Source organism: Trichloromonas sp. (assembly GCF_034006665.1).
GTDB lineage: Bacteria > Desulfobacterota > Desulfuromonadia > Desulfuromonadales > Trichloromonadaceae > Trichloromonas.
This window is the reverse complement of sequence record NZ_JAVESI010000030.1, coordinates 1-45,203: the sequence shown is the minus strand read 5'-3', so window position 1 is coordinate 45,203 and position 45,203 is coordinate 1. Positions and strand designations below refer to the sequence as shown.

Below are 45,203 nucleotides of genomic sequence, written 5' to 3'. Positions count from 1 at the left end.
ATCGCTTCCTTCAGACCCTGCCGTTACCAGCAACGCCCTTGCGATTCGGATTGTCTTCCCCCTGGCCGGGGTGACGCCTGTCTCTTGCAACAGGCCGGGTTTGCCCGCTACGCTGGGCAAACAAAATACGGCGCCCCGGAACAGTCCGGGGCGCCGTGTGACCTGTAAAGACAATCGAAACGGAACTTCAGTTTTCGGTGAGGAAAAGCCTTTCGTAAAGATCTTCCAGCGCTTTGAGATGATGGGTCTCGTCATTGCCGATCTTCTCGAAAATCGAGCCCATGGGCGCTCCGGAGCACCCGGCAGCCAACTTGCGGTAGAACTCGACCGCCTCTTTTTCCAGATGGATGGCGTAGGCGAGGGCCTCGCGGGCATCAGCGTCGGCACGCAGTTCCTTGGCCTTGAGCACATAATCGAGATTCATGGTCGGAACCGGACGATTCATGCTCTCCTCCCCCGCCAGGGTCCCTTCGACCAAGGCCTTTTCCAGCTGATGCTTATGGTCAAGCTCATCGAGGGCTGCGTCCTGGAGAATCATCCGGGCCTGCTTGTCCTTGACCTTGGTCATGGCCCGCAGATAGTTGCGAAAACCATTGTCTTCCATCTTGACCGCCATTTCGACAGCCGCTTCGAAGGTGTAGCACACTGCTCCCTGGTCACTCATAAGCCATCCTCCTGTCAGTAGATCACGATATAACCATGCTTTTCGGCGATCTTGGAAATTTCCAGGACATCCTGGATGCGATAACTGGAGCCGTCGAGGACAAACAGATACCCCCCTTCCGGCTGTTCCTTGGCCAAACTGATGAGATATTCGAAACTCGCGGTCTTGATCGTTTCCATAGGCCACCATCTATGAGAGAATCAAAAAGGCTTTTTAATGACGAGAATTTTTACCACAGGCTCCGGAGAATCTCAAGCGCCGAACGGCAATCCGCAAAAAAACGGATTTTCCGACCGGAGAAGAGACCTGTCGCCAGCAAAAAATATCCCCATTTTTTCACTTGATCTCTTCCCGCTTCGGCTATATCATCGCCGTAACTTCGGTGCCTCCGGGTGCCGAGGGGTGACCCCGTGTACTCCCCCCCTCCGTACACGGGGTCTTTTTATTAGCCTCCACCGAACTTTCCATTCTCCCGACGGCCTCCTTATCCCCCTGAAAAACCTCTAAAAACTTTCTAAAATACTTAGGCCTGTAGCCTCAGCGATTCGGCATGGTTGAAATTCACTCGATTTTGTGCTAGGTTGCATTTCTTTCAAAGTGAAGCTTAGCCGCTTCGCCATGACTGGAGGGAGTTTACGACAGCCATGAGAACACTAATGATGAAGATTTTCCTGACCCTGCTTTTCATTCCCCTGATCTCCAGCAGTGCCTTAGCTCCCCACCCGGATACGCTCATTCCCCCGCCCGTCATGAGCGACCGACCGACAAGCCACCTCGAGTTGGAAGCTCTTTTCTCCAGTCACAATTACGATTGGGGGACCCTGGATGAAGGAGTGCCTTCGATCTTTCTCGAAGGACTCCCCGACGATCTCAACCGTATTCCCCAGGTCGACCGCAAAAAAAATGTATTTTTCCTTTCATTGCTTCCCCTCGTTCTGCGGGTCAACGAAGAGATTCGGGCCCAGCGTGAGATCGTGGAATCGCTCCTCGATCGCCACGACCAGGGAGAGACCCTCTCCGCCGTGGAACAGGCCCAGCTGCTTGCCATCGCTAGTGAATACAAGGTGAAAACCGACCCTTTAACGAGCGAGCGGGCCCGCCTCGCCCTGCTCAGCCGGGTCGACACTCTGCCGGCATCGCTGGTTCTCGCCCAGGCAGCTACCGAATCGGCCTATGGCACTTCACGCTTCGCCCGCCTGGGCAACAACCTCTTCGGGGAATGGACCTTCATCCCCGGCACCGGCATCGTTCCCCACCGACGCCCGAAAGGTCGCTCCTATGAAGTGCGCTCTTTCGCGTCAATCTACGAATCCGTCTCGTCTTACATGAAAAACATCAATACCCACCGGGCCTATCACACCCTGCGGGAACTCCGGGCCGAACTGCGGGCCACGGGGCAACCGCTGCGCGGTGAATACCTCGCCGAAGGACTTTCCCGTTATTCGGAACAGGGGCATGCCTATATCCGCAAGATCAAATCGGTCATTCGTAAAAACCGGCTGCAACATCTGACCTCGGTGATCTTCCGTCCGGAAGTCGAGTCCACGGAGGACCTGATCATGACTGCCGGTCTCTTTTCTTCGGCGCAAGCCAGTTCCCGCTGGTCAACGTCGCGGCAGAACCCATAACTGACTGAACCAGTGCCAGCCGCCGGTTCGCCCCGGTGCCGTCAGGGTATAACGGCTCCGGCGCCCCTCCAGAGGGGCGCCGGCCGTCATACGATAGCGCCCAGGATGGCCCGAAACGGGCTTCAGATCCCCCTCCTCGCATCCATCCACGAAACAGCGCAAGCTTTTGAGATCCGCCTCATCGTCGTCGATTTCCAGCAACAGTTCCGGAGGATTTTTCTCACCGATCACCGGGCTTTGAGGACTGAGCACCTTCAGTTTCAGCGGACGCATGGCGAGCTTCTCACGAAATCCCGGCACGGTGGCATAAGCCCCGCCCATGGGAAAACGCGGCAGCGCGAATAAGTCGCTCCCCCCCTCGACCACCCCCGAATGCTGGGCCACGGCTCCGACAAATCCCAGCGACCTGACCACCTCCGCCACAACCGGTGAATATTCTCCATAGGGATAGGCGAAAATCCGGCTCATCCCCCCCAGTTCCCGCTGCAACGCCGCACTCGCCCGATCGATATCCGCACGAATGCGCGCCAGCCAAGCCGCCTCATCCTCCGCTTTCTGCCGATCAAGCAGATAGGGATGGGAGGCACTGTGGTTGCCGATCTCCACCCCTTCGTCACGCAGGGTACGCAGCTGGTCCCAGGTCAGATACCCCGGAGCCCCCACCGAATCGGTGCTGACGAAGAGGCTCACCGGATAGCTGTAACGGCGCAGCAGCGGCATGGCGCCCGTCAAAAAACTTTCATAACCGTCATCCACCGTGAGCACAGCGCAACGCTCCGGCAACGGCGCGCCCTTGGCGAGACGTTCCGCCACGTCCCCAACGGAGAGTACGATATAGTTCTTCGCTCTCAGCAATTCGAGTTGCCGGGCGAAAACTTCGACAGCAACATTGGTGGAGGGGTAGCGGGCATCGCCGAAGCGGTGGTAGACAAACATGTTGGCCTGACTGGCCCAGACCGGTGAGAAAAGGGCAAGCAGCAGCCAAAGCAGGCCGCAGGGCAGAATAAGACGCATGATCCAAACCTTTGTTCAAACAGGGATGATGACGGGCGATGAAACGAAAACGCCGACGCGAGGGCCGGCGCGGAATCAGACCTTAGAGCGCAAGTAACGGCGGATGGCGTTGCGGGCGCGCGGCGTGACGGCCCACTCCAGCCATTTGGGCATCACCTGGGGGATCTCGCTCTGCTCGATACCGACCTGATCGCCGTCCATCAGCCGCGCCTTGAGCGGGCGGGTCTGGCCGTTGATGCGGGCGCGGATGGCCCTGAGCCCCAGTTCTTCGTGGATGTCGAAGGCCAGATCGAGGGCGCTGCTCCCTTCCGGCAGGGTCCGGGTATCCCCCAGCGGGGTATAGACCTGGATGGAAGAGGACGCCAGGCGCAGGCTTTCCGTGTCGAAAGCCGACTCTCCTTCCAGCAACGAGCGCATCAGGCCCTCGAAGTTCTCCCGCCGGAACTCGAAACCGGGGGCGAGAACCCCCGCCTCGTTGAAGCGCGCCAGTTTGCGAGTGGTGATTTCCACTCGCATCCGGTATTCACCAGCCTGGACGGTGGTCTTCAGAGCCTGATAACCGAATTGGGACATGACGTTGAGATGATCCCGCAATTTGCCGGGAATGGGATGGAAGAGGCCATGTAAAAGACCGAGGGCAAGATAGGCGTCCATCGTCCGGTCGACCTGAAGTTCCAGGGTGTAGAGGGTACTGAACCCCCGGCCCATGTTCTTCGCGGCGGCGATGGAAAAGGGGCGCCAGCGGTCCTTGAGCAGCATCGGAATCTTGCGGCGCTCGAACTCCTTGTTGATTTCCGCCCGGATCTTGCGCAGGGGCGCTTCCATCCGTTGGCGCAGGGCCTCAAGGTGCTGCATGTACCCCGCCGAGCGCCGGGGATAGAGAATCTTCAAGGAGAGGGCTTCGAGTTCCGAAGCGACATGCCCCATGCCCAGATGGCTGGCGAGAGGGACATAGACCGTACGGGTCTCTTCGGCGATGAGGCTCTGTTTCTCGGGTCTCAGGGCGCCGATGGTCTGCAGGTTGTCGATACGGTCCCAGAACTTCAGACAAAGAACCCGCACATCCTCGATCGCCGCCAGCAACTGCTTGCGGTAGGTCTCGGCCTTGAGAATTTCCCGACTGACATTGTCGTCGGCAGCCTTGGTCAGGCCGTTGACCAAGAGGGCGACTTCGGGACCGAAGCCGGCCTCGATCTCGGCCAAGGTCACCGGGGTATCCTCGACCACATCATGGAGGATAGCCGCCATCACCGAGTCGAAATCCATCCAGTGCCGGGCGGCTAGGTGCGCGACCCGCAGAGGATGGAAAAAATAGGGTTCCCCCGACTTGCGGAAGACCCCGGCATGGGATTCGCCCGCAACCCGGATCGCCCGATGAAGATTGTCGATGGCCTGATCGAGCTCCGCCTCGCTCATCCCGCCACCATAGTGGGTCACGAGCAGCTCCATGATTTCATTGATCAGGCGTTGCTGGGTGCGGTTGTCGTAAGTCAACCTGAACTCTCCGGTGCAAAACGAAGCCAACTGAGAACGAAGAAAGAAGGGATGATTTATCTTATAGAAGAAAAAACCGCCCGACAAGGGGGATTCCCCCGCCCGGACGTCTTTTCCCTACCCGCTCCGTCGCCGCCGGGGGATGAACATCGGCACCCGGCGGCGGTACTCTTCATAGGCGTCGCCGAAGAGGGCAAGCAGACGGCGTTCTTCCAGAAAAGCTCCGAGAATCAGATAAAGTGAGAGCAGACTTGCCGTCACCAGTTGGGCAACAGTGAGGTCGCGCCCCCAAAGGACGAGCAGCCCCGCGAGATACCAGGGGTGGCGGGTCCAGGCCAGCACCCCGTCATCGCGGAACCGCTGTAACATCTCTTCCTTACCGGAAAACAGGCAATCCAGTCCGAGAAAGGAACGGAGGCCGTAAGCGCGCGTTCCGCCCCAGGCCAGCACCAAGGCGATGCCCCAGAAAAGCAGCCGCACCCCTTCCCCAAAACCTTTCCAGACCAGCACCTTTTCCCCGCCGACATGCGCCTCCCACCAGAGTACCGGCACCAGAAAAAGCAGCGCCGCCAGGTTGTAGAAAAGGCGATAGCAAGCGGGAGAAAAGGGCCAAAGACCACGCAGACACACCTTGACGGCAGCGGCGGCGAGCAAGGAATGCCCGGCGCACCACAGCAGCCAAAGCAAAGCCAGAATCAGCAGATCGCCGATCATTAAAGAGATTCTTGGAGGACGAAACGCACGATCGGCGGATGCCCGTCCCCCCCCGACTCAATCCGGAGATATCCGCGGCACTCGTCGTCGAGCATGGGATAATCCTCGCGGCAATGGGCTCCGCGACTCTCCCGACGGGCGTGCGCAGCAAGTAGAATGCAGCGGGCGCTTTGCAGCATCAGACCGGTCTCCAGAAAGAGCGGCAGCGGCTCGGCCTGGCGCCAGGCACGATAGCGCTCATCCAGTCTCCGCCACTCTTCCAGTCCGGCGACGAGGCCCGCGCCGGAACGGATCACTCCGGCATAGCGCCGAAGGAGTTGACGCAAGGCGTCGCGCAGCCCGGACAAATCCTCCGGCGTCCAAGAGCCGCTTCCGCCCCGGGGCGGGTCGAACATCCCCGCGAGCGCCCCTTCCGTCTCGGCGGCGGCACGTGCACCGGCGCGACGGCCGAAGACCACGGCTTCAAGCAAGGCATTGCCGCCCAGGCGATTGGCGCCATGCACCCCGCCAGTCACCTCCCCGACGCCATAGAGTCCGGGTACGGTGCTCGCGCCGTCGGGATCAACAACCATTCCGCCCATGAAGAAATGCACGGCCAGGCCGACGGTCGGCATATTGTGCACCGGATCACACCCCCGCCGACGCAGCAGCGTCCAGAGGGGAGCATAACGTGTCGTCACCAGATCATTGGGGACGGCCGAGAGATCAAGATAGATCCCCGCACCGATCCCGCGTCCGGCGCGCAGTTCCCGATCAATGGCCCGGCTCATCTCGTCCCGCCCGGCGACGGGCTCCCCACCGCTGACCGAGTCGAGGAGGAAGCGTTCGCCGTAACGGTTGCGCAGTACTGCCCCATCGCCGAAGAGCGTGGTGGGGAGGATGATTCGCGCCGGCGTCAGACCCATAGCCGGATGGAACTGGATGAATTCCATGTCGCGCAACGCCGCCCCTGCTTCCAGGGCCAAGGCATAGCCGTCGCCGGTGATGTCCCGGGTATTGTTGCTCCCGACGTAGAGACGTCCGCCCCCGCCCGTGGCCAGGATCGTCGCCCGTGCCCGCAGGGCGAGCCAGCGGCCGGAACCATCGAGGGCCAGCGCGCCGGCGACCCGCTCCCCATCGCGAGCCAGACGCGCTACCATGAACCCCTCGGCGAAACGCACCCCAAGGTGCCGGGCTTCAGCAAGCAGCGGCAGGGTGAGAGTCAGCCCGGCGGTCTGCACCGGCACCTTGCCGAGCTCGGGAATGATCGTCCGCGCCCGGCTGTGCCCGGGCACCTGACGGGCCTGGAGCCGCCCGTCGGCATGGAGCAGACGCACCCCACAGCCTTGTAGAAAATCCACGGCTTCCGCCGCCCCTGCGGCCAAAGTCCGGACCAGCGCCGGGTCGGCGATTTCCCGGCCGCCGGCGAAGGTGTCGAAGGCAAGTTCATCGGCGCTGTCGCCGGCGGGAAGACTGGTGACATTGCCCGCCGCAACCAGGGTATTGCCGCTCCGTCCGGGGCGGCGCTTGCAAACCAGCAACACCTCGGCTCCGGCCCGCCGCGCCGCGATGGCCGCCGTCAATCCCGCCAGCCCGCCGCCGATGACGAGAACGTCGGCTTTCAGGCTCTCCATTCGGATCCCCTTCTCCCTGCGCCCTCTAGCCCGGTGGCCAAGTCAGATCACGGCCGCCGAGAAGGTGAAAATGAATGTGCCAGACCGTCTGGCCGCCGGCGTCGTTACAGTTGTTGACGATGCGGAAACCATCCTCGGCGAAACCCATATCATGGGCGATCTTACCGGCGATCTGGAAGACGTGACCGATGAGTTCATTGTCGGCGGTGGTCAGATCAAGGGTGGTGCGGATGTGCTTGCGCGGCACCAGCAGATAGTGATAGGGGGCCTGGGGGTTGATATCCTCGATAACCACCAGATGCTGATCCTGATAGACAAGCCGGGCGGGAATCTCGCCGGCAACGATCTTACAGAAGATGCAGTTGTTCGACATCGTCATTCCTTTCTTCGCTTGCGCGGTTGCGGCCGCTGCGGGCCTGATCGAGGGAGAGAAGGTGCCAGCGTTTCTGGCCGGCGCGCTTGAGCAGCGACTCGTTGTGAGTCAGAAAAATCAGTTGATGCTCCCGGGCCACGTTCTCCAGCATGCCGACCGTCTCCTGCAACCGCTCCCCGTCAAAATTGACCAGGGGATCGTCGAGGAAGAGCGGCAGCCGCTGCCCCCGGGCGAGATGCCGGGAGAGAGCCAGACGTACCGCCAGGTAGACGGCGTCGGCGGTTCCCCGGCTGAAATGTTCCAGGGGCCGCCAGCCCGCCTCTCCTTTAGCGGGCAACAACAGGGAAAATTTTTCGTCGAAACTGATGCGTCCGTAGCTCCCCCGGGTGGTCGCCATCAGATAGGTGCCGATATCGGCGGCAAAGCGCTCCAGATAGGTAGAACGGAACTCCTCGACCGCTGCATCGAGCAATTCCGCAGCCAGCCGCAGAACCTCCCGGCGCCGGCTCAGACTGTCCCGGCGGGATTTAAGCCCTTTCCCTTCCCGTTCAATGGCGCAGAGATCGGCAAGGGAAGCGCGCAGAGTCGCCTCCGCGCGGCTGAGTTCCAGCAAGCGCGCCTCCCGTTCGCGCAGACTCTCCCCCAGTTCCCGCAGTTTTTCCTCGGCGGCGGGGAGTTCCTCCTGCGGCAGCAAGGCTTCGGGAGGAAGGGTCCGCGGCGGCTCCGCAGCCAGAGATGCCGGTTCTTCGGCGGAAGAAGAGGCCGTCGGCTTTTCTTCTTCCAGCACCTGCGCACTTTTGACGCCGGACGTGGCCGCCTCCAGCTCCCTGATCCGGGCCAGCAGCTCCTGATGCCGAGGCAGATTCTTCCTCATCCGGACGACTTCCACCGCCGAAGGAGAGAGGCCGAGACGCTCGAAGCGCCCATCCAGGGCCGCCAAGCGCGTCTGGACCTCTTCCCGCCGCTCTTCCACCTCCCGGATCAGCTCCTGAATACGGTTCCGTTCTCCCCGAGCTTGGCCGGCCCGCATAAAATGGAGCCCCCAGGGGAGCAGAGCCGCAACGCCCCCTCCCCCCCAAAGCCAGAGAGTTATCCCGGGGAAGACCCAGGAGAGGCCCGCCCCGGCCGAGAATAACAGAAGCGAAAGGGCGGCCGTCCCCTTCCACGGGGGAGTGCACCAGCCATGCAGTTCCTTGCGCAGTTCCGCCGCTTCCCCTTGCAAAGAAACCAGCACCTTACGCTCCTCGTCGGCATCGACGAGGATTTTTACCAGATCCTCGGGGATTTCCCGGGGGAGACCGGTTTTAGCCAGCTCCCGTTCCAGGCGGTTACGTTCCTCGGCGGGATCTTCCACGGAAGAGGCGACCGACGCTTCCGCAACCGGGGTGGGTGGCGGCTCCGGGGGGGGTGCAAACGACGCCGGGGTGGCGCCAGCCGTCACCCGATAGTGGTTCCGGACCAAAGCCAGATAGCGCTCTCCCTTGCCATATTCGCTACGATCGAAAGCGATGGAGTTCTCGAGTTCGGCGATCTCGTCACGCAGTGTCGCCAACTGCTCCTGCGCCTGACGTCCCTCCCGCCAACGATCCTCCAAAGCGGCGACCTCTGCCGTGACCTTTTCCAACTCACCTGACTCTCCGGCTCTTCCCCCGCTCCTGTCATCGGCGAGGTCGGCCAGCTCGTCGCGCAGTCCGGCCAGAACCCGGTCGTAATCGACCTGGCCGAAGCCGGAGAGCAGGGAACGGATGCGCCCAGCCATGGCCGGCGCACCGGGAGCGCCAAGTTGTCCCTGGCCAAAGAAGAGGGAAGAGCGGAAGACCGCCTCCTCGTTGAGACCGAACAGACGCAGCAGATGTTCGCCGTATTCGCCGGATCCGGCAGCCGCCTCTTCGGGCGGAACCGAACCGGAAAAACGGTGAACCTCACGCCCTTCGCCGTCCGTTTCCACCAGTTCCACCCGGTCATCGAGCAGATCACGGGCAATGCGCACCCGGCCGCGCCGCCCAGTGAACACCAGGGCCGCCGCACACTCCTCGCCGCTGGCCCAGGACCGAAAACGCTTCTTGTCACGGACGCCGAAAAGAACCGCCGGAATCGCTTCCACCAGCGTCGTCTTGCCCGCTTCGTTGACGCCGTACACCAGATTCATCCCGCGCCGGAATTCGAAGGTCTTTTCGGCGAACTTACCGAAATTTCGCAACTCGATGGCTTGCAGAATCATGCCCGAGCCCCTCCCTGCCCCTGAAAACGCCGCAGCGTCTCGCGAAAAGCTTCCTCCACCAGAGGACGCCGTTCCGGCGGGACTTCATCCAGCAAGCGGCGAGCCCGGCGCGCCAAGACCCCGCGCACCGTCTCCTCGCTCGCCAGGCGACTGACAAAATCACCGGCAAGGAGTTCGGTACGGTCGAGCAACTCCAGATGATAGAAATCCACGGCGCAGCGGTCGTGCAGTTCGGCCATCTCCAGCGGCACCTCGACCAGTCCGGTGAGAGTCAGATGCAGCAGCAGATCGCTGGAATGCAATTCGCGAATCCGTGTCACCGCATCGGCCAACGTCTCGCAGCCGGTCAGATCAAGGCACAGCTCGTCCAGTACCCGCCCCCCCACCGGCAGAGGCTCCAGCCGGATATTTTCCGGCTCGACCTCGGCCAGAGCACAGTAGCGGGGACCGTTCTCGCCGAAACGCAGGCCCTCCGGGGATCCGGGACAACAGCCGTAAAGACGCCCATCTCCTTCCACCAGCAGGAATTCGTGACCATGACCAAAGGCCAGATAATCAAGATTCCACTCCTGCAGGGATTCCAAGGGAAGCCCCTGCCCGGACTCACCGGAAAGAACCGGACGCAAGCCATGCAGCACCCCGATATGCACTCCATCAAGGGGACGGCGGGCCATGCGGTCGAGAGTCGCAGGGGTCGGCAAGGCGCAGCCGCCGAAAGCATAGAAATGCACGGGCCGACCGGCCACCGTCATGGTCACCGGCTGGAGCCCCGGCGTTTCCGGCAGGATGACCGCACCCAGGGCCGCCAGCTTGGCATTGACCCCGTCCGGCGGGGCGTCATGATCCCCTGGCAGCAGGATAACGGCGATCCCCCGGGCGATGAGACGTTTGAAACCGGCGGCAACCTGTTCCACGATCTCCGATGTGGGCCGGGGAGTATCGAAGAGGTCACCGGCAACGATGAAAAGCTGAACATCGTTCTTGATCGCCAGGGTCAGCAGCCGTTCGAAGGTCTGCAACAGATCGAGACGCCGTTTCCCCTCCTTCTCGCCGAGTTCGGGAAAGGCCGCGTCCAGATGCAGGTCGGCGGTATGCAGAATGCGAATCATAAGGGCACCTTATGCATCAAAGTAGGATTCGGGATAAGAGCAGACCAAGGGGGGACAGGGAGCGCCGAAACGTGGCCGGCGGGCGGCGCGGACCCGACGGAGTACCGCCGTCGGATCGGGGATAGCGCAGAGGCCTTCGCGCTTGGAGCAGTTGTCGATGAGGATGAAGGCAAGCAGGCGGTAGCGGGCCATCCGGCCCTCCGACCCCCTGCCGCCGTAAAATTCGTCCGCCCCGGCGCCGACGAAACAGACACGATTCATGCTTCATCCTTCCGGCGCAGGTGGATGAGAAACTCCCGATTCCCCTTGGGTCCGAGAATCGGGCTTTCAGTCACGCCGAGAACCATGCAGCCGAGAGTTTCAGCCAGTATCCGGATGCGTTCCACCACCGCCGCGTGCTGTTCGGCGTCGCGCACCACCCCACCCTTGCCGACCTGCCCCTTGCCGACCTCAAACTGCGGCTTGATCAGGGCCACAACCTCGGCGCCGGGAGCGAGCAGGGCCAGGGTCGGCGGCAATACCTTGTCGAGGGAGATGAAGGAAGCGTCGATGACCGCCAGGCTCGGGCGCTCGCCGAGGCGTTCGACGGTAAGTTCACGGATGTTGGTGCGTTCGAGATTGACCACCCGGGGATCTTCCCGCAGCGACCAGGCGAGCTGGCCGTAGCCAACATCCACGGCGTAAACCCTGGCCGCGCCCCGTTGCAGCAGGCAGTCGGTGAAACCGCCGGTGGAGGCGCCGACATCAATGGCGACCCGTCCGGAAGGATCGACGGCAAAATGGTCGAGACCCTTCTCCAGCTTCAGCCCCCCCCGGGAGACGTAAGGGATGTCTTCCCCCTTGAGCCGCACCGAGGCATCCTCGGCAACTTGTGCGCCGGCCTTGTCCACGGCATGCTCGCCGACCACCACCTTGCCGGCGAGAATCAACCCCCGCGCCCGTTCCCGGGAAGGAACCAGACCCCGGTCGACGAGGAGTTTGTCAAGTCGGACTTTCTTCATGGACACCGCGAAAAAACTGGGGGAAACAGGTGACAGCAAGAGCCGGCGACGCGCTCGACAGAGTAACACAGGGAGGGGGGGCGGGCAACCGTTTTGCCGCCCTTGCGCCCCCGTCAGTCCAGCTCCTGCCAGCCGTCGAAAAGAGGAAAATAAAGGGCGGCACGCACCGGGTGCGCCGAATCGTAACGGGCCATGAGAGCAACGTAGTTCTCCAGCTGCGAGCGATAGCGCTCGATCTGCCCAGCGAGAAAAGGCTCACTCCCGCCCCGGCAGTCGACAATCTTGTAATCAATGACCCAGCGGATGCCGTCGGTGACAAAGGTCCGGTCAACGGCGGCATGGAGCAGCTCGTCCCCGATCCGCCCGGAAAGTTCCAGCTCGCAGGCCGCGTCCCCCCGTGCCGCCAGAATCCACCGTCCCCGGGAGGAAGCCAGAGCTCCGAGGAGGGCCGTCGCGACCTTGTCCCAGCCCGCCCAAAGTTCCGCTGCCGGCACCCCGAGGCGAGCCAAGCGCCGCCGCCCCGCCGCCGCCTCGGCGGCGATCCGCTCCGCTGTCCAGCGCTCCGTGCCCTCGCGGGCGATGCGTTCAAGATAGAGATGGCAAAGAGTGCCGACATGGCGGGCGGTCTCTGCCTCCCAGCCGGTAAAGAGCCCGTCACGGCTCTCCTCTTCCCCGTGAGCGGAGGCCGCCCGCGCCCGCGCAACCGTCGGCAGGGGGAGCGAAGCCAGGGGCGGTAGCCGCCAGTCGGCGGGCAGCCGCCGAATCGGCAGCGGCGTCCGCACAGCCGCCTCCCCTTCCCCCGCGGCCGACTCCGCCACAGGAAAAACGAAGTCCGATCCGAGCACCGGCCACAACCGGGCCAGCAGGGAACCGGACAAGGGCCGGGGCAATCCGTCCTTGTCCGGCGCCGCGTAACCGAGCAGATGCAGGCGGCGCTTAGCCCGGGTTGCTGCGACGTAGAGCAGGCGCAGGCTTTCCAGTTCCTGTTTGGCCGTTTCCAGGCGACCGATAGCCTCGTAGGTGGCGTCCCGGGCATAGCCGTCCAAGGCCGGTACCGGGGCGAGGAGCAGGCCGCGGTCGGGATGTTCCAGCCAGCGCAGCAGATGCCGATCGCCGCCGGCCGGACCCCGGCCAAGGCCGGGCAGGATCACCGTGTCAAATTCCAGCCCCTTCGCCTTGTGGATGGTCATCACCTGCAAGCGCCCGTCGGCGCCGCTGTCGGGAGCGGCGAAGAGCCTCCCGAGTCCCTCGTCGAGAGCATCGAGGGAAAGCAGATCGCCCCCGTGATCGCATTCCTCCATCAGGGCGAAGACCCGGGCCGTGTCCTTGCGCGCCGCACCGTCACAGCAGGCGCCGCCGCCCAGAGCCAGCCATACCCCTTCCACCAGTTGTCGCAGGGGGAGCGCGCCGTGCCGCGCCCGCCCGCGACGGAGGATCGCACCCACCCGTTCCAATCGGCGTCGACCGTCGGCGGAAAGGGCCGCGAGCCGTTCTTCATCCTCCAAAAGCTCCGGAACGAGGCGACCGCCGTCGTCGCCGCACAAGACTTCGAGGTCGGCGAGGGTCAGGCCGCACCAGGGGGCGCGCAGCACACACAACCAGCTCAGGCGGTCGGCGGGATGGAGCAGCGCCCGGGTCAGGGCGAGCAGGTCGCGCACCGCCGGACGACGCTCCAGGGGGTCGATGTCGCGGGCGCTGAAACGCAGGCCACGAGCGGAAAAAACCCGCAGGATTTCAGTGAGATGGGTGCGGGCGCGAACCAGCACCGCCACCGTCCCCCCAGCATCCTCGGCCAGGGCCCGCTCGGCCAGATCCGCTACCTGCTCGGCCTCGGCGGCGTCATCGCGCCGGATGAACGGATGGACCACGCAGGCCGGTCCCGACAGCATTTCGTGCACCGCCGTCGAGGGGGCATAGACCACCCCGCCCAGGGCCTCGTCCTCCTCGACGGGGAAAAGCCCGGCGAAAGCGTCGTTGACCCAATCGACAATCCCCTGCTGGGAACGGAAATTGGCGCACAGGTCGATGCGCTCCAGCGCCACCGTCGCCAGCCCCCGGGAACGGGCGCGCAGAAAGAGCCCGACCTCGGCCTCGCGGAAGAGATAGATCGACTGCATGGGATCGCCGACGACGAAGAGTGTGCGACCGTCCCCCGGCTGCCAGCCGGAGGTCAGATGACCAAGCAGGTGATATTGCAGATAGGAGGTATCCTGGAATTCATCCACAAGAATGTGGCGCAGACGGGCGTCGAGGCGCAACAGCAGTTCCGAGGGGTCGTCGGCACCACCCAAAGCGGCCAGGGCCTGCAGGGCGACGGCGGCGAAATCGACCTGTCCTTCCTGACGGAAGACCAGCCAGAGCTCGGCGGCGGCCAGGGGAAGCAGTTCGACCAGGGCTTGCAACACCTGCCATTGCCGGTCGGGATAGCGGATGTCCGGCAGGCGGCGCAGCTCGGCCAGGGCATCTTCGAGCCCAGGGACGGCACGCAGACGGTCGAGCAGTTCCAGCATCCGCTCCTTGCGCGCCGCCGCTTCCCCCTTGCCGGCAGGGAATCCGCCATTCTTGTCGAGCCGCCGGCGGAAGTCTCCGCCGGAAGTCAGGAGCAGATCGGCCAGCGCCAGCCAGCCCGGCAGATCGGCGGCATCAGTACCGGGGAATTCGGTGAGGTCAGCGCAGCGGCAGAGCGTCCTTGCCCCCCCTTCCAGCTGCTCGGCTGCATAACGCCCCAATTCCAACAGTTCGTCGCGACAATCCGGAAGGAGCAGGGCATCCGCCTCCCGCAGTCGGTCGGCGACGTAATCCGTCAGGGACTTTTCCAGCAACTCGCGCCGCCGTTCGCTCTCGACCCGGCCGAGATGACGCAGCCACTGGTCGCGGCGGGCCAGCATGGCGACCAGCATCCCTTGCAGGGTATCCATGCGGTTGTCGAGATGTTCGAGCAGCAGCGCCACCTCGGCGCTCCCCACCCCGCCCCGATCGAGCCGCCCCGCCACCCGCCGCGCAGCCTCACGGTAGAGCGGAAAAGGATCCTCGGCGATGGCCGGCATGGCGCCGAAACGGGAAATCCAGGGCATACGCCGGACCAGGGCGGCGTTGAAGGAATCGATGGTCTGAATCGTCGTCAAGGAGGGGTTATCAAGAAGATTCCAACCCTGCCGGGCATCCTGCGCCAGGGCCGCGCGGGCCAGTTCCCAGGTCTGCCGCTGATGGTCACTCTCCGGCGCCGGTCCCCGGGCCTCGCGCAGGGCGCGCAGCAGCCGCCCGCGCATCTCCCCGGCGGCCTTGCGCGTGAAGGTGATGGCAAGAATCTCGTCGGGGCGGTGCACCGTGGCGAGCAGGCGCAGGTAGCGCTGAATCAGCAGTTCGGTCTTGCCGGACCCGGCCGGGGCCTGGACGATGAAAGACCTTTCGGGATCGATGGCCCGCAACCGGGCCTCGGCGTCGACGGAACGGCTCACGGCTCCACCTCCTCCCAGGCCAGGGTCTCATCGATCCGGCACAAGGGAGCAAGATCGCAGAACTTGCAGGCCTTCTCCGGCGCCACTGGCGCCACCGCCGCCCAGCCCCGGGCAAACTCCCCGCCCAGTTCGGCGAGCTGCTTCCGCCAGCGTTCGAGAAGTTCCGGCCAATCCCCCAGACCGATTTTTCCCGCCGCTTTCGACCCCATGAACGCGGCGATGCCGGGAAGCATCTCCTCCCCCACCGCCACCCCCTTGAAGAGGCAACTACCGCGCCGCACCTGGGCGAAGGCGACGCCGGCGAGATTCTCCCCCGACTCATCCCCGGCGTAGACCGGCAACTGCGGTTCAAGCAGACGCTCGCCAAGCAGATCGTCGAGATCGACCCGGCCGGTTTTGTAGTCGAGGACCAAACGTCCCCCATCGGGCAAAAGATCGATTCGGTCGATCCGGGTGTCGATGGTCAGGGGACCACAGACGACCTGATGCTTCTCCTCGACCCCCTGAACGGCGAAGGGGGTCCGGCCCTTTTCCGCCTGTTCCAACCATTCCCGGGCCAGGACGCGAAGACGTGCTCCCTCGATACGGCAGAGGGGGGACGCCATCTCCGGGCCAAAACACTCGCGCAGGGCCGTCTCCACTACCGCCGCCACGCGCTCGTCCAGTTCCTCATCGCCCAGGGCAAGAAGCGCGGCATGATCGCCGGTTTCGCGCCAGAAACCTTCCAGCACCCGGTGCAGCAGGCTGCCCCGGGTGAGGCTGTCGAGCCCCGGTTCGGGATGCTCCAGCCCCCGGGCCGCCAGGCGATGGTGGGCAAAGGCACGAAAGGGGCAAAGAGCCTGATCCTTGAGAATCGCGGTGCCGCCAACGGCACGGGCGGCGGCGAGGGGCGGTCCGGTTTCGTCACAGAGCGTTTCCATAGGCGTCGCCACCCCTTCCAGAACCGCCAGGGGCGCGGCGCTTTCGGCCAAAACCGGAGCACCCGCGGGACAATCAAGGATCAGGCTGCTGGGACGCAGCTCCACATCCCCCTCTTTCAGCGGATGGCTGAAAATCACCGACGGCGCCGCAAAGGCCAAGCGGTCGCGAAGGGCGCGGGCGAAGGTCAGTTCCCGCTCGGCCCCGGCATGGGGCATATCGCAAGCGACCTGCAGGGGGATTGGAAGAAAGGGATTGGGCCGGGCCAAAGCGGGAAAGAGTTCGTCCGTCAAGCCCATGACCCAGAGATGATCGAACTCCAGACCCGCCGCTTCAAGGAGGCCGAGAACCTGCACCGGGCCGTCCGGGGTTTCGGGCTGAAACGTGGTCTCCCGGGCCTGACGGCGCAGCAGATCGAGGGCGGTGTCGCGCTCAAGCGGGCCGGAAACCGGCTCCAACTCGATCACCGCCGGCAGCAGGCGCTCTTTCCAGACCTTGAGTGCCTGATATTCCAGGCTCCCGAGGGGACGCTCTCCGGGCCAGCCAACCGCCGCCAGCTGTTCGCCGAAGACCGCCATCCACTCGCCGAGAGGCCGCCGCCGGCTTCCGCCGCGGGCGGCAGGATTCGCGAGAATGGCGGAAAACTCCGGCAGGGAAGCGGCGATCTCCGCCGGGGGATGGGCCAGACTGAAGCTCTCCCGGCGACCGGCGCGCAGTTTGCGGTCGCAGCGGGCACGCAGGGCGCCCTCCCGCTGAGAGCCGCCGAGATAGGGCGTGCGCAAGAGAAAACTCAGGCTGTCGAGGGTAAGACGGCCGGAAACGGCGAGGATGTCGAGGGCTGCCGTCACCAGCCCCTGTTCGGCGAGGGGGGAACCGAGGGAGAGGTTGAAGCCCTCTTCCGTCCCTTCGAGATCGATGAGGGATTCGGGGGCGAGTTCCTCGCGAAAGACCCGTTCCACCAGCCGGCGGCGCTGCTGCAAGTCGGCCACCACCACACCGATGCGAACGGACCCGGCTTCCAGCAGGCGGCGCGCCCAGCGGGCCGCCTGGCGCGCCTCGTCCTCAGCGTCGAGAGCAGCCACCCGTAGGCAGTCACCGGGCGCGGGCAAGGTGCCGGTCCACTTTGTCACCCGACACCCCGCCCCTTCAAGGGCGGCGCACAGGCGGGTCAGACGGGGCGGAGGATCGTCGAAGCCGGCAACGAAGACCTGATCGGGGGCTTGAAGCCGACCGTCCGCCAATGCGGCGGCGACCCGTGCCGGCAGCAGGACGGAATCGCTCCAGCCTTCCTTCCGGCAAACATCAAGATAGGCCGCGCGCCAGCGCAGAAAGGCGCGGTGATCATCGCTTAAGGGATCATCCGAAAGATCGACGTCGTACTCCACCAGCAGCCGGTGTGCCTCCTGGGCGCGGCGGGCGCTGGCCGGAACCTGCAGCAGGGCCAGTTCCGAACCGGCGATCTCGGCCTCGATCACCCGCTCCCAGAGGTAAAAGGAAGCGCCTTCCGACAGCAGCTCGGCATCCTCGCCCAGTTCCGACGCGCAGCGCAAAAGCCAGGTATCGAGGCCGAAAATTTTCGGCGTCCCCCAGACCTCGCATCCCGACTCAAGCATCCAGGCGTCGAAGCGTCCGCGCAGGGCGCGGGCCAGGCGCTTGTTGACGGTCAAAACCAGCGCCCCTTGGCTTAGAACGCGGCACAGCTCGGCAAAAGACATTGACGGTTCGGGCATCGCAGCCATCCCTCCTCCATAAAAGACAAAGGACAGCATAACCCGGCGGCCGGCGACGGCCAAGGGGAAATGGAGGGACCGACAGAGACCGGAATAAGGGGAGGAAGGAGGGGAAATTTCGAGTAGGCACCTTCCAAGCTGGTAACTGCTGCCGGTAAAATGACCAAAGCGGCGGAGTTTATCCCGCCGCTTTAGCACTTTCGCTATACGAGGCTGGGCAAAAATGTCCTGATTCAAGACGCCCGAAATTCGAGGAGTGAGGCGTACCGAGAGGTACGTCGCAGCGACGAAGATGAGGGCAACGCCGCAGATGGGCGTTTTTCCTCAGCCTCTCCGCTTTAGTGCTTGCCCGGCGCCAAGGGCACATTCCGCCGTTCCCAGGCGATATAAGCTTCGAGGGCGAGCATTTCAGCGCTGTCGAAATCGAGGTCGGCCCCTTCGAGAGGATTGCGGATGCACCAGTTGATCATGTGCCGCAGTTCGGCAACCTTGCCGATCTGCTTCTGGAATTTCGGATAGGTTTCGGGATGGGTGTTGGCGGCGTTAGGATGGCACTGGGCGCAGGCGACGCCGTTACTGCTCAGTTCCGTGCCGACCCAGAGGGCCCGCCCCTTCTCCACCACCGACTGGTATTCCCCTTCCCAACGCTTCAGGTCGGCCTCGGTGAACTCGTCGGCCAGGGCGGGAAGAACCGCGCCACACAACAGTAGCCCCAGGATGAGGGCGGTCAGCTTCACAACGTTCATTATCGCGCCTCCTCGATCGGTTAGTAGTGGGTTTGAGCCGGAATCCGGGCGGCCTCGGCCTGATAGGTCACATCCTCGGGCCGACCGGTTTTCGGGTTATAGCGGACCGTGCGCGTAGCGTTGTTGTAGAGGGTGAAGGTCATGTCGACATTGCCTGAATTCACGTTGATGAACTGCCAGCCGGTGGCGTCCCGCTCGAAGAAGGGGTCGGCCCGGTTCATCGGCACCGTCATCTTCGGCAGCAGGCTTTCGGCCTGGGCGTAGCTTTGGGGATAGGGCCAAGGCCAGGCGGTGGCCATCACCGCGTTGAAGCTGATGTTGCCGATCTGGTTGTACTGGATCTGATGCACATGGCCGTAGATGACATTGACCTTGGCGAAGGGCTTGAGCAGCTCTTGAATTTCCTCGGCATCCTCGGTCCAGAAGTTCCAGCCCTTGTAGATCTTCTGCAAGGGGGAATGGGAGAGGACCACCAGCGGCGTCTTTTTATCGACCTTGTCGAGATCGGCTTTCAGCCACTTGCGCTGAACCTCGCCGACCATGAAAGGCGAGCCGTTGGGGTTATCGAGCCCGGCCATCTCCAGCATGCGCTGCTCGGCGGTCGGCCAGCGGTTGTAGGTCCAGTCGTCGTAGGTGCGCACGCTGTTGAGAACGATGAAGTGCACCCCTTTGTGATCGAAGCTGTAATACTGGGGACCGAAGAGCTTTTCCCAGTATTCGCCCATGTCGAGGTAGTAGTCGTGCTCGCCCATGACGTAGTGGGTCTTGTAGCGCAGGGCCGACATGATCTCAGCGCCGTGGTCGAGTTCGGCCTTGGTACCGAGTTGGGCGAGGTCGCCGCCGAAGAGAACGAAGTCGGGCTTGGGATTGAGCAGATTGGTCTCGGCGACGGCGCGAATCAGACCGCGATCCCAGTTGCGCACGAACTTGCTGCCGGAAATATGCTGGATATGGGCATCGGAAATATAGGCGAAGGTGAAGTTTTGGCTGCTGTCGGCGAAGGCCATCTCGACCAAGTTGATCGGCAGGCTCGCGGCCAGGGCCAGGGCGCCGGCCCCCTTGAGAAAGTCGCGACGATGAATGGCTTTGTTCATGGGGATCTCCTCTTATTTCCGCTCGGCCGAAGCCGTCTGGACAAATGGGGGGCTGGTCAGGGCTTCCATGAAGGCCACCAGGTCATCGATCTGCTGCTCACTGAGATTCAGAGGGCGGATGCCGCCGCTGAGGAAAGCGTTGACCTGCTCCCCTTCCTTGCTGAAGCCCCCGTTATTGTAATGCACCACCACATCGCGCAGGGTCGCCAGGCTGCCGTCGTGCATGTAGGGGGCGGTCAGGGCGATGTTACGCAGGGTCGGGGTCTTAAAGCCGCCCATGTCGTCGAACTGTTCGCTGATGGCGAAACGTCCCAGATCCGAAGTCTTGCTGTCGGTAAGCACGGCGATGTCGACATCGACCCCTTGAGCCTTGGCCTTCAGGAAGGCACCGGCCAGCTCGGGAATATCCTGCTGGATGTTGTTGATGCCAACGCCGATGTTGTGGAAACGGTTGTCGGTGAAGAGCGCCTGGGTCTGTTCGATGACATGGCAGGAGACACAGCGCCCTTGGCCGATGAAAACTTCGAAGCCGCGCTTGGCGGCGTCGTTCATAGCGCGCCCGTCCCCGGCGAAATACCAGCGATCAAAGGGGGTGTCGCCGGCGACGATGGTGCGCTCAAAAGCGGCAATGGCCTGGATGACCTCGGTCAGGGTGATCTGCTCGCCGCTCTTGCCGAAAACCTGCTGAAAGGCCGCGACGTATTCGGGGTCGTTGCGTACGATCTCCAGAATCGGCTCATGGTTTGCCAGCCCCATTTCCACGGGATTGACGAAGGGATGCCGGGACTGATCCTCCAGGTCGGGCGACCGACCGTCCCAGAAGAGGGTGGTAAAATAGGCGGAATTGATGACCGTCGGCGCGTTGCGGGTGCCGGTCAGCTTCCGGATGCCTTCGGAAACCTTCAGGGGGCTGTCAGTGAAGGCTTTTTTCGCGTCGTGACAGGTGGCGCAACTGACCTCGCCGGTGGAACTGAAACGTTGATCGTGAAAGAGTTTGTCGCCAAGGGCGATCTTTTCCGGAGTCTGGAGATTGTTCGCCGGAATCGGCACCGGCGGCAGCCCGAGCAGGGCTTGCTCCGCCTGGATCACCCCCGGCGCCAGCAGCATCAGCGAAAACGCCCAACCTAGCAGTCCTCTCATAGATTTTTCCTCCTCGCGATGGTGATTAATTCGGGAACTGAATTATACCAGAGTCTGTCCGGATTCAAGCGCGGCCCGGCGAAATTGCCGTCTTCGCCGACCTCGGTGACCGGACGGCGGGAATCGTAATATTTGTCGCAAAGCGAAATTGGCGTCTTGACCCGAAACGCCCGGCGCGGTTAGGATTGAACTAATCGGCAAACCATCCGAAAGGGTGGGACGCAAAGCCACTGGCCTAACTTCCCGGACGTCGGTCGCGGAGAACAGGGCGGCAGGGTTGCACTCCATTCGAGTCCTTCCCGCCCTTCCCTCCCCGCCACCGTTCCCGGTTCGCATCCCCGTAAGGGAGGATTTCATGATCAAAGCGCTCGACACCAGCATCCAGGGCCTGAAAGCCATGGAAACCCGCATGGCCGCCTCGGCCAATAATCTCGCCAACGTCAACACCGACGGCTTCAAGAAAGATCGCGTCACCCTGAGCGAAACCGTCCAGGGCGGAATCAGGGCCGACGTCGCCAAGGTCGATACGCCGGGGGCCATGGTCGAGGATCAGGACACCACGCGGGAACTTTCCAACGTCGACCTGGCCGAGGAGATCGCCGGAACCATCCCGACCAAGGCCGCCTACAGCGCCAACCTGAAGATGATCCAAACCCAGGACGAACTGACCGGCACCCTTCTCAGCATCAAAAAATAGCCAATCAGCAGCGCCGGGGATGCGCAACCTCCATCATCCCGATCCCATCCGCATCATGCTTCCTGGCACGCCGGCTCACGCAGCTCCTGCGCCACCCGGCAGGTCCGATTCGCGGCAAAACAGTTCATTGAGGCTGCGGTCAAGATCGTTGGGCATGGAAAAATTTTGCTCATCCTGGCCTTGACGTTGGCGTCACAGCTCGAAACAACTGGTGATTTTGTGCGGTTGAAAATCTTCGCGGCGCGCCGCCCACCAGTCCCGCACCTGCTCCTGAAGCCGCCGCTTCTGCCGGGGAGGCAGGGTGCTGACCCGATCCGAGGTGTAGGGAAAGGGAGGCACCGGCGGCGAGAAGAGAAAGTGATCGAAATTGTAGAAATGCACCGCCGCCGCAGTCCCCTCGGAAAAGGTCTCGCCACTGAGCAGCCGCAGGCAGCTCAAGGCCGAATCGGCGACAAAAAAGGCGTTCCCTTCCACTTTCTCCTCGCTCAGCAGCGCCTCGGCAAGAACGGAGATCAGCCGGTCGCGCTCCACAGCCGCCTGTTTGCCCTGAAAAACCAGGGCCAGCACCACCAGTTGCCGGATATAAGGCTCCTTGTCGCCGACCAGTTTGGCCAGGCGCGCGGTTTCGCTCCCATCCCCCAGGGCATGGAGGAGGGAGATCAGCCAGATCCGTTCCAAAGGCCGGGCGGTGTCGAGCAGTCCGTGAATCGCCGGAACCGCCGCTTCGCCCAACTCCACGATCAGCCGATAGGCGCCGAGCTTGCGGGGATGGTTGAGACCGGTAAAAACCTCGGACAGCAGACCGACGGCGGCCATCGGCTGCTCCTTCAGAATCCCCCGGGCCGCCGCGAACAGCCGCACCCTCTCCGTTTCATCGCATCCGGCATCCTCAGTGGAAAAATAATCCAGAGCCTTCTCCACGGCCTGGTCAATGGGCATTCGCGTCGATTCTTTCATGATCCGTTTCCTAGCGATGTGAGAAAAAAAAGAGATTCGAAACTTCCCTTATTTGCTGCTTTCGCAAAGATCATCAGGCGCGGGGGAATGAGGTAGAAACTTTTGCCGGAAGCGACGCTCAGGACCATTCCCATGACCGAAGGGGCATCCGTAGCCGTGGGGAGCGGACCAAGAAGGGTGTAGCGATGATGAACTCGGGGTTCTGAAGGAATGCACTTATTCATTGGTACCCTGGCGGCTAGGGCCGCTCGGAAACTCCCTCCCTTCTTCCGTCATCGTCATAGGGCATCCGGCCACGATGGACCATGGTTCAACTCTGCCACAGAAGTGCCCTAAGTCAAACAGAGCGCCGCCTCCCTCCGGGCGCTGCCCTTCGGCGGGGAATCACGCCTGCCAGACCCGCTTCGTCAGAAGATCGCAGGCGGTCAACGGGCCGCCCGTTCCGGCCCCGGTATCGAGGTGGATACGTCCCGCCTCGAAGTGCGGCCGGCCGTCCCGGGTCACGGTGTGCCCTACCACCTGCACCTCCTCCCCCCGCCCCGGCGGGGAGTAACGGCTCCAGAGCAGCACGAAAGGATCCTGCTCCTCCGCCTCGAAACCGTCCCCGGCGCCGGCATGGACAAAGAGATAGTTTCCGACACGATAAGTTAAGACCGTCTTTTCGAGAAAGTGCAGATGCTCCGGCGGAATCTCCCACTTTCCCTCGTAACTGAGAAGGGTCGCCGTGCCGCCGTTGGCGAGGAAGATCTCGGTATCGCCGCCGAAGGCATTGCGCCGGTAAAGAGGGGAAATCTCCCGCAGGGTTTTTCCGGTGCGAATGCCCCGCTCGACCAGGGCGTCGAGAAAGAGCTGCTCATGGTTGCCGCGTAAAAAGACCGTGCGTGGAAACCGTTCGGCGAAAGCCAGCAGAAAATCAATCACCCCTCGGGAATCGGGACCGCGGTCGATATAGTCACCGAGAAAGACCACCTGATCCTCCTCATCGGGCCAAACTTGGCACACCAGATCCCTGAGCTTGCCGAGTTGGCCGTGAATATCGCCGATCGCCAAAAGCCGCTTCATCCTGCGAGATTCTCCAGAAAGGCCCCCAGCAACCGGGTACGGACCGCACCTTGCGGCAGCAGAATCGCCAGGGGCCGGTTGAGATCGAGAGGGGTCTTGATTTCGACCAGCCAGCCGTTTTCCAGTTCCCGTTGCACGGCCAACCGGGACAGGAAACCGACGCCCATGCCCGCCTCCACCGCCTTTTTCACCGCTTCCGTATGTCCCAGTTCGAGGGCGATGCGAATGTGCCCGAAGCAAGCGGAGAAGGCCTGCTCGAAAACCTCTCGCGTCCCCGACCCCGGTTCGCGCATGATCCAGTCGGCTTCGGCGAGGATTTCGAGGGGGGCGAAAGATTCCCGGCTCAAGGGATGGTTTTTGCCGGCGATGACAACCAGTTCGTCTTCCCGCCAGGCCAAGACGTCCAGACCGGGCGCGTGGGGCGGCCCTGGCCATTCATGACACCAGCAGCGTCGTCGGGGCAACGGCGGCCTACGGCAGCGAGGCTCTGGCCGTCGGCACCGTGGTCAAACTGGCTCGCGCCCTGTGGATCGTGCCCTTAGCCCTGGCCTTCTCGCTGCTGCACCAATCCCATGAACGGGCGAAGACCCCCCCCTTCATCCTCGCCTTCGTCGCCGCCTGCCTCCATAGCCTCTTCCCCCACCCCAACCCCCTCTGGACGGCGCTGGCCGGAATCGCCCGGCAAGCATTGACGGTCACGCTCTTTCTGATCGGCGCAGGACTCAGCCGTCCCCTGTTGCAACGGGTCGGTTTCGCCCCCCTCACCTTGGGCATCAGCCTCTGGCTACTGGCGGGAACCCTCAGCCTGGCGGCGGTTCGCCTCGGCTGAGGGTTCGTAAGAAGCCTACTTCTTGCCGATGGCGAAGGCCTGCCCCAAGAGCGGGCCAAGGCCGTAATAGCCGCGATGAGCGGTATCGAAAATCAGGGGCTGGATCTTGCGGATGTCGGGCAGCCCGTCCTCGGCCAGCACCGTTTCCTCAGCTTTGACATCGAGAATCTCCCCGACGAACTGGGTATGCAGACCGATTTCCTGAACATGCAGCACCCGGCATTCGAGAATGACCGGCAGCTCCGCCGCGTAGGGAGCATCCACCAGCTCGCCGCGCACCGGAGTGAAACCGGTTTCAGCGAACTTGTCAACCTCGCGCCCCGAAGCGATACCGACGTAATCGGCCTGGACGATCTGCTCCTGAGAAGGGATGCCGACGGTGAAGGTCTTGCGCTCCATGAGCGCAGCGTAGGAATAGGTCGCCTTGCGCAAAGCGACGGCGACGCAAGGGGGCTGGGAATTGCAGAGGCCGCCCCAGGCGGCGTTCATCAGATTGGGCTTGCCTCCGCCGTCATAGGTACCGACCAGCAGGACGGGAGCGGGAAAGAGCAAAGTTTTGGAACCGAGGGATTTCTTCATAATCTTCTCCTTGTGCCGCCGCCGGTCAGCGGCACGGACAGGGTTTTGGACAACTCGGGGTTTGGACAACGCTTGCGAAAATCGCCCGTTTGCTAGAGTATAGACAAAAAATTCGGCCGAGCTTCAGGTTCCTGCGAAAGTCCCGGCGGTTTCAACCAAGAATTTAACCAGCATCAGAGACCTCCCCCGTTAACAAAGGGGAGGTACGCTTACGACTGGATATTATTAGAGGGATAACAACCGATATGTCTGACGAGAAGTCGCGGTACTTCAAAGAACACGGCAAACTGGAACAGCGCTCTTTTCTGCTGATGCTGGTGCTGGTAAGCCTGCTCTTTATCTTTCTGCTCAAACCCTTCTGGGGGTCGATTTTCTGGGCCTGCCTCATCGGCCTGATCTTTTACCCCCTCTATTCCCGCCTCCGCAATCTGTGGCGGGGACGTTCCACCCTTTCGGCGCTGACGACCCTAGTCATCTGCCTGATCATCGTCATCGTCCCAACCCTCTTCGTCATGGCCTCCTTCTTCCAGGAAGGCGCCGGACTCTACCAGCGCCTGCAGAGCGGCGAGTTCGACATCCAGGGACGCATCGAGCAGGTGCGCCAGGCCTTCCCCACCGTCCAGAATCTTCTGGAACGGCTGAACCTCGACCTGAGCAACGTCACCGCGCAGCTCTCCAAGGCGGCCCTCACCGCCAGCCAGTTCATCGCCCAGAATGCCGTGCAACTCGGCCAGGGGACGATGCAGTTCTTCGTCAGCCTCGGTCTGACCCTCTATGTCGCCTTCTTCATGCTTCGCGACGGGCGCGGCTTGGTGGAACTGCTGGTGCGCGCCCTGCCCTTAGGCGACGCCCGTGAGCAGCTGCTCTTCGCCAAGTTCGCCGAGGTGGCGCGGGCCACGGTCAAGGGGAACCTGGTCGTCGCCGTCACCCAGGGCACCCTGGGCGGGATCATCTTCTGGATTCTCGATATTCGCGGGCCGCTGCTCTGGGGGGTGGTGATGACCCTGCTCTCGCTCATTCCCGTGGTCGGGGCCGGATTGATCTGGGCGCCGGTGGCCATCTATCTCTTCGCCATCGGCGACTGGATTCAAGGGACGGTGCTGGTCGTCTTCGGCGTGGGGGTGATCGGGCTGGTCGACAACTTTCTGCGCCCGGTTCTGGTCGGGCGCGACACCAAGCTGCCGGACTATATCGTGCTCCTCTCGACCCTGGGCGGCTTCGCCCTCTTCGGGATGAACGGCTTCGTCGTCGGCCCCCTGGTCGCGGCCCTCTTCGTCGCCTTCTGGGAAATCTTCATCCGTGAATTCAACTCGCCGCCCCTCATCCTCACAGCGGACAACTCCCCGCCAACCACCTCCGTCATCGTCGCTTCGGACGATGCGCCCGAAACTCCAGAAAAGGAAGAGAGCGATTCCGGCACCGCCTGAGCCATGTCCCCTTGCCGAACCCGCAGGATGCGGTGACGAAAGAAACCGCATCGCGGCGGGACTCCCTTCATCGACCGGCCGACTCCAGCGGAAAATTCATACTGTCCACCCGCTCCACCAGGCTGCCGATGTCGAGGAATAATCCTTCCGCTTCCCGCCCCGGCTCCAGGGTGGTGATGATGGTCTTGCCCACCAGCCAACGCCCTTCGCGCCCCCACAGATCCCGGGTCCGGATGCCCCAGAGGGTGTGCAGCAAAGCCGCCCGTCCCTGGGTTTCGCCGAGATAGAGCAGAATATGCCCGGGGAGATGAACCAGGGTCGCGAAGGGCACCCCCTCGGCCAGCAGGCGCGCCTCGCGCTCTCGGGGCGGTAAATCCGCCAGCGGCACGACCCGGCCAACCACGGCCTGACGGAAGGAGTTGCGCGGCAGCCAAAGACCGAACGGGGTGAAGAGGTCGCGCAACGTCCCCGAACAATCCCGCCCCGCATACCCATCCCCCCAGCCGTAGGGCTGTCCCATCATCCTTCCCGCCAGATCGGCGACTTGGCCAAAAGTGAAGGTGAGGGGGAACATCCCGCCCCCATCCGCGGCAATCCATCCTTCCACCACATGCGCCCGTCGCTCCCGGTCGGCCACGGGAATCAGTACCCGATAGCCGTTGCCGTCCCCGTCAATGAGCGGCAGCAGCGCGCCGATGCCGACGGTCAAACGGTAAATGCCCCCCTTATCGGCCACCGCCACTCCATCGCGGGTCAGGGTGAGATAACGCCCGTTTTCATACGCCACCATGAAGTCCTCATCGACCCAGGCCAGCTCGACCGCCGGCACCCAGCCGTAAAGAAGGGCGGTTTCGATGAAGGCCCAAGCGCCGTCGGCGCTGAAGTGGGTGACCCGCAGCGGCACGCCGGGCGGGATAACGCCATGCTGCAGGTTGTCGAAGGGAAAACCTTCCCCGGCCTTGCGGGGATCGTTGAAGAGCGGCGAGCGCGTCGGCAGCGCCCGCACGTCGAGGCGGCGCAGGGATATTCCCCGGCGGTCGCAACTCGGGAAGGCCTCACGCGCGACCAGCAGGGTCAAGGCTTCCCGACGCATCGGAGTGAGGGGGCGAAGGTTTTCGGAGAAAACCTCGTGTTTCGCAATCCAGTCCAAGGCCCAGAAGGGATTTTTCGTCGTCTCCCGGGGCGCGGTGCTCCTCCAGGGGAAAAAGTGGCTTTCCAGAAAAGCGGCGGCCAGAACCTTTTGCTCGGCGGCGGAGACCACCCGACCTGCCTCTTGTGAATCGACATAAACCGTCGGGTTTTGCGGCAGAAGCGTCAGATCGCAGATTTCCCGACCGGTCAGATCGCGGACGCAGCCGGCCGTTATCAGGCAAAGAAAGAGCAGAATGGAAACGTATCGGAACATATCTTCCCCCGGTCGATGGCCGCGCTTCAGGTTTTCCGCCTTCCCGTCCCTGCCGCCGTATTGCTAAGGGAAGAAAACCATGCCCCAAAACTCCCGTCAACCGCTTTTGCCGCTGACGATGGCAATCATCATCTATAACGCTCGCTCCGATCTCAAAGCGCAACTCGTCACACCTCCTACGCGAAAAGACAATTTTTACGTTTGTTTCATGAAGCTTCCCTGATTCTCCGGTATGCTTAAATAAAAAGGGGATCCCTTGGCAAAGGCGAGTGAAAGCGTTTGCGGGCGGAACTTTTTAAGGGTGCACTCAGGAGAGGCCCATGCCACTGATTGTCGCTGAAAATGTGCATAAGGTCTATCGCGCCGGCGAGGTCGAGATCCACGCTCTCAAGGGGGTGAGCTTCGCCATCGAGTCCGGAGCCTTCGTTTCTTTCGTCGGTCCTTCGGGCAGCGGCAAGACCACCCTGCTCAATCTCATCGGCTGCCTGGACAAGCCGAGTGAAGGGCGGCTGACGGTCGCCGGCACCGACGTCGCCACGCTCGACCGCCGGCGGGGTGCATCCTTCCGGGGAGAAAAGCTCGGCTTCATCTTTCAGGATTTCAATCTCATCCCGGTTCTTACCGTCTACGAAAACATCGAGTATCCCCTGCTCATGGTTCAGGATCTTCCCGCCCGACAGCGGTCCAAACGGGTGTTGGATCTGCTGGCGGCCGTCGGCATGAGCGAACAGAAAGATAAGTTCCCCGACCAGATTTCCGGCGGTCAGAAGCAACGGGTGGCGGTGGCCCGAGCGCTGATAACCAGCCCGGCCCTGGTGCTGGCGGACGAGCCGACGGCGAACCTCGACCATGCCACCGCCTACCAGGTGATCGAACTGATGAAGCGAATGCGCGACAACTTCGGGACCACCTTCCTCTTTTCCACCCACGACCCGAAGATCGTCGGCGAAGCGGAGACGCTTTTCACCCTAGAGGACGGACGCCTGTCCGATGCCCAGGCGGGGCCGGGAGGACACCATGGCTAAACTGCTCAAGATTGCCTTGCGCAACCTCCTGCGCTACAAGCGGCGGACCCTGCTGACCACCTCGCTCATCACCCTGGGCGTCGTCTTCGTCCTCATCTTCGTCTCGGTGACGGGCTCATTCAAAACGATGATGATTGCCCAAAACACCGACGCCATGCTTGGCCATCTGCAGATACACCGCAAGGGGTATGTCGCATCCATCGACAACCTCCCCCTCAACCTCAATCTTAACGCCGGCGCCGTCGAGCGGATGGAAAAGATACTGGCCGCCCAGCCCGAGATCGTCGCGTATTCACCGCGGATCAAATTCGGAGCCATGTTCAGCACCTTTGTCGAGACGACCAACATCCGCCTGAACGGGATCGACCCCGCCCGGGAATTCCGCACCGTTCCCCTGCTTCCCGAACGGATACTGGCGGGGGACAAGGAGCTTGAACGGGGCGAGATCTGGATCCCCGAACTGCTGGCCAAAGGGATGAAGGTCAAGATCGGCGATACGGTGGTCATCGTCGCCACCAATCAGGAAGGGTCGGTCAACGGGCGCCAGTTCAAGGTCGCCGGGGTACTCGAAAGCGCCACCGGCCCCGGCGGGCGGGACGGCTATATCACCCTCGAAGATGCCGCCGAAGTCTTGCGGATGGAAGGGCGCCAGATCAGCGAGGTGGCTCTCCGGCTTCATGATTTCAATCAGTTGGACGTCTTGAGCGAACGACTCGGGACCCTCCTTGACCAGCAACTCAATCCGCAGGGCAAGCCGATTTTCGAGGTGCACACTTGGGAGGATCTCTCGCCCTTCTTCAATGTCGCCCGGATGATCGACCTGATGACCTTCTTTATGAAACTCATGCTTATCGCCATCGTTCTGGTGAGCATCATGAACGTGATGATCATGGCGGTTTATGAGCGGATTCGGGAGATCGGTACCATCGCCGCCATCGGCACACAGCCCGGCCGCATCCTTGCCCTCTTTCTCCTCGAAGGCTTGAGTCTCGGCGTCGCCGGCGCCGTTTTGGGTAACCTGATCGGTACCCTCGTCATCGTTCTGGTCAATGTCTCCCACATTACCTACGATTTCGGTCGCCAGAAAAATCTGCTGCTGCGAGCGGGCATCGATCCGTTCGAGGTCTTCGTTTTATCGTTGATCGTCATCGTCATCGCCGTTGTCGCCAGTCTGCAACCCGCATTCAAGGCTTCACGCATGGAGCCGATCAAGGCGCTACGGCACATCTAGGAGACTCGCCATGAAAAAATCAACCGGTCTGACTCTGCTGCTCCTTCTTCTCTGCGCGGCCCCCGGATCCGCCGCCGAACCGCAACGGATCGCCGTCGCCGCCGAAGGCGATGAGCCCTCGGCCCAGGTAAGTGCCGTCGCCGGGCGCTCTCCCTTTTTCCTGTTGTTCGACGAAAAGGGCGCGTTCATCAGCGCTCTGGCTAATCCGTACCAGAATGCCCGGGGCGGAGCCGGGCCGCAGGCGGCCCTGTTCCTGGCCGAAAAAGAAGTGACGGTCGCCGTCGCCGGAGACTTCGGCCCGAAAATGGTCGACGTCATGCGGTCCCGGGGCATCCGCCCGCTGGAGTTCATGGGTACCGCCGCCGATGCCGTCAAACACGCGTTGCGACCCTAGGAGAATTCGATGCGCACCCTCCCGGCCCTGATTCTGATCCTCTTCTTCGCTCTTGCGGCCCATGCCCAGGACGGCGAAGCGTTGTTGCAACGGATTGACCGCAACCTCAACCCTGAATCGTACGAGTCCTATCGCAAGCTCATCAACATTGAGCCGGATGGCCGGACCAGGGAATACGTCCTGTTCAGCGTGAAGAAGGGGAACGACAAGGTGGCGGCTCTCTTCGTCTCGCCGGCGAGCGAAAAGGGGCGCTCTACCCTGCGCTTGGGCGACAACATGTGGCTCTACATGCCGGGGGTCGGCAAACCGATCCGCATCACCAGCCTTCAGTCGGTCGTCGGTGGGATCTTCAACAACAGCGACATCCTGCAACTCGATTATGCCGCGGAATATGCCGTAGAAAAACAGGAAGAGACGCACGATGAAGTCCTGCTGCATCTCAAGGCCAAGACCAAAACGGTCGCCTACGACCGGGTCCGGCTGTGGGCGGACAAAAAGAAGCTGCTACCGACTCGCATCGAGTGCCTTACCGAAGCAAAGATGCTGATCAAAAACATCTACTTCAAAGAGATCAAGGATTTCGGCGGCGGCATCGTGCGTCCGTCGGTGATCGAAACGGACAGCCCCTTGTACCAGGGCTATCGTTCGGTGATGATCTTCGCCGGCTTGAAGGCGCGGGAATTCGCAGACGAGGTCTTTACCCAGGCCAACATGCCCAACCTCGAAGCGCTGCGCTAGACCGGAAAACCGCCGGAAACGCCAGGGATGAAGCGGATAAAAACGAAAAATTCAGTGTGTTATTATCCCCGTCGATTCCGGGATTGGGCCTGGTTGTGGGCCCTCTCCTGCTGGCTTCTCGGCACCCCCAGCCAGGGGGAAGAATTCACCTTCGATGCCGCCGAATTCGAGAAAAAACCTTATCATTTCGGCGGCTACGCAGAGTTGCGGCCGGTGCTTTCCGGTCTCGACCGGGATGCTGCCCTCCACCGGCTGCGCTTCTTCGCCGAGGATGGGGGACGAACCACCGTCGAATACAACGGCCGTCTGCAAATCGAGGGGGATCTGGAACAAGGGATCGGGCGAGCCTTTATGCGCCTCAACAGTGACTACGACAATACCGCCGCGGGAGAGTCGTTCAAAACGACCGTCTATGACGGCTACCTCTCCCTCAAACCCACGCCGAATCTGACCTTGGAGGTGGGGAAGAAAAGCCTGCGCTGGGGAACGGGCTATGCCTGGAATCCCGTCGCCTTTCTCGGCCGGGCCAAGGATCCCGACGATCCCGAGTTGAACCTGGAAGGGTTTATCCTGGCTTCGGTTTCCTGGATCAAAAGTTTTTCCGGTCCCCTGCAAACCCTTTCCCTGTCGCCGGTGCTGCTTCCCGTTTATGACGGATTCAACGACGACTTCGGCGAGACCGGGCATCTCAATATCGGCGGCAAGCTTTATGCCCTGCTCGCCGACACCGATATCGATCTGCTCTTTCTGGCCGGTGGGAGCGGGCCCAATCGCTACGGCTTCGATTTCGCCCGCAATCTCACCCCCAATTTCGAGATCCACGGCGAGTTCGCCTACCTTCGCAACGTCCGCAAACGGTTCCTCGACGCTACCGGCTTAGGCGGCGAAAGAGAAGAGGACACGCTTAGCTATCTGATCGGCCTCCGCTATCTGACCGAGGCGGAAACAACCTGGATCGTCGAGTATTACCACAACGGCGCCGGGTTCAATCGAGAGGAGATGGAGAGCTTCTACCGCTTCGTCAACCGGGGATACGAAACGTTTCTTGCCACCGGTGACGCCTCAGGGCTGGAGCGGGCCGAAAATGCAGGCCAGGGGGGCTATGCGCGAATGAACCCGATGCGCCACTACCTCTATCTGCGGGCCGGCCAAAAAGAGCCCTTCGACATCCTCTACTTCAACCCGGCGGTAACGGCGATCATCAACCTCGCTGACGGCAGTTTCTCTCTCTCGCCGGAAGTGCTCTACACCGCCGTCACCAACTTGGAACTGCGGCTCAAGACCACGTTTCTCGCCGGAAAGCGGCTGAGTGAATTCGGCGAAAAGCAAAACGACTGGCGTCTGGAATTGCGGATGCGATACTACTTCTAGAACCGCCGGACGACGATGGCCCTATCGTCCGGCGCTAAACATTTCGAGAGATGCTATGGATGACGACCTGAACACGATTGTCAAAGTGCGGAGTTTGACTAAAAATTTCGGAGATGTTTCCGCCGTGGCGGGAATCGACTTCGATATCCGTCGGGGCGAACTGTTTGGTTTTCTTGGCCCCAACGGGGCGGGGAAGACCACAACCATCAATATGCTGACCGGTCTGGCGCACCCGGATCGGGGAAGCATCCACATTGCGGGCATCAACTGTACGAACAATTCCAAGGCCGCCCAACACCTGATGGGGATCGTCCCTGACGAAAGCAACCTTTATCCCGAACTGACGGGAGTGGAGAACCTCTGCTTCTGCGGCGCCCTGTACGGCATGGCGAAACGGGACCGGGAATCCCGAGCCCAGGAATTATTGGGCCTCTTTGGCCTCGCGGAGGCGGCTGGACGCAAATTCGTCGGTTATTCCAAGGGGATGAAACGCAAGCTCACCATCGCCGCTGGCATCATCCACCACCCGGCACTCCTGTTCCTCGACGAGCCGACAACGGGGATCGATGTGGCCAGCGCCCGACAGATCCGTCAGCTTATCGCCGACTTGAACCGCTCCGGTACGACGATCTTCCTTACCACCCACTATATCGAAGAGGCCGAACGTCTTTGCGGCCGGATCGCCTTTATTGTCGGCGGCAAGATCGTCCGTACCGACACCGTCGAAAACCTGATGCATCCGACTCAGAAACAGCAGGTCATGGAGTTTTTCGTGGAGGGGCAAGCAAGTGAGGTCGTGGGTGATCTGTGCGTCGGCTTTCCCGAACTGGAAATACGGCGGGTGGAAGGGGGTCGCCTCCGTGTGGCCTCCAACCAGGCAGTCCATATCGGGCCGCTGGTGCGCCTCTTCGAGGAACACGGCCTGGAAGTGACCGAGGTCCGCAAGATTCGACCGACGCTCGAAGACATCTTTGTCGAGATCACCGGAATCGAAGCGGCTTCGATAAAACGTGAGAAAGAGAAGACAGGGGCCGCTTTATGAAACAGTGGATCGCTTTTTGGAGCATTCTCGGCAAGGACATGAGCTCTTACTATCTCAAGCCGCCGAACATCAGCTGGGGGCTGACCTTTCCCGTCGCCTGGACAGCCATGTTCTTCATCAAGTCCGGAGAGGGGCTGGAAAGCATTCAAGGGCTGTTGCCCGGCGTGGTGTCCCTGTCGGTGCTCTTCGGTACCACCTCCATGCTGGCGGTGACGGTAACCTTCGAAAGAAAAGGGCGCTCCTTCGAGCGCCTGCTCCTTGCCCCCATTTCCCTGAAACTGCTGATGCTGGCAAAAACTTCCGGGGCGATCCTCTTCGGCGTAACCAATGGCTTCATCCCCGTAATCATGGCTCTATTTCTGACCGATCTGTCGGGTATTCGCTGGTCGCTGGTTCTGCCCGCCATCATCTTCATCGCCGCAGGCTCGACCTTCCTCGGACTCTTCATCGCCGTCTCGGTCAGCGAGGTTTTCGAGGCACAGACCTTCTCCAACTTCTTCCGCTTCCCGATGATCTTTCTGTGCGGCCTCTTCTTCCCCATCGAAAAGTTGCCGGTCTGGCTCCAGCCCCTCTCCTACGCATTGCCGTTGACGTACGGCGCCGACGTTCTGCGCACCGGGTTCCAGCAACAGGGCACGATGCCGCCCCAGCTTGACTTCCTGATGCTCGGGCTATTCTCTCTCGGGCTTTTTCTCTTGAGCCAGCACAACATCGGGAAAAAATGGATCGCCTAGGTCAGGCAGCGGGAGCAATCGCCGCACAGACATAAGCGACCAGGGGAATCTGCCCTGCAGACGCGGCAACAGGCTTATTCCTTGTGGGTCGCCTCCCAGGCTTTCTGCAGAAGCAGTCGGGAACGCACCTGCATGCCGATCGGCTTCTTGCCCTTGCTCTCCCACTGGGAGATGCAACCGGCGCTCAGGCCCAGACGAGCCGCAAACTCGGTCTGGGTTTCGCCAATGGAGGTACGCCAAGCGTAAAGAATCTTTCCAGTGAAAGGCTCGGGCAAATGGGTCTCGGGAATTGATTTCTTCTGCACACGCTGTTCCGGAACCTTCTTCACAGCCGCAATTTTCGCCGCCGTGCGTTGTGCTTCAGACACCTTGGCCGCAGGCTTTGACTTCTTTTCCGGTTTGGCTTTTCCGGACGGCGCCAGCGTCGGCGGATCCTCGGCTACACCCGTATCGGCCATCTCGATGCCGAAAACATCGGCGAGCCCGGTCGCGGCGATTCGACGGCGGGAAGTACCAGCCTGGGTCGCATCGGCGACAGCGGCGGTAACATCGATCAGTTCCAGGTGATTGACCCCGCGCAACAGAAAAAGCATCTCCGGCGACTGGTCGAGGCGGGCACCGACCCCGTAGAGCACCGCCGCCACATGTTTGCACATACCGGCCCAGTCCGGGCAATCGCAGTCGAACTTCATTTCGCCGGGCAAGGGGAAAAGTCCCTTTTTGCGGTCGGTGACGATCTCCATGACGGAGCCGTCGAGCTTGCCTCGCAACAGATCGACCAGCGAGGCGATCTTTCCCGAACAGGCGCTCTTGACCGCCTCCCAGCGACTCGCCTTGAGAGGCTCAATGGTGATGCGGACGTTATACAGGGTCGTCCCGCTGACCAAGGCGGTGATACGCCCGGCGGCGATTTCCAGATGGCAGACCGAACCGTTACGCACATAGCTGCGTCCCCGAGGCAGGCGATTGGCATAATCGCTGAACGATTCCATGTGTTCGCACCAGCCCTTGCCCCAGAAGGAAGCGGCGATCTTGCGGCCGCTCAAGGCCACCGGCTGTACCTTCAGTCCCTTCTTCTTCATCTTTTCCAGTTGCTTCTCGGCCTTGGCCCGCCGCTCGGCCACGGTCACATAGGCGGGCCAACCGTAATATCCCATCTTCCTTCATCTCCCCATTTAGCAGGTTGTTGAAAAACTCGTTTTCCAAGGCTGATCAAAAATGCCCAGATGCAAGGCGGACAAAATCCTAAGGAATAAGGCGTACCTGAAAGGTACGTCGTTGACGAGGGATGAGAACAACGCCGCAGATGGGTGTTTTTCATCAGCCTGTTAGAGGGCGGCCTGATCCAGATCGAGAGCCACCAGACGCAACAGGGCCTCGTCATCCATCTCCGTCAGCAGGGTTTCCGCGCCTTCCAGCAGTTCAGTCGCCAGATCGGCTTTGGCAGCGATCAAGGCGTCGATCTTTTCCTCCACCGTCCCCTTGCAGACAAACTTGTGTACCATCACATTCTTTTTCTGACCAATGCGGAAGGCGCGGTCGGTGGCCTGATTCTCCACCGCCGGATTCCACCAGCGATCGAAATGGATAACGTGAGCGGCGGCGGTCAGGTTGAGCCCGGTACCGCCGGCCTTGAGGGAAAGGACGAAAAAGGGCGGGCCCTCGTCCTGCTGAAAACGATCCACCCGCTTTTTCCGCTCCGCCACCGGCGTGCCGCCGTGTAGCACCAGACCGGGGCGACCGAAAATTTGTGTTAGAAAAGCCGCGAGCGGTTCGGTCATTTCCCGAAACTGGGTAAAGACCAGAACCTTCTCCTGCCGGGAAGCGATCTCCTCGACCAACTCGCGCAAGCGGATGAATTTGCCGCTGCGTTCTTCGGCGAAGTCGCCGTCCCCCAAGGCCTGGCCGGGATGGTTGCAGATCTGCTTGAAACGCATGAGCGTCGCAAGGATCAGCCCCCGGCGTTTAATTCCTTCCCGTTGCTCTTTCAGGGCATGCGCCAACGCTTTAACCGCCTCACCGTAAAGTCGCGTTTGAACCTTGCTCAGCCCGCACCAAGCGGCCATCTCCACCTTGTCGGGCAGATCGGCGATGACCCTCCGATCGGTCTTCAGGCGACGCAGGATATAGGGCTGTACCAGGGTGCGCAAAGGAGCGTAGGAAGGCGGTTTGCGCCCTTCCAGGGCGTTGACGAACTGCTTGAAACGGTTTGCCGAACCGAGCAGGCCCGGGCAGATGAAATCAAAAAGCGACCAGAGATCGGCGAGGCGGTTTTCCACCGGAGTGCCGGTCAGGGCGATGCGCACCCGCCCGGAGAGCGCCTTGACTTCCCGACTCTGGCGGGTGCCGGGATTTTTGATCGCCTGTGCCTCGTCCAGCACAATCAGATTCCAGGATATTTTTTTCAGCCACTCCTGACGTTGCACCATGCCGTAGGTGGTCAGCACCACATCGACGGTAGCAAGAGCACTTTCGGGATCAGCAGCCAGACCCGCCAGGTCTTCCCGGCCCATTTCCGAGGGATGCAGATAGAGGGGAGCAAGCGCGGGAGCGAAGCGTCGCAGCTCGCTCTTCCAGTTGGCCAGCAGCGAAGCCGGCAGCACCAGCAGACTCGGCCCCCGCCCGGACTGGGTCAGGAGCAGGGCCAGCACCTGCACAGTCTTGCCCAGACCCATGTCGTCGGCCAGACAGGCGCCGAGACCGAGTTCGGACAGGAACCAGAGCCAATTCACCCCAACCTGTTGATAAGGCCGCAAATCCGCCCGCAGCCCGGGAAACTCCCGCAGGGTGGCGAGCTGAGCCGGGTCGCGCAATCCGGCCAGCGTTTCGCGCAGCCCCTCCCCGGCTTCCACGAAAGCCCAGCCGGTCTCGGCCAGCAAGGGATCCTCGTCAGCGAGGTTCCGTTGCACACCAGCGAGTAGTCGCATCCCCTCGATGAAGGAGAGGCCGTCCGTGCCGCTCTCTTTTTCCACCCGGCGCCACTGTTCAAGAGCCTGGCGAAGCCGCTCGCCATCCACCTCGACCCACTGGCCACGTACCAGCGCCAGCCCCTCCCCGGCCGCCATCAGCGCCGCGATCTCTTCGGGCGAAAGGACTTCGCCATCGAGGGTGAGACTTACCTGAAAATCGAGCAGCGCCTGTGCCGAAAGCTTGTCCCCGGCCCGCGAATCGAGCGCCACCCGCACCTTGGGCCGGGGGCGCTTTTTCCACCAGTCGGGCAGGCGCACAACCAGCCCGCTCTCCTCCAGCAGCGGCACATCCTTAAGAAAGAGATAGGCCTCCTCAGGGGTCCAGGCAAGGGGATGATAGAGTTCGTTGCTCTCTACCAGTTCCCGCACCCATGGGCAACGGTCGCTCGCCGAAGAAACCGGCTCCAGCAGCCGCAACAAAGCTGCGCGGTTCGCGGCGCCGGCATATTCGCGCAAGGCCTGGCTCAGGGGCAAGTGCTGGGCGCGGGCATTTTTGCCGAGACGGGGGATATAGGTCGCCAGGAAGGCGAAGGGATATTCGGCATCCCCCCGGTTTTCGGCGAGATGGAAACAGACCCGGCCAACCTGCCGCCAGAGGGGCGCACGGCGCTGGAGAAAACCGGCCAGGCCCTCGGGTTCGCGGGCAATCTCCGCCAGCGTCCAGGCATCCAGAGCCCGCCAGAGATCCCCCAGCACTTCGGGACAAGCATACTCGGCCCCGGGCATGGGCGGGATGCCCAAGACCAGGGATGCCAGTGTGGCTTCGTCCAAAGGCGGCACGGGATCGAGGCGGTCGGCATCCGGTCGGCTTTGGCAGAGGTGCAACAGATAACGCGCGCCGAAATCGCGCCAGAAAAGCCAGGAAAGAGGCCATTCCGATGACGGTTTACCACCGGCGAGAGCGATGATTCCGGCAGATGAAGACGCGGCGAAAGCCTGGGCAATCGGTGCCAAACGCGGCTCGGCTGCGGCAGGATCGGCGAGTCCAATCATCACCAGATGACCGGCGGGATTGAGCGTCAGTTCCACAAAAACGACAACTTTCGGCGAAGATCATGAAGGATGGACGAGAGCTTCAAAATACACCCTTCCACCCTCCCCTTCCAAGGTCTTTTTGGGATGGTCCCTAAAAGCGCTTCAGAACAAATGATGATTGGGCATTACGGTAACCGCCATAATGCTATAAGAAAACGATTCACCTACGGTACGCCTTGTCGTGCTGCACATGCAGACTGATCAGCACCAGGGTCGGGCCGTTGAGAAGGCAGGGTTTTCAGGCGGTGTCTCCGATGCTGTCGATGGGCCGGCTCAGGGGCTATAAATCTACTGGCGGAGCAACTCTTGGCATTGCTTTTTGTTCACGAAAATTGTATGTTCACAAAAAGTGAACATATTTAAAAGGTGAACACATGCAGTTGGCCAATCGCAAAAAACAGATGCTGAGGGTCGCCAGGGATGCCTTTGCGCAACAGACGGGGGTTGCGCTCAAGCTTGCCGGGAACGGCCCGCTAGAGCATCTGGAAATCCCCGGGACGAACACCATGCTTGAAGTATTGGTGATCGAAGGGGGGACTCTGACTGTTGACGCCATGCTTGCCTTGCGCGGAAAACAGCAAAACCTCGGGAAGCAGGTTGTTGTATTGCAACAGGTGACGGGGGATAAGGCCGAGGCTCTCCGCAAGGAGGGCGTCCAGTTTATCGACACCGCCGGCAATGGTTATATCAACCAGTCACCGTTGTACCTTTTCGTCAAAGGGAACAAAACCGATAATGCGGCCGCCAAGCCGACAACTCGCCGGGCCTTCAAACAGACGGGACTGCGGATCCTCTATGCCCTGATGTGCCATCCGGGACTGGAAAACGAAACCTACCGCGCCATCGCCGAGAAAACCCAGGTGGCGTTGGGCATGGTGAACTGGGTGGTGAAGGATCTGAAGGAGCTGGGATTTCTGATGGAAACCGGGACGTGTCGCGCCCGCCAGTTGCGGTTGATCGAGAAGGAACAGCTTCTGGAACGTTGGATCACGGCCTATGCCGAACAGCTTCGGCCCAAACTGGTTCTAGGGCGGTATCGCGGCGCCGAGGGCTGGTGGCGCCAGGCCAGGTTGAATACCGACAAGGCCCTGTGGGGAGCGGAAGTGGCGGCAGCGAAGCTGACCGAGTATCTGAATCCCCAGGTCATCACCCTTTACGTGGACAAGGACGACCCCGCTGCGGTGATCCTGCCGAACCGCCTGAAAAAAGATCCGCAGGGGGATGTGGAACTCGTCGCCCGCTTCTGGCAGCCGGAAACAATTCCGCCCCATGGCGACACAGTCCACCCGCTTCTGGTCTATGCCGATCTTATGGCCACCGGCAACCAGCGAAACGTGGAAACCGCACGGATGATCTATGACGAACATCTCGTACAACTTGTCCGGGAAGATTGATCCCGTCTTGGTCAATATTCTGCGGCTGATCCATCAGGAGACGTCCTCGCGGGGGATGCTCTTTTTTGTCGTTGGCGCCACGGCCCGAGACATTCTGCTCAACCACTGTCATGCCATCTGGGGGCAGCGGGCGACCCGCGACCTGGATATCGGCGTCGAGGTGGCCGGCTGGGAAGAATTCCGGAGGTTGACCGAGGCCCTGATGGCTACGGGACAATTTCTGCCGACCAAAGACCTGCATCGTCTCAGCTACGGCAAGATCCCCGTCGATATCGTTCCCTACGGCGGGGTCAGTTCCGATGCGCAGACGATTGCCTGGCCTCCCGATCATCAGGTGATCATGAACATCATGGGTTTTCAGGAAGCCTACGATTATGGCATGACGATCCGGCTCAGCGACAACCCTCCGCTGGAGGTAAAGGTCCCGACCATTCCGGGGATGGCGCTGATGAAGCTCATCTCCTGGAACGACAGCTATCCTCAACGACCAAAGGATGCCGAGGATCTGCTCTTTTTGATGAACAACTACGCCGATGCCGGCAACGTCGATCGCCTCTTTGACGACGAACCTGAACTGCTCAAACAGGAAGGTTTCGATCTGACACCGGCCGGCATCAGGTTGCTGGGGAGGGATATGGCCGCCATGGCATCTGCCGCCACCGGAGAAGAAATTCAAGCGATTCTGCGGCAAGAGACCGATGAGCAGCAACGTTATCGCTTGGCCATGGATATGGCGAGATCTTCACGGATAGATGACCGGCTTGATGACTCGCTGGCCAAGCTGAAGAAAATGGCGGAGGGATTTTCCGAGATCTTTCAAGGGAGAGCCGGCCAATGAACGTCCCCCTCTTTCCGCATCGAAGGCGCGGCAATTCCTCCGGCATACCCGAAAAGCTCGTTGTTTCCGTCGGCCGGCATCCTGCCGATTTCGGGCTCGGGCCGATGCGCAGGAATTCTGGCAGGAATACTGCGTATTTTTTTCAGGCAAGCGCTTTTTGCATCGGTTTTATCTCGTATCCCATGGCCCGGTAGCCGCGCTGGCGCTTGTCCCACATGCGGTTGAGTTGGGGGTGATCAGTCTCGGCGTAGTCGTAGATACGCACATCCTTTTTGTCGGCATGCTCACGGTGCAGACGGCCGGCGTATTGCTGTAAGGTTCCCTTCCAGGAAATCGGCATGGCCAGCACCAGCGCGTCGAGCGGTGGATGGTCGAAGCCTTCACCGATCAGACGGCCGGTGGCGAGCAGCACCCTCGGTGCCGACTCGTTCAGAGCATCCAGTTCCGCGAACACCGCCGTTCGCTGTTTCTTCGACAAACGGCCATGCAGGACAAAGCAGTGTTCGACCTCCTCCCCCAGTGCCTCCTGCAACAGCGGCAGATGGTCCGTCCGCTCGGTAAGCACCAGCACCTTTCGCCCTTCCCGATAGGCGGCCAGCACATCCCTGGCGATACATCGATTGCGGGTCGCATCGCTGGCGAGGATGCGGAACACCTCCTGAATCGGGGAATCTGGCGGGATTTCCGGCGCGGGCAGCAACTCCGGCCAGACTTCCAGTTGCACCGGCGCGGATTCCGGCCTGGCGGCACTGTGGCGGATCGGCCCGCACTGCATGAAGATGATCGGCTGATGACCGTCGCGGCGTATCGGCGTGGCGGTCAGACCCACCACGAATTTCGCCTTGGCCTGTTTGAGGATCGCTTCGAAGGAAAAGGCCGACAGGTGATGGCATTCGTCGATAATGATCTGCCCGTACTGGTCGAGCAGTTCGCCAAGATCTTCCCGACGGGAAAGAGACTGCATGACGGCGATGTCGATCTTGCCGGACGGCTTCTTCTTGCCGCCGCCGATGACACCCAATCCACCATTGGGGATTTCCAGAAATCCGGTAAATCGTTCCTGCCACTGGCGCAGCAACTCGGTGCGATGCACCAGCACCAGCGTGCTCACCTTGCGCCGGGCAATCAAAGCGGCGGCGGCAATGGTCTTGCCGAAGGCCGTCGGGGCGCAGAGTACGCCGACCTCGTGTTTGAGCATCTCCCGCACCGCTGACTTCTGATCCTTGCGCAAGGTGCCGGTGAACTTGGCCGTCACCTTACGTCCCAAAAGGCGCTCGTCCTGCAGCTCCGGACGGATGTTGTTCTCCTGCAACAGGTCGAGCACCGCATCGAGGCAGCCACGGGGTAGACCGATATGCTGCGGAAAATTCTCGGCGCAGCCGATGATGCGTGTTTTTTTCCACACCGGCAGGCGCATGGCCTGGGCCTTGTAGAACTCCGGATTCTGGAAAGCAGCGAGCCGAATCAGGCGGTTGGCCAGCGGCTGCGGCAGATCGATTTTGGCAATGAAAATCTGGTTGGCCAGTACCAGGGTCAACGATTCCGGCAGTGGGCCGCTAATCCTTGCTGGCACAGGCGATGGTCGCTGCCATGGTTTGCTGTCTTCTTCCTCGCCAGCAAAGGCGACATCCAATGGATGGCGGCCGCCGCTGACCCGCAGAATGGCGTCATCCAAGTCCCGCCGGGACATGGGACGGATGGAAGCCAGAAAGGCCCATTGATCGGGATAAGGTTGCAGGTCTTCATCGACGAAGACACTGCGCCCTGATTCCCTCGGCTGTTTCTGCAGGGGCAGCGCGATCAGGTTGCCGAAGCCGCCCTTGGGCATGGTGTCTTGGTTAGGAAACAGGCGGTCATAGCTGGCCAGGGACAATTGCCGGGTGCGATCGCAGGTGTGGCTGATCAATGCGGCCCCAAGCTGCCGGGCCTCGCGAGCCGGAACCGGCTCGGCGAAGAAGATCCAGGCGTGAGCACCGTTGCCCGAGCGGGAAATCTCCAGCGCCGCCGGAATCCCAAGCTCACAGCAGGAGTGCATAAAGGCCTTGGCATCCTCCCGCCAGTCTGCTTCGTCGAAATCGGCCGCGAGAAAATAGCAATTGTCGTCGCTCAAGAGCGGATAGATGCCGACAGTCTGTTTCCCGGCCAAGTGGTCATAGAGTACCCGATCGGTCACCGGCAGCAATTGGCGTTTGTTGCAGTCGCCGCATTTCACCCGAGGCTTGTGGCAGATGCCGGGCTTCCACTCATTGCCGCAGGTCGGTGAATAGCCAAATGTGCCCTTGGCCGATTCCCAGCGCTTGGGGTAAACATCCTCGCGCCCTCGGAACAGGCGGCGGAACAGAGCAATTTTGTCGTCGGTGGTGAACTGGGTTGGGGCTGGTCCGGATTCCGTTGGGGCGGGGACGGGTTCAGGGATGGCCGGTTTTTCCCAGGAGATACCGTGCTGGGTCAGCAATTCCTTGAGGCGGACGTTCTCCTTGCGCAACAACCGCAGTTCATCCTGCTCATTCCGGCTCTTGTCATTCTTCGGCAAAGCCATACTCCGCCATCAGATCTTTCATGTCTTCGACACTACCTCAAATCACTTTCAATTCTTGCTCGTACAAGCACAGAACCACATTGAAATAGCCCTCGACATCAATGCCGCAAAAGCCAAGGGCAGATTCATGCAGGATACGCAATAAAACACTGCCTGATCCGCCAGCCCGTCAGGAAGCCCGCTGGTTTTCTTGTAAGCCTTCTTGGGCTTGGTGATCGAAATATCCTGATTGCGCTTCTCCAGTTTCCCTTTTGTTGATTGCTTTAAACATGTGAGTTCCCCCTCCAGCGGAAGTCACTCAGGAGATATCAAATGCCGCCCGCTCGTAATCGCTAAAGCCGCCACTCCCGCCGATGCTCAGCCAAGTACTGCTGCGCAGGCCAAAGGTCACGATCGGGTGGCGGAATGATGCCCCGTCCAGAAAGGGTGAGCAAGAAACCGGGAACGTTCGGATTGGCAGCGATCTGGCGTGAGGTGATGACGTTATAATCGTCGGAGACCCCCATCATCCCTTCATCAAAGGCCCAGTGGCAAAGTTTGCAAAGCGCCATGCCGTTGCGGATTTCGTCGTTCCTGCTTCGACTCCAGGGGATGATGTGGGCGGCATCGACCACAGTGTGGCCTTCCGGGGTGATGATCCGCACCCCGCAAAGGGCACAGCGGTGGTCATAGGTGGCAACCACGACGCGCCGGAAGCCCTGATCGCGAGCGGCCGGTTTGTAGGCATCATCCTCCAAGGTTTCCTTAACAAGCGGCAGGTGGGCCTTCTGCTCAAGTTCCAGGCTATAGCTGTAGGCATCGGCGTTGATGCCGACCTGTTCTTCTAGCGCAGCCCTCGCCTCACTCGAAAAGCAGGAGAGCAGCAGCGCCTCGCGTAGGGCGCTTCGGCTGTCGGGCTGCTGCATGCAGCGGAAGAGATCTTCGTCCATGAGAGCGCCGAGGGCCAAGGTGCGGAGTTGACTGACCGAGGTGATGTTATTTACGGCTGCGGGGGTAATTTCTCTGCCCGGCTGCGGCAGTAGTTCCCAAAACGTCTCATTGTGCAGGCGGGAGAAGGGAAAAGCGATGCTACTGGTCTGCCCGAGGGGGATGATGCGTCGCCAGTAGAGGTTGAACAACTCGTTCAGCTCGACGAGATCACTGGTGACCGCAATGAATGGTGAGAGGATAATGCCACGGGACACCAAGTCGAGCACTGCCAGCAGCAGGATCGGCTTGTGCGGGGCGCGCTTCTTCGTAGTGTCAGTCCACACCCGCCCCGGCGCCCGGTTGAGTCTTCCAAACTGTTTGATGTACGCGGCAAGCTCGGTCATATCTTCTTCCAATACGGTGCCTTCTCAGGCATGATCCAGCGAACACCTCCGCGCGGGTCTGCCATGTCACCGGCGTAGCGAGGGATCAGGTGGATGTGCAGGTGCATCACCGTCTGCCCGGCGGCGGGTCCATCGTTGATGCCAATATTGAAGCCATTTGGATTTAGTTCTGACAGCAGACGCTGCCTCATCTCGGCCAGCAAGTTGAGAAGTGCATCCTGCTCTTCTCTGGTTGTCTCGAAGAAGGAGGCAATGTGGCGCTTCGGGATGATCAGCATGTGGCCGGGAGAGATGGGGAAGGCGTCGAGGATGGCGAGGGCATGGGTATTCGCCAAGACGAGGCGGGAAGCGGAGGGGGTGCAAAAGGGGCATGGGATCAAAGTAGAATCCTTACGAGATTTTATTTGAAAAAAATATATTCAGAACTGGTTGATTCACTGGGGGAATTCTGGACCTGTCCCCGAGAGCCTTCCGCAGGAAGGAACCCAGAAGTCTGGGGTAGTTTTTCAACGACCTGCTAAAAATCCATCAGGCTGTATCGAAAACCCCCGAAAAAAGTAGCGCAGGCAAGCCCAGCAAACGAGGGTGTAATTTAGTTTGTGTAAATGGTCGTTCCGGGGTACACCAGCCCCCCACCCTCTGAGGAGCCCAAATGGCCATCGAAAAAGAACTTCTTGACCGCCTGTTTGCCGATTTCAACTACACCA

General features: G+C 61.5%; 39 protein-coding genes and 1 riboswitch. Of the genes, 13 read left to right on the top strand and 26 right to left on the bottom strand.

The window, feature by feature from the left end; genetic code table 11:
• Positions 1-187: 187 nt before the first annotated feature.
• Entirely contained in the window at positions 188-664 is a 477-nt protein-coding gene (locus RBR25_RS11920; protein WP_432819775.1) for a ferritin-like domain-containing protein, read from the bottom strand.
• A gap of 14 nt (positions 665-678) precedes the next feature.
• A complete protein-coding gene (locus RBR25_RS11915; RefSeq protein WP_092056818.1) occupies positions 679-843 on the bottom strand; it encodes a hypothetical protein in 165 nt (54 codons plus the stop codon).
• Between the two features lie 465 nt (positions 844-1,308).
• Between RBR25_RS11915 and RBR25_RS11910 the strand changes: the two genes are divergently transcribed.
• Positions 1,309-2,292, top strand: a complete 984-nt coding sequence (locus tag RBR25_RS11910) for a glucosaminidase domain-containing protein (RefSeq protein ID WP_432819774.1) — start codon at positions 1,309-1,311, stop codon at positions 2,290-2,292.
• Here the strand turns inward: RBR25_RS11910 and RBR25_RS11905 are convergent.
• From RBR25_RS11905 to RBR25_RS11840, 14 genes are all read right to left on the bottom strand, one after another.
• A complete protein-coding gene (locus RBR25_RS11905) occupies positions 2,269-3,306 on the bottom strand; it encodes a polysaccharide deacetylase family protein (RefSeq protein WP_432819773.1) in 1,038 nt (345 codons plus the stop codon). The two genes, RBR25_RS11910 and RBR25_RS11905, sit on opposite strands and share 24 nt — an antisense overlap.
• Positions 3,307-3,381: 75 nt before the next feature.
• Entirely contained in the window at positions 3,382-4,800 is a 1,419-nt protein-coding gene (locus RBR25_RS11900) for an HD domain-containing protein (RefSeq protein WP_432819772.1), read from the bottom strand.
• Between the two features lie 117 nt (positions 4,801-4,917).
• A complete protein-coding gene (locus tag RBR25_RS11895; protein ID WP_432819771.1) occupies positions 4,918-5,514 on the bottom strand; it encodes a methyltransferase family protein in 597 nt (198 codons plus the stop codon).
• Positions 5,514-7,127 carry an FAD-dependent oxidoreductase gene (locus RBR25_RS11890; RefSeq protein ID WP_432819770.1) on the bottom strand — a complete coding sequence of 538 codons (1,614 nt, stop codon included), beginning with the start codon at positions 7,125-7,127 and terminating at the stop codon, positions 5,514-5,516. Before RBR25_RS11890 ends, RBR25_RS11895 begins: the two co-directional genes overlap by 1 nt.
• Positions 7,128-7,152: 25 nt before the next feature.
• The gene (locus tag RBR25_RS11885) at positions 7,153-7,500 is read right to left on the bottom strand and encodes a histidine triad nucleotide-binding protein (RefSeq protein WP_432819769.1); all 348 of its coding nucleotides are present in this window, start codon (positions 7,498-7,500) and stop codon (positions 7,153-7,155) included.
• On the bottom strand, positions 7,475-9,721 hold the full coding sequence (locus RBR25_RS11880; RefSeq protein WP_432819768.1) for an ATP-binding protein: 2,247 nt from the start codon (positions 9,719-9,721) through the stop codon (positions 7,475-7,477). Before RBR25_RS11880 ends, RBR25_RS11885 begins: the two co-directional genes overlap by 26 nt.
• Positions 9,718-10,830: a metallophosphoesterase family protein gene (locus tag RBR25_RS11875; protein ID WP_432819767.1), complete on the bottom strand. Its 1,113-nt coding sequence runs from the start codon at positions 10,828-10,830 to the stop codon at positions 9,718-9,720. The genes RBR25_RS11880 and RBR25_RS11875 overlap by 4 nt, the downstream gene beginning before the upstream one ends.
• A gap of 9 nt (positions 10,831-10,839) precedes the next feature.
• A complete protein-coding gene (locus RBR25_RS11870) occupies positions 10,840-11,091 on the bottom strand; it encodes a hypothetical protein (RefSeq protein ID WP_432819766.1) in 252 nt (83 codons plus the stop codon).
• Complete coding sequence (locus RBR25_RS11865) at positions 11,088-11,831, bottom strand: TlyA family RNA methyltransferase (protein WP_432819765.1); 744 nt, start codon at positions 11,829-11,831, stop codon at positions 11,088-11,090. The genes RBR25_RS11870 and RBR25_RS11865 overlap by 4 nt, the downstream gene beginning before the upstream one ends.
• 113 nt (positions 11,832-11,944) lie before the next feature.
• Complete coding sequence (locus RBR25_RS11860; protein ID WP_432819764.1) at positions 11,945-15,289, bottom strand: UvrD-helicase domain-containing protein; 3,345 nt, start codon at positions 15,287-15,289, stop codon at positions 11,945-11,947.
• A complete protein-coding gene (locus RBR25_RS11855) occupies positions 15,286-17,937 on the bottom strand; it encodes a PD-(D/E)XK nuclease family protein (RefSeq protein WP_432819763.1) in 2,652 nt (883 codons plus the stop codon). The genes RBR25_RS11860 and RBR25_RS11855 overlap by 4 nt, the downstream gene beginning before the upstream one ends.
• Positions 17,938-18,275: 338 nt before the next feature.
• Positions 18,276-18,683 (bottom strand): cytochrome C, encoded by a 408-nt coding sequence (locus tag RBR25_RS11850; RefSeq protein WP_432819762.1) that lies wholly within the window; start codon positions 18,681-18,683, stop codon positions 18,276-18,278.
• A gap of 20 nt (positions 18,684-18,703) precedes the next feature.
• Positions 18,704-19,777 (bottom strand): metallophosphoesterase family protein, encoded by a 1,074-nt coding sequence (locus RBR25_RS11845; protein WP_432819761.1) that lies wholly within the window; start codon positions 19,775-19,777, stop codon positions 18,704-18,706.
• 12 nt (positions 19,778-19,789) lie between these two features.
• The gene (locus RBR25_RS11840) at positions 19,790-20,917 is read right to left on the bottom strand and encodes a cytochrome-c peroxidase (RefSeq protein WP_432819760.1); all 1,128 of its coding nucleotides are present in this window, start codon (positions 20,915-20,917) and stop codon (positions 19,790-19,792) included.
• Between the two features lie 186 nt (positions 20,918-21,103).
• Positions 21,104-21,202: riboswitch (cyclic di-GMP riboswitch) on the top strand.
• 70 nt (positions 21,203-21,272) lie between these two features.
• Between RBR25_RS11840 and RBR25_RS11835 the strand changes: the two genes are divergently transcribed.
• Positions 21,273-21,614, top strand: a complete 342-nt coding sequence (locus tag RBR25_RS11835; protein ID WP_432819759.1) for a flagellar basal body rod C-terminal domain-containing protein — start codon at positions 21,273-21,275, stop codon at positions 21,612-21,614.
• 192 nt (positions 21,615-21,806) lie between these two features.
• Here the strand turns inward: RBR25_RS11835 and RBR25_RS11830 are convergent, their stop codons facing one another.
• From RBR25_RS11830 to RBR25_RS11820, 3 genes are all read right to left on the bottom strand, one after another.
• The gene (locus RBR25_RS11830) at positions 21,807-22,571 is read right to left on the bottom strand and encodes a hypothetical protein (RefSeq protein ID WP_432819758.1); all 765 of its coding nucleotides are present in this window, start codon (positions 22,569-22,571) and stop codon (positions 21,807-21,809) included.
• Positions 22,572-22,955: 384 nt separating this feature from the next.
• Positions 22,956-23,633, bottom strand: a complete 678-nt coding sequence (locus tag RBR25_RS11825) for a metallophosphoesterase family protein (RefSeq protein ID WP_432819757.1) — start codon at positions 23,631-23,633, stop codon at positions 22,956-22,958.
• The gene (locus RBR25_RS11820; protein WP_432819756.1) at positions 23,630-24,097 is read right to left on the bottom strand and encodes a LysR substrate-binding domain-containing protein; all 468 of its coding nucleotides are present in this window, start codon (positions 24,095-24,097) and stop codon (positions 23,630-23,632) included. Before RBR25_RS11820 ends, RBR25_RS11825 begins: the two co-directional genes overlap by 4 nt.
• On the opposite strand from RBR25_RS11820, the gene RBR25_RS11815 reads away from it, so the two are divergent.
• A complete protein-coding gene (locus tag RBR25_RS11815) occupies positions 24,061-24,462 on the top strand; it encodes a putative sulfate exporter family transporter (protein WP_432819776.1) in 402 nt (133 codons plus the stop codon). The two genes, RBR25_RS11820 and RBR25_RS11815, sit on opposite strands and share 37 nt — an antisense overlap.
• Positions 24,463-24,477: 15 nt before the next feature.
• Here the strand turns inward: RBR25_RS11815 and RBR25_RS11810 are convergent, their stop codons facing one another.
• Entirely contained in the window at positions 24,478-25,041 is a 564-nt protein-coding gene (locus RBR25_RS11810; protein WP_432819755.1) for a flavin reductase family protein, read from the bottom strand.
• 245 nt (positions 25,042-25,286) lie between these two features.
• Between RBR25_RS11810 and RBR25_RS11805 the strand changes: the two genes are divergently transcribed.
• A complete protein-coding gene (locus RBR25_RS11805; protein ID WP_432819754.1) occupies positions 25,287-26,468 on the top strand; it encodes an AI-2E family transporter in 1,182 nt (393 codons plus the stop codon).
• Between the two features lie 67 nt (positions 26,469-26,535).
• Here RBR25_RS11805 and RBR25_RS11800 read toward each other — a convergent pair whose 3' ends face one another.
• Entirely contained in the window at positions 26,536-27,873 is a 1,338-nt protein-coding gene (locus RBR25_RS11800) for an SH3 domain-containing protein (RefSeq protein WP_432819753.1), read from the bottom strand.
• 320 nt (positions 27,874-28,193) lie between these two features.
• Between RBR25_RS11800 and RBR25_RS11795 the strand changes: the two genes are divergently transcribed.
• From RBR25_RS11795 to RBR25_RS11765, 7 genes are all read left to right on the top strand, one after another.
• Positions 28,194-28,898 (top strand): ABC transporter ATP-binding protein, encoded by a 705-nt coding sequence (locus RBR25_RS11795; protein WP_432819752.1) that lies wholly within the window; start codon positions 28,194-28,196, stop codon positions 28,896-28,898.
• Complete coding sequence (locus tag RBR25_RS11790) at positions 28,891-30,129, top strand: ABC transporter permease (RefSeq protein WP_432819751.1); 1,239 nt, start codon at positions 28,891-28,893, stop codon at positions 30,127-30,129. The genes RBR25_RS11795 and RBR25_RS11790 overlap by 8 nt, the downstream gene beginning before the upstream one ends.
• Before the next feature lie 10 nt (positions 30,130-30,139).
• Positions 30,140-30,523, top strand: coding sequence for a NifB/NifX family molybdenum-iron cluster-binding protein (locus RBR25_RS11785; RefSeq protein ID WP_432819750.1), 384 nt, complete (start codon positions 30,140-30,142; stop codon positions 30,521-30,523).
• Between the two features lie 9 nt (positions 30,524-30,532).
• A complete protein-coding gene (locus tag RBR25_RS11780; protein ID WP_432819749.1) occupies positions 30,533-31,261 on the top strand; it encodes an outer membrane lipoprotein-sorting protein in 729 nt (242 codons plus the stop codon).
• 93 nt (positions 31,262-31,354) lie between these two features.
• Positions 31,355-32,632 (top strand): hypothetical protein, encoded by a 1,278-nt coding sequence (locus RBR25_RS11775; RefSeq protein ID WP_432819748.1) that lies wholly within the window; start codon positions 31,355-31,357, stop codon positions 32,630-32,632.
• A 55-nt stretch (positions 32,633-32,687) separates the two neighbouring features.
• On the top strand, positions 32,688-33,674 hold the full coding sequence (locus tag RBR25_RS11770; protein WP_432819747.1) for an ABC transporter ATP-binding protein: 987 nt from the start codon (positions 32,688-32,690) through the stop codon (positions 33,672-33,674).
• Positions 33,671-34,408 carry an ABC transporter permease gene (locus RBR25_RS11765; RefSeq protein ID WP_432819746.1) on the top strand — a complete coding sequence of 246 codons (738 nt, stop codon included), beginning with the start codon at positions 33,671-33,673 and terminating at the stop codon, positions 34,406-34,408. Before RBR25_RS11770 ends, RBR25_RS11765 begins: the two co-directional genes overlap by 4 nt.
• 74 nt (positions 34,409-34,482) lie before the next feature.
• On the opposite strand, the gene RBR25_RS11760 is transcribed toward RBR25_RS11765, so the two are convergent.
• On the bottom strand, positions 34,483-35,565 hold the full coding sequence (locus RBR25_RS11760; protein WP_432819745.1) for a hypothetical protein: 1,083 nt from the start codon (positions 35,563-35,565) through the stop codon (positions 34,483-34,485).
• A 171-nt stretch (positions 35,566-35,736) separates the two neighbouring features.
• Positions 35,737-38,406, bottom strand: coding sequence for a DEAD/DEAH box helicase (locus tag RBR25_RS11755; protein WP_432819744.1), 2,670 nt, complete (start codon positions 38,404-38,406; stop codon positions 35,737-35,739).
• Between the two features lie 380 nt (positions 38,407-38,786).
• On the opposite strand from RBR25_RS11755, the gene RBR25_RS11750 reads away from it, so the two are divergent.
• Together RBR25_RS11750 and RBR25_RS11745 are read left to right on the top strand one after the other, a co-directional pair.
• Positions 38,787-39,806 (top strand): type IV toxin-antitoxin system AbiEi family antitoxin, encoded by a 1,020-nt coding sequence (locus RBR25_RS11750; RefSeq protein ID WP_432819743.1) that lies wholly within the window; start codon positions 38,787-38,789, stop codon positions 39,804-39,806.
• The gene (locus RBR25_RS11745; protein ID WP_432819742.1) at positions 39,769-40,644 is read left to right on the top strand and encodes a nucleotidyl transferase AbiEii/AbiGii toxin family protein; all 876 of its coding nucleotides are present in this window, start codon (positions 39,769-39,771) and stop codon (positions 40,642-40,644) included. Before RBR25_RS11750 ends, RBR25_RS11745 begins: the two co-directional genes overlap by 38 nt.
• A 142-nt stretch (positions 40,645-40,786) precedes the next feature.
• Here the strand turns inward: RBR25_RS11745 and RBR25_RS11740 are convergent, their stop codons facing one another.
• From RBR25_RS11740 to RBR25_RS11730, 3 genes are all read right to left on the bottom strand, one after another.
• Positions 40,787-43,177 (bottom strand): TOTE conflict system archaeo-eukaryotic primase domain-containing protein, encoded by a 2,391-nt coding sequence (locus tag RBR25_RS11740; protein WP_432819741.1) that lies wholly within the window; start codon positions 43,175-43,177, stop codon positions 40,787-40,789.
• 338 nt (positions 43,178-43,515) lie between these two features.
• Positions 43,516-44,436: an HNH endonuclease gene (locus RBR25_RS11735; protein WP_432819740.1), complete on the bottom strand. Its 921-nt coding sequence runs from the start codon at positions 44,434-44,436 to the stop codon at positions 43,516-43,518.
• Positions 44,437-44,492: 56 nt separating this feature from the next.
• Positions 44,493-44,876, bottom strand: coding sequence for an HIT family protein (locus RBR25_RS11730; protein ID WP_432819739.1), 384 nt, complete (start codon positions 44,874-44,876; stop codon positions 44,493-44,495).
• Positions 44,877-45,203: the final 327 nt, after the last annotated feature.

Bases quoted from the DNA above. Each gene is read 5' to 3' on its own strand.
- RBR25_RS11875 (WP_432819767.1), bottom strand. From the start codon at position 10,830: ATGATTCGCATTCTGCATACCGCCGACCTGCATCTGGACGCGGCCTTT.
- RBR25_RS11790 (WP_432819751.1), top strand. From the start codon at position 28,891: ATGGCTAAACTGCTCAAGATTGCCTTGCGCAACCTCCTGCGCTACAAG.
- RBR25_RS11915 (WP_092056818.1), bottom strand. From the start codon at position 843: ATGGAAACGATCAAGACCGCGAGTTTCGAATATCTCATCAGTTTGGCC.
- RBR25_RS11905 (WP_432819773.1), bottom strand. From the start codon at position 3,306: ATGCGTCTTATTCTGCCCTGCGGCCTGCTTTGGCTGCTGCTTGCCCTT.
- RBR25_RS11910 (WP_432819774.1), top strand. From the start codon at position 1,309: ATGAGAACACTAATGATGAAGATTTTCCTGACCCTGCTTTTCATTCCC.
- RBR25_RS11780 (WP_432819749.1), top strand. From the start codon at position 30,533: ATGCGCACCCTCCCGGCCCTGATTCTGATCCTCTTCTTCGCTCTTGCG.
- RBR25_RS11745 (WP_432819742.1), top strand. From the start codon at position 39,769: ATGACGAACATCTCGTACAACTTGTCCGGGAAGATTGATCCCGTCTTG.
- RBR25_RS11825 (WP_432819757.1), bottom strand. From the start codon at position 23,633: ATGAAGCGGCTTTTGGCGATCGGCGATATTCACGGCCAACTCGGCAAG.
- RBR25_RS11870 (WP_432819766.1), bottom strand. From the start codon at position 11,091: ATGAATCGTGTCTGTTTCGTCGGCGCCGGGGCGGACGAATTTTACGGC.
- RBR25_RS11890 (WP_432819770.1), bottom strand. From the start codon at position 7,127: ATGGAGAGCCTGAAAGCCGACGTTCTCGTCATCGGCGGCGGGCTGGCG.
- RBR25_RS11800 (WP_432819753.1), bottom strand. From the start codon at position 27,873: ATGTTCCGATACGTTTCCATTCTGCTCTTTCTTTGCCTGATAACGGCC.
- RBR25_RS11760 (WP_432819745.1), bottom strand. From the start codon at position 35,565: ATGGGATATTACGGTTGGCCCGCCTATGTGACCGTGGCCGAGCGGCGG.
- RBR25_RS11765 (WP_432819746.1), top strand. From the start codon at position 33,671: ATGAAACAGTGGATCGCTTTTTGGAGCATTCTCGGCAAGGACATGAGC.
- RBR25_RS11810 (WP_432819755.1), bottom strand. From the start codon at position 25,041: ATGAAGAAATCCCTCGGTTCCAAAACTTTGCTCTTTCCCGCTCCCGTC.
- RBR25_RS11830 (WP_432819758.1), bottom strand. From the start codon at position 22,571: ATGAAAGAATCGACGCGAATGCCCATTGACCAGGCCGTGGAGAAGGCT.
- RBR25_RS11785 (WP_432819750.1), top strand. From the start codon at position 30,140: ATGAAAAAATCAACCGGTCTGACTCTGCTGCTCCTTCTTCTCTGCGCG.
- RBR25_RS11920 (WP_432819775.1), bottom strand. From the start codon at position 664: ATGAGTGACCAGGGAGCAGTGTGCTACACCTTCGAAGCGGCTGTCGAA.
- RBR25_RS11805 (WP_432819754.1), top strand. From the start codon at position 25,287: ATGTCTGACGAGAAGTCGCGGTACTTCAAAGAACACGGCAAACTGGAA.
- RBR25_RS11885 (WP_432819769.1), bottom strand. From the start codon at position 7,500: ATGTCGAACAACTGCATCTTCTGTAAGATCGTTGCCGGCGAGATTCCC.
- RBR25_RS11795 (WP_432819752.1), top strand. From the start codon at position 28,194: ATGCCACTGATTGTCGCTGAAAATGTGCATAAGGTCTATCGCGCCGGC.
- RBR25_RS11855 (WP_432819763.1), bottom strand. From the start codon at position 17,937: ATGCCCGAACCGTCAATGTCTTTTGCCGAGCTGTGCCGCGTTCTAAGC.
- RBR25_RS11840 (WP_432819760.1), bottom strand. From the start codon at position 20,917: ATGAGAGGACTGCTAGGTTGGGCGTTTTCGCTGATGCTGCTGGCGCCG.
- RBR25_RS11865 (WP_432819765.1), bottom strand. From the start codon at position 11,831: ATGAAGAAAGTCCGACTTGACAAACTCCTCGTCGACCGGGGTCTGGTT.
- RBR25_RS11880 (WP_432819768.1), bottom strand. From the start codon at position 9,721: ATGATTCTGCAAGCCATCGAGTTGCGAAATTTCGGTAAGTTCGCCGAA.
- RBR25_RS11770 (WP_432819747.1), top strand. From the start codon at position 32,688: ATGGATGACGACCTGAACACGATTGTCAAAGTGCGGAGTTTGACTAAA.
- RBR25_RS11750 (WP_432819743.1), top strand. From the start codon at position 38,787: ATGCAGTTGGCCAATCGCAAAAAACAGATGCTGAGGGTCGCCAGGGAT.
- RBR25_RS11895 (WP_432819771.1), bottom strand. From the start codon at position 5,514: ATGATCGGCGATCTGCTGATTCTGGCTTTGCTTTGGCTGCTGTGGTGC.
- RBR25_RS11835 (WP_432819759.1), top strand. From the start codon at position 21,273: ATGATCAAAGCGCTCGACACCAGCATCCAGGGCCTGAAAGCCATGGAA.
- RBR25_RS11850 (WP_432819762.1), bottom strand. From the start codon at position 18,683: ATGAACGTTGTGAAGCTGACCGCCCTCATCCTGGGGCTACTGTTGTGT.
- RBR25_RS11845 (WP_432819761.1), bottom strand. From the start codon at position 19,777: ATGAACAAAGCCATTCATCGTCGCGACTTTCTCAAGGGGGCCGGCGCC.